Genomic DNA, 57,671 nt, shown 5'->3' with positions numbered 1-57,671 from the left:
TCCAGATCCGTTCCTGCAATTGCTTTGTTTAAGTTATCTATGTATGCCTGGTGATGTTTGGTGTGATGGATCTCCATGGTTCTTGCATCAATTGTTGGTTCTAATGCGTCGTATGCATAGCCCAATTTTGGTAATTCGAATGCCATAATTTTTTAATTTAAAATGTTAATACCCAAATTTACTCATAATGTAGGGCAATACCAAACCGGAAACATTACTTTAATAAATCTTTAACATCGATGAAAACAAAAAACCGTGCTTTTCAGAACGGTTTTCATCAATATATCCAGATATAAAGATTTATCTGTTCATGCTCATCAGAAACTCTTCGTTATTCAGGGTTCCTTTCATGCTTTTGTTTACAAATTCCATGGCTTCCACTGGATTCATGTCTGCCAGATACTTTCGGAGAATCCACATTCTCTGCTGTGTAGTTTCATCCAGAAGAAGATCGTCCCTTCTCGTGCTTGACGATACCAGGTCGATGGCCGGGTAAATACGCTTATTGGCGATTTTTCGGTCAAGCTGAAGTTCCATATTTCCGGTTCCCTTAAATTCTTCGAAAATAACTTCATCCATTTTAGAACCTGTATCGATTAATGCTGTTGCAATGATGGTTAATGATCCGCCGCCTTCGATATTTCTTGCTGCACCGAAGAATCTTTTCGGTTTGTGAAGCGCATTGGCATCTACACCTCCGGAAAGTATTTTTCCTGAAGCTGGAGTTACCGTATTGTAAGCTCTTGCCAAACGCGTAATTGAATCCAGTAAAATCACTACATCATGACCGCATTCTACCATTCTTTGCGCTTTCGAAAGAACCAGATTGGCTACTTTTACGTGTTTATCAGCAGGTTCATCAAAAGTTGAGGCAATTACTTCTGCATTTACGCTTCTTTCCATGTCCGTCACCTCTTCGGGTCTTTCATCGATGAGCAATATCATCATATAGGCTTCAGGGTGGTTCTCGGAAATGGAGTTTGCGATATCTTTAAGTAACATCGTTTTACCCGTTTTAGGCTGCGCAACAATCATCGCACGCTGTCCTTTTCCTATCGGAGTAAACAGATCAACAATTCTTGTAGAAAGTGTAGAGTTTTTCCCTGTTAAATTGAATTTTTCCTCAGGGAACAACGGCGTAAGGAATTCAAAAGCTACACGGTCTTTGATAAATTCCAAATCGCGGCCGTTAACTTCTGTTGGTTTCAGTAAAGAAAAATATTTTTCACCTTCTTTTGGCAAACGTACAATTCCTCTTACCGTGTCTCCGGTTTTCAGTGCGTAATTTCTGATCTGATTGGTAGAAACATAAACATCATCCGGGGAAGAAATATAAGAAAAATCGGAAGAACGGAGGAAACCGTAATTATCTGGGAGGATTTCTAAAACCCCTTCAATCGTTACTAAACCGTCAAAATTAAATTCTTTTTTTGAATTTTCTTCCTGATTTTCAGCGTTCTGCTGATTTCGGTTTTGATTGGGGTTTTGGTTTGGATTTTTATTTTGGTTTTTTTGATTGGGATGCTGCGGTCTGTTTTGGTTAGGGTTTTTATTTCCGTTTCCGTTACCGTTTCCATTCTGATTTGGATTCTGATTGGGGTTTTGGTTCGGATTTTTCGGCTGTTCCGGTTTAGTTTCGGTTTCAGCTGTAGATTCTGTCACCGGAGTTTCAGCAGTAACTTCTTCTTTTGGTGCAGTGACACGCTGTCTTTTCTTTTTCTGCTGAGTCCTGTTGTTTTCGGAATCATTGTTTGCTTCAGTTAGAGCAGGCTTTGAATTTTCAGAAGGTGTTTCCTGTGGGTTTTCTACCGTGGGCTCAGCAGCATTTTCTCCTGGAATCTGTGCAGAAACCTCAACCGGTTTCTCAATTTTCTTTTTGGCTGCCGGCTTTTTGGCTGCCGGCTTTTTGGGAGCTGGAGCAGGATTTTCTTCTGTATTCATAATGGGTTCGGTGGCGTTGAAATAATCTTTTGCAACTTTCGTGTTTGAAGCCTGAAAATCCAGGATCGCAAAGATTTTATCATTATCGGTGCTGTTTTTAGCAAGTTTAACGCCTAAATCTTTCGTGATTTTAGTCAACTCCGATTCGGATTTTGACCGTAACGTTTCAATGTTGAACATAAATTTTTATGTGAAAAAGTAATTTATAAGTAAGTGTAAGTAAGAAAGTTAAGTCGGACGACTTTCCTTATTAGGTCATTTGTAGTGCAAATCTACGCTATTTTTTTATTTATGCAAAAAATTATTATTATTTTTGCAGCTCATATTCATCATCATGTTGCAGAGAATACAGACCGTTTGGATTTTTTTGGCAGTTTTAGGCGCAGTTTTTCTGTTCATCACCGCTCAGGATTTTTCGCTTTTCGAAGGGACTTCTTTTATTTCCATTATTTGTGCTGTGCTCGTGCTGTGTGGATTGTTAAGTATTTTCAGCTATAAAAACCGCAAAAGACAGATTCTGCTGAATACCATCAGCATTTTTATAAACGCTTTGTTGCTCGGTTTATTGGCGTATTGGCTACTCAGTTTATCTGGAGGAATTCATTTTCCTGAGAAAGGTATTGAGCCGATTTTCCCGTTGATTTCGATAATATCTTTGTTTATCGCAAACGTATTTATCAGAAAAGACGACAGGCTCGTAAAATCTGTAGACAGACTCCGCTAAACTCACAACGATTTTTTTGAGTGAAACAGTTCCTTCGGGAGCTGTTTTTTATTTCTGTCCTTTTAAATTTTTATCTTTAGCAAAAAATTATAAATGAAGAAATATTCTTTTTTATTTGCCATGCTGTTTTCAACGGTGTTTTATGCTCAGGAAGTGTCCAGAGAGCGTGTAGTAAATGTGCTTTCTGCATTAGCTTCTGATGAAATGAAAGGCCGCGCAATCGGAACTCCTCAAAATGATTCCGCAGCAGTTTATATTGCGAACCGTTTTAAAGAAAACAACCTTTCTTACTGCACCGGAGATTCATATTTAGTTCCTTTTGAATATAAAGGAAAAGTTGCTTATAATGTGTGCGGAATAAAAAAAGGTAAAAGTGAAAAAACTTTAGCATATTCTGCCCATTCGACCATATCGGTTCCAACAATAAGAGTGGGGATAATGTATTTAACGGCGCTGATGATAACGCAAGCGGTGTTACACTGGTTGTCGGCCTGTCTGATTATTTCAAAAATGCTGATTCCGATTTTTCGATGATGTATATCGCCTTCAACGGGGAAGAGAAAGGGATGAAAGGTTCTAAAGCGATTGCCGAGATTCAGGATTTGCAGCCGATGTACAAAAATATTAACGCACTTTTTAATTTCGAAATGGTTGCTACGGTTTCACAGTTTGGCAAAAATGCGCTTTATATGACCGGTGACGAGTTTTCTGATTTAGATGAACTGTTTAATGCAAAAGCAGAAAACCAGCTTAAAATTTATCCTGATCCGTATATTGGACAGCAGCTGTTTTACCGTTCAGATAATGTGAGTTTTGTAAAAAAGAAGGTCATCGCGCATTCTTTTTCCACCGTAGATATGAATACCGCAAAACATTACCATCAGTTAAATGATGATTTAAGTGTGGTTAATTTTGACAATCTCACCCAGATTATCAACAGTTTTGGGAAAACAATTCAGAAACTTACGCCGGCAAACTTTTCCCCAAAGTACAACGATAAAGTTAATTTGAATTAAAAGAAATTCCCAATTCAAAATTCCGTAATTTTGCGCCCGAAATTTCATTCCATGAAACTCCGATTAACAAAGATTTAAAGGAAAAAATCATAATTAGTGGATGTTCCGTTTAAAAATGAAAAATTTACCAATCAGCCGATGAAACCATTACAACGAATTCTTTCTTTCGCAAAACCCCATCAGAAGTACCTTTTTGGAAGCATGTTTTTTAATATCATGTATTCTGTCCTTAATATATTTTCGGTTGCTACGATGCTGCCGATTCTCGGATTGATGTTCGGAACGGTAGAAAAAGTGGACACCACAAAACCACCTGTAAACTCCGGCCGTCTTGTCGATTTTTTCGCGTATGCCAAAGACTGGGCTTATTATACGATACAGAAAAACATTGATGACCACGGAACGGTAAAAGTGCTTGCAGTTTTATGCGGTGTAACTGCTGTAGCTTTTCTACTTCGTAATATTTTCAGATATCTCGGTGCTTATCTTCTGGTAAATTACCGTGTCGGCATTACCAAGGATTTAAGGACGGCGATGTATGATAAATTCCTTAAACTGCCGGTTTCTTTTTTCACTGAAAAACGGAAAGGAGATATGATGAGCCGGATCTCCAACGATATTGGCGGCGTAGAAGGCGGCATTATGGGAAGTTTGGTGGATGTAATCAATTCGCCGTTTATGATTATTTCTTCGTTGATTACTTTATTTATTCTTTCACCGAATCTCACTTTGTTTTCCCTGCTTGTTTTTCCGTTGATGGGCGGTTTGATTGCGTGGGTTGGAAAAAGCCTGAAAAAACAGGCGACTGCCGCACAGGAAGAATTGGGGAATCTTTTTTCTCTTGTAGACGAAACCTTAAAATCATCTAAAGTCATTAAAATTTTCAATGCCGATAAAATTTTAAAAAACAGATTCAGTTCCACGACTGACAATTGGCAGAAATATGCCATCGGAATGAGCCGCCGCCGCGAACTGGCTTCACCAATGAGTGAATTTCTCGGTTCTGTAACTATTTTAATAATTACCTGGTTTGCGGGTGTTCAGATTTTAAATGAACAGACCATGGAGCCGGAAACATTCCTTGTTTTTATCGGGATGTTCTTCCAAATCCTCGATCCGGCCAAAAAATTATCAAGTGCGATTTCAAATATTCAGGGCGGAATGGCAAGTTTAGACCGCGTTTCTGAAGTGCTGGACTATGATCTGAAAGTAGAGGAAATTGAAAATCCTATTCCTGTTTCCACATTAAAAGATAAAATTGAATTTAAAAATATCGGTTTTTATTACGATAAGGACAACGTGATTTTGAAGAATTTTAACCTTGTAATTCCGAAAGGAAAAACCGTGGCCTTAGTTGGACAGTCCGGTTCCGGTAAAACAACGATTGCAAATCTTTTAGCCAGATTTTATGATGTTCCGGAAGGAGAAATTCTTGTAGACGGAGAAAATATCAAAAATTTAAAACTTACAGATTACCGTCATCTTTTGGGAATGGTTACTCAGGAATCAGTGTTGTTTAACGATTCGGTTTTCAATAATATTCTGATGGGAAAACCGGAAGCTACGGAAGCAGAAGTAATGGCTGCTGCGAAAATTGCCAACGCCCACGAATTCATTGAAAATCTTCCCGAAAAATATTACACCAATATCGGCGACGACGGAAATAAACTTTCAGGCGGCCAAAAACAGCGTGTTTCAATTGCCAGAGCAGTTCTGAAAAATCCGCCTATTATGATTCTGGATGAAGCAACTTCCGCTCTGGATACTGAATCTGAAAGATTCGTGCAGGACGCCTTGGAAAAAATGATGCAGAACAGAACGTCACTCGTTATCGCTCACAGGCTCTCTACCATCCAAAAGGCCGACTGGATTGTCGTAATGGAGCGCGGAATCATCGTAGAACAGGGAACCCACGACGATCTGATGAACAATAATAACGTTTACAGAAGACTGGTGGAACTGCAGAATTTTGGGTAAAAGAGTGAGCTATGAAAAAAACATTTTTGCTTTTCTTTCTTGTAACTTCAACATTGATATTCGCACAGAATGTTTCAGAAGATCAATATTTCACTAGTGAACAAATGGCGGTATTTCCAGATGGTGGCATCCCGCATTTCCGACAGTTAATAGCTGAGAATTTCAGGCCAAGAAAAGTTAAAGGAAAAGGCATAGAAGCATGTCAATTAAGATTTGTGATCGATCGCGACGGTACTATAACTGATATAAAAGCAGAAGGAACTAACGAATCTTTTAATAAGGAAGCTGTGCTTGCTATTTCTAAAATCAAGACTAAATGGATTCCTGCAAAAATAGAAGGAATAACCGTGAGATATATGATGCGGGTGCCTTTGACTATGGATTTCAATTAAATCACTTCCCAATCATCTTCTTAATCGAATTCAGCTTCATTAAAGCTTCAATCGGCGTCAAGGTATTGATGTCGATTTTTGTGAGTTCTTCACGGATATTTTCCAGAACCGGATCGTCTAACTGAAAGAAAGACAGCTGCATATTCTCGTCGGTAATCGCTTTGGCAGAATCTTTAGATCCGCTTTGTGAACGGCTTTTTTCCAGTGTTTTCAAAACTTCATTCGCGCGGTTTACGACCTTAGAAGGCATCCCGGCAAGTTTCGCGACATGAATTCCGAAACTGTGTTCGCTACCGCCAGGAAGAAGCTTCCTCATGAAAATAATATTTCCTTTATTCTCCTGAATGGAAACGTGGAAATTTTTAATTCTCTCGAAATTTACCGTCATTTCGTTCAGTTCGTGATAATGTGTGGCAAATAATGTTTTGGCCTGAGTTGGGTGTTGATGAAGATATTCAGCAATCGCCCACGCAATCGAAACTCCGTCGTAAGTAGAAGTTCCGCGCCCAATTTCATCCAGAAGAATTAAACTTCTGTCGGAAATATTATTGAGAATATTCGCCGCTTCATTCATTTCCACCATAAAAGTAGATTCGCCGGCAGAAATATTATCTGTCGCGCCGACTCTCGTGAAAATCTTATCCAAAACTCCGATTTCCGCGTGTTTTGCAGGAACAAAACTTCCGATTTGTGCCATTAGGCAGATAATCGCAGTTTGTCTTAAAATCGCCGATTTACCCGCCATATTTGGTCCGGTCACCATAATGATCTGCTGTGAATCTTTATCCAGAAACAAATCATTTGGAATGTACTTTTCGCCGAGCGGAAGCGCGTTTTCAATAATTGGGTGGCGTGCTTCTTTTAAATTGATTTCAAAAGAATCGTTCAGAATCGGTCTTGTATAACTTTCCGAAACAGCAAGTTCTGATAAACCAACGCCGCAGTCGAGCTCAGCAATTATTTTTGAATTTCCCTGAATCGCATCAATATAAACCATGACATTATCGCAGACTTTGCGGTAAAGTTCGTGCTCTATTTTTGAGATTTTTTCTTCTGCACCAAGGATCTGTTCCTCGTATTCCTTCAGTTCCTCGGTGATGTATCTTTCGGCATTTACCAAAGTCTGTTTTCTGATCCAGTCGCCCGGAACTTTGTCTTTATGCGTGTTACGGACTTCAATAAAGTATCCGAAAACACCGTTGAAACTTATTTTTAAACTTGAAATTCCGGTTCTTTCGATCTCTCGTTCGCACATTTCGTCCAGGAAGTTTTTCCCTTTGTTTTGCAGTCCCCGCAGATGATCCAGATCTTCAGAAATTCCGCTTTTAATAACATTTCCTTTCGCAATGTTTACCGGAAGTTCCTCGTTCAGGTAATTCTGTAAATACTGAATGAGTTCTTCAAGATTATTCAACGGTTCTATCCAGGCCAAAACTTCCGCAAAAGGATGCAGCAAGTTTTTAATCTGATGAATATTAATTAAACTTTGGCGAAGGTAACCTACTTCTTTAGGTGAAATTTTTTCCGAAGCCAGTTTCCCTATCAAACGATCCAAATCTGAAATGGATTTCAGCAACTGCTGGATTTCGTATTTTAACTGATCTTCTTTGTTGAAGAACTCAATTAAATTTAATCTTCGGTTGATTTCCTCAACTGTTTTTAAAGGCAGAATCAATCTTCTTCTGAGCAGTCTTCCGCCCATTGGTGTTGACGTTTTATCAATGATATCGAGCAGCGATTTCCCCTGCGGATTGCTTGGATAAACGATTTCGAGATTCCTAAGCGTAAAATTATCCATCATCAGATAATCTTCCTGCGGAATTAACTGAATTTTAGTAATGTGCTGCAGCAATGCGTGATGCGTATCCTCGACCAAATAAGCGAAAATTGCTCCGGCAGAAATAATTCCCAGCTGATGTTCTTCAATTCCGAAACCCTTTAAAGAAGCCGTTTTGAAGTGGTTTGTGAGTTTTTCGTAAGCATAATTGTACTGAAATGCCCAGTCTTCCAGCTTGAAAGAGTTTTTATTTTTAATCTGTGCAGGAAGTTCTGTTGAACGCTGATAAATAATTTCCGACGGATCGAAAGTGTGAACGATATGCAGAAGTTTATCAAGATTCCCCTCTGAAACCAGAAATTCCCCGGTAGAAACATCGACCAAAGCCATTCCGAATTTTTCTTTTTGCTTGTGAACAGAAAGCAGGAAATTATTTTTCTTGGATGTTAAAACCTGCTCATTAAAGGTAACGCCGGGAGTTACAAGCTCGGTTACACCTCGTTTTACAATTCCTTTCGCAACGGTTTTAGGATCTTCCAGCTGGTCGCAGATTGCAACCCGAAGTCCGGCCCGTACCAGTTTTGGCAAATAGGAATCTACTGAATGGTGCGGAAAACCTGCCAGCTCAATATGACCTTCACCATTGGCTCTTTTAGTCAGTACGATGCCCAAAATCTGGGAAGTCCTGATGGCGTCCTGGCCAAAAGTTTCATAGAAATCTCCAACCCGAAAGAGCAGCAGTGCGTCAGGATATTTCGCCTTGATGGTATTGTACTGCGTCATTAAAGGAGTTTCTTTCTTTGCCATGGTAGGTTTTATGCTGCTTTAGCTATATTTTGGTTAATTTTGCCAAAAATACGAAAATGTCATCCACCAAGAAACTGAAACTCGAAGAATTAGGGCGAATCGATGTAGAAACCTTCAAACAAACTGAAAAAATTCCTTTGGTGGTGGTTTTGGATAATGTAAGAAGCATGCATAATGTGGGCGCGGTTTTCAGAACGGCGGACGCTTTTATTGTGGAGAAAATCGTTTTGTGCGGAATCACGCCGCAGCCGCCTCACCGCGAAATTCATAAAGCCGCTTTGGGCGCTACGGAAAGTGTAGACTGGATTTATGAGAAAAGCATTTCGGAATCACTGGAAAATCTAAAAAAGGAAAACTACCAAATCATCGGTATTGAGCAGACTTCCAATTCAGAAATCATAACTGACTATGAAATTAACAAAGACCAGAAATACGCTTTAGTTCTCGGTAACGAGGTTGACGGTTTAAGCGACGAAGCACTTTCTGTTTACGACACTTTCCTTGAAATTCCCCAACTTGGAACAAAACACTCGCTGAATGTTTCGGTTTGCGGAGGAATTGTGATGTGGGAATTCTTTAAAAATCTGAAATAGCTATTCCAGATTTTTAATTTTTAGCAGATTCCATTTTCCGTTATAATGTTTGAAAAGACAGATTTTATCTACCAAGAATGAATCTTCAAAGGTTTTCGTTTTGTATTCTTCCCACGCTAAACTAAAATTTTCAGGACTTAGATCACGGTAAGCGATGGTTAAATGAGGATTAAGTTTTGCGTAAAAATGAAAATTCATTTTGGGCTGAATTTCATCATATAATTTCTGAAGTTCTTCCTTATTTTCAGGTGTGATAAAAATAACAGGATTGTTTTTGTTGGGAAAACACCCGAAATCTTTAAGATTAACATTGAAAGGAGTTGTTTTTAAGTCCATTTGTGAAAACTTATCTACCAATTCATCTTCCTTATTTTCATCAAAAGAGAAAGGTTTAATCAAAGTAATGTGCGGGAAATTTTTGTATGATTTCACCGAATTAAATCTTTCAGCAAAATCTCTACTGAAATTTCTGGCTTTCTCACGAAGTTCTTGATGCGGAACAACAGCAATAAAATATAAACTCATAAAACTCATCTATAATACTTCCTTCTAAAATCGAAATTACTGAAATTTAGTCTTCAATAAACTCAAAAAAAACACCCGGAAATGGGTGTTTTAAATTTTTATAATGTAAAAAATTTATCTCCAACCGCCGCCAAGCGCCTGATAAAGTTCTACACCGGCTTTCATTTTGGCATATTCTGCATTGGAAATATTAAGTTCTGCGTTCAGGGAATTTACTGAAGCATTTAATACTTCGAGATAATTCGCCATCCCGTAATTCACCAGTTCCTGAGAAAATTCTACTGATTTTTGGTAAGCGGTAAGTTCTTTTCTTTTCAAATCGATAAAACTGTCCTGGGATTCATAAACTTTCAAAGCATCAGAAACTTCTCTTCCTGCTGTAAGAAGAGTTTTACGGAAATTCAGATACGCTCTTTCTTTGTTGGCTAAACTCACTTCGTAATTGGTTCGGATCTGTCTTTTATTTAGAACCGGCTGCACCAAACCTGCCACAACATTGGCAAAGAGCGAATTCACGCTAAAAAGGTGATCAATATCCAGACTCTGTATTCCGCCGCCGCCGTTAATCCTTAAACTTGGATAGAACTGGGCTTTCGCCGCGTTGGTGAGTTCAAAAGCGGACATCAGGCCATATTCAGCAGCCATCACGTCAGCTCTGTTAGAAAGCAGATTTGCAGAAAATCCGAGTTTATATTCGGCGGGCATTTTTTGCTGGGTTAAAGTTGATCTTTCAATTTTCTGAGACGGAACCCCCATTAAAAGGCTTATTGCATTTTCTAAAAGCGCAATCTGCGTGTCCGTATTAATCAGCAATGACTGTGCATTGAAAACAAGCGCTTCACTCTGCTGAACGGCAACTTCCGTTAAAGTTCCTGCTTCCTTGAGCGCCCTGGTGGTTTCAAGATTTTTATTTCTTAAGAGAATAGTTTCATTAATAATTCTCTTTTGTTCATCCAAAGTTAAAAGCTGATAATATCCTGAAGCAATAGCCGCAACCAGATCACTTTTCACCGCTTTATGCGCCGCTACAGTTCCCAAATATTCTGCGAACTGCGCCTTTTCCTGTGCTTTCATTTTGCCCCAGATATCGGCTTCCCAGGAAATATCTCCGCTTAGGTCAAACAGATTGTTGTATTTTCTGCTCCCCGAGATTTGCCCCAGCTGCGTATTTAAAGACTGCGTTTGGAACGTATAAGACGGTCCGACAGAAAGCGTTGGCTGATAAGCAGCCTTGCTTTGTTTCAGATATGATTCTGCAGCAACAATATTCTGCAGCGCAATTCTGATATCTAGATTGTTTTCAAGACCTTGCGCAATATGTTTCTGAAGAACAGGATCAGTGAAAATTTCCCGCCATGAGACTGTCGCAATAGTGGAGGAGTCTTTCGGAAGAAGATCTGTCCTGAAAAGATTTTCATTAGCTTCTTTGGGTCTTTCGTATTTCTCACGGGTCATACAGGATGACACTGCGAAAAATGAAAGCAGAATAAGAAGGGTTTTTATATTTGGATGTTTTTTCATTTTAAATAATTTATTCCGAAAGATTAATTTCTTCTTCTTTTACCGGCGTTACTTTTTCCTGCAGCCATTGGAAAATAACATACAGTACCGGAATCGCCACTAATCCGAAAAATGTTCCGATAAGAAGTCCGGCTGCGGCGCCCGTTCCGATGGAGCGGTTCCCGACAGAGCCAATTCCGGAGGCAAATACCAACGGCAACATCCCGAAAATAAAGGCGAAGGAGGTCATCAGGATCGGTCTCAATCTGGCCTTTGCTGCATTAATAGCCGACATTGCCAGACTTTCACCGTGTTGCCTCCGCTGAACAGCAAATTCAACAATTAGAATCGCGTTTTTCGCTAAAAGCCCTACAAGCATGATGAGTGCAATCTGGAAATAGATGTTGTTTTCCAGACCAGCCACTTTCTGTCCGAAATAAGCTCCGACCACTCCCAAAGGAAGCGAAATTATTACTGCCAGAGGAAGGAGGAAACTCTCGTACTGTGCGGCAAGAATAAAGTACACAAATACCAGACTCAGCATAAAAATAACTGCGGTCTGAGAACCGGAATTCACTTCTTCTTTAGACAAACCGGTAAATTCGACAACATAATCGGCAGGGAGTTTTTCAGCAGCCACTTCCTGAACAGCCCTGATGGCATCACCAGTAGAGTAGCCCTTATTGTTGGAGCCTGAGATGGAAATAGAGGTAAACAGATTATACCTTTCTACCGATTTCGGTCCGAAGGTTTTCTCAAGTGTGACGAACTGTGATACGGGCGTCATCTGTCCTGATGCGGTTTTCACGAAAATACTGCTGAGATCAGCTGCTTCATTTCTGGAATCCGGAAAAGCCTGAACCATTACCCGGAACTGTTTTCCATACTTGGTGAAATCTGCTGCGTATACACCGCCAATATATCCCTGCATTGTGCTTAAAATATCAGAGACGGAAACTCCGGTTTCTTTGGCTCTCGGAACATCAATTACCATTTCAAACTGCGGATAATTGGTATTAAACGAAGTCTGGGCAAACTGTATTTCGGGTCTCTGCATCAAAGCGCTGAGATAATCCTTGGCTACAGCATCCAGCTGTTTAAGGTCACCGCCGGATTTATCAAGCATCACTGCGGAAAACCCGTCACTGGTACCGAAACCGGGAATACTTGGCGGGGAGAAGAATACAATTTTAGCATCGGCATATTTACTTCCCAGCCCGAAAAGTTTTTTAGTAATCGATTCTACTGACTGGTCTGAATCTTTCGCTCTTTCTGCGAACGGCTTCAGTCTTACAAACGCCTGTCCTGCGTTAGAACCGCTTCCGGACATAAATCCGCGGCTCGCGGTGAAAGTAACATTTGCTACTCCCGGGATTTTTCTCGCCTCGGCCTGTAAATCCTTTAAAACATTGTAGGTCCGCTCCATGGAAGCTCCCGGAGGAAGTGCAACGTCGGTAAAGATGATCCCACGGTCTTCTTTAGGAACAAATCCTGATGGCATTGTCGAATTTGACCACCAGAAAAACAGACCGCCTACCGCGAAAATAATCAGTGTTACCCATTTATGTCTTAAAAGGAAAACGAAAAATCTTCCGTAACGGTCGGTTGTGGTTTTAAATGCAGTATTGAATTTATAGAAGAATTTCTGTTTGATATTCATTGTACTGTATTCCTGATGATGAGCCGGATTCGGTTTTAAAAACAGGGAACACAACACGGGACTTAAGGTTAACGCATTGACTGCTGAAATTAAAATCGCCACAATCAGCGTAATTCCAAACTGCTGGTAAAATACACCGGTCGGTCCTGTGATAAAAGTAACGGGAATGAATACCGCAGACATTACCAAAGTAATGGAGATAATAGCGCCGGTAATCTCATCCATCGCGCTTACCGTGGCTTTTTTGGCGTCGCTGAAACCGTGCTCCATCTTGGCGTGAACAGCTTCCACGACGACAATCGCATCATCGACTACGATTCCGATCGCGAGTACAAGTGCAAAAAGTGTCAGTAAATTTAATGAATACCCAAATAAATTCAGGAAAAAGAAAGTACCTACAATAGAAACCGGAACAGCAATCGCGGGAATTAACGTGGACCTGAAATCCTGAAGGAAGATATATACAACAAGGAAAACCAGGACAAATGCTTCCAAAAGCGTACTTACTACTTTTTCGATGGATGCGTCGAGGAACTCGTTCGTGTCGAAATTAATGGTGTAACCTACATCTTTAGGTAAGGTTTTTTCGTTTTTCTCCAGGAATTTTTTAATGTCAACAATAATATCCTGTGCATTGGATCCCGGTGTCTGGAAAATACCCATACTGATGGAACTTCTGCCATTGTTTTCTCCTTTTGAAGTGTAAGACTGCGCATCAAGTTTTATTTCTGCGACATCTTTTAATTTTAAAAACTGTCCGTTTCCGAGTGATTTCAGGATGATATCCCCGTAATCTTTTTCCTGATTAAATTTTCCTTTATAAGTGATTACATACTCGAAAGAACTTCCGCTGTTCTGTCCCAGCTGTCCTGCTGCAGCTTCGCGGGACTGTTCGTTAATCGATGCGGTAACGTCGGTGGGTTCCAATCCGTAGGCAGCCATTTTTGCCGGATCGAGCCAGATTCTCATGGAGAAATTCTTTCCTCCAAAAGCCTGTGCATCACCAACTCCGTTAATTCTTTTTATTTCAGGAATCACATTAATGTTCAGGTAATTCTGAAGCCAGACTTCGTTTAAATCCTTGTTGGCTGTATAAAAAGTAAGAAACATCAGCGCACTGGTCTGCTGTTTCTGAACAATAACACCGGATCTTGTAACATCAGCCGGCAAAAGGGGAGCTGCACGCTGCACTTTGTTCTGAACATTCACCGCTGCAATATCAGGATTGACACCCTGTTTGAAGAACACCTGAATTCTCGCTGAACCGTCGTTTCCTGCTGAAGAGGAAATATAATCCATTCCTTCAACACCGTTTACCTGTTCCTCAATCGGAATCACTACACTGTTCATCACCGTCTGTGCACTTGCTCCGGTATAATTCGCGGAAATACTTACTGTGGGCGGCGCAATATCCGGATATTGGGTAACCGGAAGCTGTTTAAGACCCAGAACACCCAGAATTACAATTAATATTGAAACAACGCTGGAGAGAACCGGTCTGTTAATAAACTTTTTTACCATTAGAAAATCGGTTTTATGGCGTTTACAATTTCGTCAAAATTCACTGGTTTAGATTTTACGGCTGTTCCGGATTTTAAAGTCCCAACGCCCTGCGCAACAATTTTATCGCCTTTACTGATGCCGTCTTTTACAATCACCATGTTGTTCACCCGGTCGATAACTCCGATCATAACATTTTGCGCGGTATCTTTTTCCACTCTGTACACATATACCAAACCTTGCTGCTCGAAAGTCGAACTTTCGGGAACCACTAAAGCCTGATCATATTGTTTGGGGAATTTAATGGTGCCGCTGTTTCCGTTACTTAATAATTTTGAACCATTTGGGAAAGAAACTCTAAACTGAATGGTTCCGGTTTGCGGATCGATCTGCCCGGTTACCGCTTCTATTTTCCCTTTTTCGGGATATTTGCTGCCGTTCACCAGTTCCAGTTCCACCATCGGCATATTTCTTAATTTTTCCGGAACAGTTGCTCCCACGGAATCTTCTAAAAAGTTCAGATATTCTTTTTCATTCATTGAAAAATAGGCAAAAACAGCGCTGGTGTCGGAAACGGTAGTAAGCGGTAATGGATCATTAGGCCCAACCAAACTTCCCACTTTTAAAGGAAGTTTTCCGATAACGCCTGATATCGGCGCCCGGATCACTGAGTAATTGATGTTTGCCTGAACTCCTTTGTAAGTCGCGGCAGCCTGAGAAACACTCGCACTCGCCTGCTGCTGTGCGGCTCTGGCTTGGGAAAGCTGGGCCTGTGCACGCGCCAGATTTGCTTTTGCAGTTTCTAACTGAACACTGCTTATGATATTTTTCTGTACCAAAGGAACCAGTTTGTTCACTTCTACCTGAGCTGCATTTACGTTTGCCTGAGCCGCGCTCACATTTGCTTTTGCCGCCGTCACTCCCGACTGCGCAGCACCGATTCCCGCTTTGGCAGCGTCAGCTGTTTCGTTAAGCGTATTCGTTTCCAGACGGAAAAGTGGCTGTCCTTTCACTACATACTGTCCTTCGTCCACCAAAACCTGAGTAATATATCCCTGTATTTTCGCACGTACATCATTGTTTACGCGCCCCTGAATGGATGCGGGGAAAGATGAGTAACCGGTAACATTTTTTACCTGAACGGCCACCACAGGAACTTCTTTAGGGCCGTCCTGCTTCACTTCCTCTTTCTTTTTACAGGATAAAACTGTTAACACAGAAAGGGAAAGTAGGATTAGTTTGTTTTTCATAATTAAATTTTATGTAGTGTTTCTTCGATATTCTTTATATTTTTATTTAAGAGAGATTTATAGATTTCAAATCTCTCGAGGATCTTTTCATCATTGCTTTTCCGGAACTCATTCAGCTGATCCAGAATAGAGATTTCCCGTTTCATCTTGTCGATAATTGCCGTAAAACGGATTTGCATGTAATTCTCATTGATCATGAAAAACCTTTTCCGCTCATTAATTTTATTAAAATCTACAATTAAATTGGCATTCAGTAGTAAATTAAGATTAGAAGAAACCGAGCTTTTACTGGCCGAGAACACCTCTACGAATTCTTCGAAACAGATGCCGTTTCTCTCGAAATCGAAAATAAGGTAAGCGTAGATTTTAGCAGAAAGCGGCGGAAGATTCAGAGTTTCCCCATAAAACTTCACCATTTCACGGAAGATTTCCCTGTTAATTTCGATGGTTGAATTCATTATTCCGCAAATATAAAACTTAGTTCGGAACAAAACGAACCAATGAATTGTTTTAACAGTTTTTTAGCATTCAAGGCTGGCTGTATAATGATTATTTAATATCTGAAAAGAAATTAAAGATGGAAAAAAGATTTATTTCATTAATTTTGTTCCATGGATTTACGAGATCAACTGAAAAATCTTTTCCCTGAACATGAAGAACAGGATTTTAAGATGCCCGAAGAAAAATTTGTGCAGAAAGAACCTCTGGTATGCAAATTTGAAAAAAAGGGAAGAAACGGTAAACCCGTAACTTTAATCGAGGGCTTTGAAGGAAGCGATGATGATCTTAAAACCATTTCGAAAAAAATAAAAACAACACTCGGTATCGGAGGTTCCGAAAAGGACGGAGTGATTGTAATTCAGGGAGATAACCGCGACAAAATCATGAAGATTCTTCAGGAAATGGGTTATAAAACCAAACGCGTGGGAGGATAAGGTTATTTAAATTTTATCAGAACAAAAAATCTTCTTACCTTTAATACCCTTTTTTAAAGGTTTTTTTAATTCAAAAACAAAAAATAATATGCTGAATAAATTAGCGGCTTCCGAGTTGGTGCTAAATCCCGACGGAAGTGTTTATCACCTCAATCTTCTACCTGAAGATCTTGCAGAAAAAATAATTTTAGTTGGTGACCCAGACAGAGTACCAAAAGTTTCAAAGTATTTCGACACCATCGAGATCAGGAAAAACAAAAGAGAATTTTACACTCACACCGGAACTTTGCGCGGCGAAAGAATTACCGTAATGTCTACAGGAATCGGTACCGAAAATATTGATATCGTGATGAACGAGCTGGATGCTTTGGTGAATATCGATTTGAAGGAAAAAGAGTTCAAGACGGATCATAAATCTCTTCAGATGTTCAGAATGGGAACTTGCGGAAGTGTAAATCCGGACGTAGAAGTGGATAATATGCTGGTTACCCAGAATGTAGTAGGTCTGGACGGGTTGCTTCATTTTTATCAGGATTATCAGTTTGAAAATGAATTTTCGAAAAACTTTTTAGATAAATTCCCTTACGAGAAAATAAAACCGATGCTTTATTTTTCGGATTGGGCAGAAGATATTTCCGAACTGTATAAAGACGCAAAATACCACGGAAATACCGCAACTTTCCCGGGATTCTACGCTCCCCAAGGGAGACAGCTGCGTTTGAAAGCATTGGACGATCAGTTTCTGGAAACTTTAAATGATCTTGGAGTAACCAATTTCGAAATGGAAACTTCGGCAATTTATGGTCTTGCAAAACTTTTAGGACATAAAGCACTCACAGTAAACTGCGTTATTGCCAACAGAAGACGCGGAGAATTTTCAGCCGACCACCACAGTTCAGAGAAAAATATGATCGAGTGGGTTTTGGAAAGAATTATAAAATAATCCGTTCATAGAATGAATATGAAAATGTATCAATAGTTTTACGGTTGATACATTTTTTTTATTTGCTCTTTTAGATTTGCCGCGTATGGCAGTTGATTACATGATCATTCACCATCCCAGTTGCCTGCATGTGTGCATAAACTACGGTAGAACCCAGAAACTTGAAGCCGCGTTTCTTAAAATCTTTAGCAAGCTGATCAGAAATTTCGGTGGTTGCGGGAACTTCCTTTAATTCTTTAAACTGATTATCGATGGGTTTTCCGCCCACAAAGTTCCAGATGTAAGCTGAAAAACTCCCGAATTCCTTCTGAACTTCCATGAATTTTTTCGCGTTATTTACGGTCGCTAAAATCTTCAGCCGGTTTCGGATAATTCCTATATTCTGCATGAGTTCTTCTACCTTTTCCTCTGAATATCCGGCAATTTTCTGATAATCAAAATTATCAAATGCAAGCTGGAAATTCTCCCGCTTTTTGAGAATAGTATACCATGAAAGGCCGGCCTGAAAACTTTCAAGCACCAAAAACTCAAAAATAGTTTTGTCATCGTACACAGGTTTCCCCCATTCCTCATCGTGGTATTTTCTGTAAAGATCATTTTTTTCGCACCAGCCGCAACGTATTTTTACCATATTCAAATATACTTTCAAAAAAGTTAAGTGAGATTAGCTTTATTTAAATTTTTTAAATGCGCCCTATTACTCATAAAATTATTAGCAAAACTTTATAACTTATTTAACATAAAGTTAAATGTTTTGGGAATAGTTGTTGCAACTTACTGAATATCAAATTAAATTTTTCACCAAATCATTAATTAATAAAAACAGTATTATGGACAGACAAGATTATAACAAAGCAGAAAATGCCGTAGACAAGGCAAAATGGACTGTAAACGATTATGCTGACCGAGCTAAAGATTACATCCGTGAGCAGCGCGACAGAAACGAAACGCCAACAGCAGAAGGATGGACAGAGAGAGCCAAAGATAATGTATCCGATGCCTGGGAAGATACTAAAGACGCAGTTTCTGATGCATGGGAAAAAACCAAAGACTGGACCGAAGATGCATGGGAAAATACGAAAGATGCTGCTGACAACGTTGCCGATGCGGCAAAAGATACCGCTGAAGACGCCAAAGCGGAATGGAACAAGAGCACCAACTAATCATAATTTCATATAGTTAAGTGGGAGAACCAAGAAATTGGTTCTCTTTTTTTATGCAGTAAGCAATAAAAATTTTAAATTTGTGGAAAATAAAAACATTATTATGTCATACGGATTACTAAAAGGCAAAAAAGGAATAATTTTCGGTGCATTGAACGACCAGTCGATTGCATGGAAAGTTGCAGAAAGATGCCACGAAGAAGGTGCTGAATTTATTTTATCCAATGCCCCTATCGCAATGAGAATGGGAGAAATTGATGAACTTGCAAAAAAAACAGGATCAGATATCATTCCGGCAGATGCAACTTCAGTAGAAGATTTGGAAAAACTTTTTGCACATGCTGAACAGAAATTCGGTAAAATCGATTTTATTCTTCACTCCATCGGTATGTCAGTAAACATCAGAAAAGGAAAAGCTTATACGGATCTTAATTATGATTTCCTTGAAAAAGGATGGGATGTTTCCTCCGTTTCCTTCCATAAAGTAATGAAAGCTGCATGGGACAAACATATCATGAACGAATGGGGATCTATCCTCGCTTTAACCTATATCGCTGCACAAAGAACTTTCCCGAATTACGGTGACATGGCCGATAATAAATCTTATCTTGAAAGTATTGCAAGAAGTTTCGGATATTACTGGGGCGACAGAAAAGTGCGCGTAAACACGATTTCACAATCTCCTGTAATGACCAAAGCCGGGGCAGGCGTAAAAGGGATCAGCGGATTCTTTAACTTTGCGGACAGCATGTCTCCACTTGGAAATGCCGATGCGATGGATTGTGCAAACTATTGCGTAAGTCTTTTCTCAGATCTAACCAGAAAAGTAACGATGCAGAATTTATTCCACGACGGCGGTTTCAGCAACACGGGAGTTTCACAGAAAATCGTTGATAAATTTGAAGATTTATAAAATAAGCTTTAATCTTATTTAAATATCACCAAAAATTAAACAGCCCCCAAAAATATACTTTTTGGGGGCTGCTTATTAATGAGTCCTATTTAAAATCGGTATCTTAATAGGGAATCTTTTAGAAATTGACCTCATTAACTTCTTTTCCTCTTTGAAAATTCATTGTTTTCTGATTTCCTTTGTAAGCGATGTTTACTAAATTAAACTGTTTCGGGAAAGTGCTGAGCAAAATAGTATTTTTAATTCTTATTGAATTAATTTCGGTCACACCGCCGGTTTCAAAATAAACCCAGACAGATTCTCCGTTAACCTGGCTTCCTGTGAAAGTAAGGGTTTTGGGACTTCCGTTGACGTACAGATCAAAATTATTGTTCACATACTTCTTTACTTCCGCTTCAAACCCTGCTGTGTTCGGGTTGATTTTGATGGCGTCAGAAATATGCTGAGTATTCATTTTAGTCGTAAATTTCAGGGTCTTGCTTCCTTCCACATAATCTACTTTTGTCATCGATGAATAGAAGTCTGCTACAGCAAAACTCATCATTATCATCAGTACAAAAATTCCTCCTATATGTAAAAACTTTTTCATTTCTTTTATGTTTTGTTGTAATCTCAAATATGATGCCAATTAAAAGTTCACATTCACAGTGTATTTATCGTAAAATGCCTGAATATGAGCTACTGCGTCGTCAGCAGTATCCACAATGCGGTAAAGGCTCAAATCCTGCTCAGAAATCATTCCGTTTTCCAGTAAAGTTCCTTTAAACCAATCTAAAAGTCCGCTCCAGAATTTCGACCCTACCAGAACGATAGGAAATTTTCCGATTTTATTGGTTTGAATTAAAGTCATTGCTTCCATCAGTTCATCCATCGTCCCAAAGCCGCCCGGCATCACAATGAATCCCTGGGAATATTTTACAAACATTACTTTTCTGACGAAGAAGTAGTCAAAATCCATGCTGTAACCTTTGTCGATAAAAGGGTTGAAATGCTGTTCAAAAGGAAGTTCAATATTCAGTCCGATGGATTTGCCGCCGCCCTTATTTGCGCCTTTATTGCCGGCCTCCATGATTCCTGGACCGCCGCCGGTTATTACACCGAAACCGATTTCTGTAATTTTTTCGGCGATATCCACCGCCATCTGATAATACTCGCTTTCAGGAGCAAGTCTTGCCGAGCCGAAAATGGATACACACGGACCGATTTTCGCAAGCCTTTCATAGCCGTCAACAAATTCGGCCATGATTTTAAAAACCATCCAGCTGTCCTTAGAGATCGTCTCATCCCAGGTTTTTTCAGTGAAAGAACGCTGTACTTTCTGGTCGATTTCCAGTTCGTTTCCTGCCGCTGCTTTCGTGGTTCCTTTGCCTCTCGGTATTTTCTTCATTTAATCTTATTTAAATATTTTCTCGGCTTCCAGCACCGATTCCGGTCTTCCTACGTCGATAAGGATTCCCTGGTGCTCATAGCCATGAATCTGTTCGGTATGCATCAGATCCAGATATTCTTCCATAATCGAAAACTTTCCTGTCCTTTTTATTTTACTAAATATCTCAGGATTAATACAGTGTATTCCACTGAATGCTAATGGTTTGAATCCTTTGTTGAATTCCGCAAGCCGCTGTTCTCCGGTTTCTACATTCAGCCAGCCGCGAAGGATCATTTCGGAATTGAAAAGTAATTTTCTGGAACTTTTTCTATCCGATACAGCTAAAGTAGCAAAATCTTTCTTTTCCTTATGATATTTTACAAATGCGTTCAGATCAAGATCTGTAAGGATATCAGCATTCATAATGAGAAAGTCTTCTCCATGGTCCAGAAATCTTCTTGCAAAAACCAAGCCTCCGCCTGTTTCAAGAAGTTCATCGCGCTCGTCGGAGAACTCAATTTTAGCGCCGAAACAATCATTTCTTTTTAAAAAGTCAACAATCTGACCGCCAAAATGGTAAATATTTACTACAAAGTCATTGATTCCGAAGCTTTGAAGAAATTTTATATTTCTTTCCAGCAGCGGAACGCCATTCACCACCGCAAGTGCTTTTGGGTGATGATCCGTAAACGGTTTCAGTCTGGTGCCTTTTCCGGCTGCGAATATAAGTGCCTTCATTTTTATATAGGGTAACAGGTGATAAAGCGGAAATGATCAATTAAATATTACTCATTGCCAGTTATCCGCCGTTCAGTTGTGGTTGTTCGTCGTGATGGATGCTTACGTTGGTTTGAGGATATTTGTGACGGATAAATTCCGCCGTTTTTTCTGCTGAATATACTGAGCGGTGCTGGCCGCCGGTGCATCCGAAATTAATCTGAAGGTGTTCAAAACCTCTGCTCAAATAGTTGTCGATATTAATAGAAACGATGCTTTTCACCAGCTCTAAAAAATTCGGCATTTCAGTTTTGGTTTCCAGATAATCCTGGACACCAATGTCGCATCCGGTTTGCTGCTTGTATTCCTCAATTCTTCCCGGATTCAGGATTCCGCGGCAGTCGAAAGCAAAACCGCCTCCGTTACCGCTGCTGTCTTTTGGGATTCCGCCTTTCTTGTAGGAAAAGCTGTGTATTTCTATGGTAAGACTCATTTAATATTTTATTATTTTTATTTTTAACCATTAAGGAATTAAGGAAAATTAAGATTATTCTGATAGGGCTGTAAAATATTCGTTTACAAAAGGCTTCATCGATTTTATAATATTATCTGTAAAGAAATTAATTAATAAACCCTGTGGTTTTTCGAGTATTTTCATATATGTTAACAGTTGTGCCTGATGAACTGGCTTAATCTCCTCAACGGTTTTTAACTCTACGACGACTAAGTCATTTACCAATAAATCAAGTTTTAATGGTGTTTCAATTAATAACCCATCGTACACAATGTTTGCAATTACCTGCTGTTTAACCGTATAACCATTTCTTTCCAATTCATATTTGAGACATGTTTCGTATATGCTTTCCAATAAACCGGGACCAAGATTTTTGTGAACTTTGATTGCTAAGCCTGCAATGTCATAAGACAATTGAGTTACTTGTTTTTTGGTGATTAACATTTTTTTAGTTCTTAATTATCTTAATTTCTTAATGGTTCAAAATCATTTTAATTTTATTCTGAATTGAATCCGATGTCAGGTCACCGATCACTTTTCTGAGTTCAGGAAAACTTTTCATCTCTTCCCAGGTATTTGAAAATTGGTATAGATTCTCGATTCCTAAGCTAAGGCTTGCTACAAAATGCGTCTTCTTCTGAATAAGTCCACGGAAACCGTATGCGCCCAAAACCTGCATGAAACGGATCAGCTGAAGTGGTTTTACCGAAAGCTTTAGTTTTTCAACGCTCTCTTCATCTTTCCAGAGGGAAAAGTAATAGTTCAGCATTTCCTCTTTGAAATCGGCGCTGAAATTTGCTTTTGCCTGAAAAAGAAAAGAGATAACATCATACATCAACGGTCCTTTCATTGCCGACTGATAATCGATAAAAAAGACTTCATCTTTTCCGTTAATCATTATATTTCTTGACTGAAAATCGCGGATCATCAGGCCTTTCGGTTCTGAATTTTCAAGTTTCTCGGTCAGTTTTTTAAATTCTTTCAATAAAGAAGATTTGTGATAAGGGATTTCCAAAATGTCAGCAATAAAATTCTTGAAGTAAAACAAATCATTACTGATTGGCAGTTCGTCATAACTTTCGTATTCGAAAGTTTTCGAATAATCAATTTTGTGATCTGTTTTGGATTGGAGTTCAAAAAGTTTTTGGAGAGTTTGCTTTACCAAAGACTGTACTCTTTCGGAAAGTCCTTCTTTTTGAATGATTTCTGATAAAGTATTCTCTCCTAAAAATTCCTGAATATATAATTTACGGTCTTCAGAGATTTTGAAAATTTTCGGAATATTGAGATCTAATTCGGAAAAAACCTGTGAGAAATAGAAAAAACTTTCATTTTCCGGAATATTCTTGTTGAAAGTGATGATGTATTTTTCTCTGGAACTGTTGCCGACAAAATTCTGTCTCGCGGAACCGCTTTGCGCTAAAGAATAAAAATCCTTTGGTTTTTCGCCAATAAATTCGCTGAAAAAAAGTTTTGCGTTTTCCATACTCATACTTTTACAAATATAAGAAAATAGAACTTTTTAAAACATTATATTTGCAATATGTTCAATGATTTCAAGCCTGTTCTGAAAATTCTTTTACGTTTTATCATCATTTATGTGGTGTTGGTTTTTGCCTATCAGTTTTATTTAAATCAGTACCAGAATTCAGGTTTGGATCCCGTTTCAAGATGGGTATCTGATCAGGCGGCTTTTTTACAGAATCTCTTTGGTTATCCGTCCCAGATGGTTCCGGGAAAACCTGAACAGGAAACTTCCTGGTTTTACGTGAGCGGAAGATTTGTTTCGCGCATGGTGGAAGGCTGCAACGCAATATCGGTGATGATCCTTTTTCTTGCATTTATTTTCGCTTTTTATCAGGGAATCAAAACTTTTGTTTTTGTAGGCTTAGGATTATTATTCCTTCACGTTATCAATGTGTTAAGGATCGCGGGATTGAACGTAGTTTTGGTAGAACTGCCGAAATATTCAAAAATAGGACACGATTATTTTTTTCCGGCAATTATCTACGGAAGTGTTGTGCTGCTTTGGATCGTCTGGATTAAATTTTTCGCAACAAAAGAAACCGCGCATGAAAATTCTTAACTGGATTATTGTAATTTTAGGAGTTCTTGGATTAATTGGCGTCCGGATATCGGAAGACAAAATTTTTTACGATCCTTTTCTTGAATATTTTCATTTCGCGAACAAAGATGCTCAGTTCCCGGATTTTGAATGGTTTAAACTGATATTAAATCATCTGTTCAGATTCTCTCTCAACTTAATTTTGTCGGCGCTTATTGTTCATTTTATATTTAAAAACACAAAATGGACAGTTCAGGCAGTTGTTTTAATGCTGATCGTTTTTGCAGTAACCTTCCCGCTTTATCTTTATGCGGTGAGCACAAAATTCGAAATTGGCTATCTTTTTTCCTTTTACATGCGGAGATTTGTGATTCAGCCGTTGATTTTACTTCTGATTATACCTTTGTTTTATTACAGAAAGCAGGCGGTCAAAGTTTAAGGCTGTGTGTTTACATCATGTTTCTGTTCCTGAGAAATATTGTCGGCATCCCATTCAATTTTTTTTACGAAAGCGTGCTGTCTCACCGGACATTCCCAAAGTTCGCAAATTTCGCATGAAAACGGCTTGCAGTCGTCCAGATGAAAATTAAATTCAATCATTCTGTCGGAGTTTGCGGCGATTAATTTATATGCTTCCTCCATTTCCTCATGTGCTTTCCGTAGTTCGTAATACCATGGAAGTGTTAAATGGGCATCGATATGAAGTCCGCTTCCGTGCTGCTGGATTCTCGTGTTGTGAAGATCGATCCAGTCGGGTTTTCTGTTTTCATTCATTATTTTTGCAAGTCTGGTCAGCATTTCTAAATCTGCTTCATCCATGATGCCGCTCAGTGCTTTCCGTATTATTTTGTAACCGACAATCATTATGTAACCGCCGAAAATCAGAGCAACGGCAGCATCAATCCAGTATAAATGCGTAAAATATACAAGGACTAAACTCAACACAACACCTAAAGTGGTAAAGGTATCACTCTGCAGATGTTTCCCGGAACTTTGCAGCACCAGTGAATTCTGCTGAATCCCTTTTTTCACCGAGATGTAACCCATCAGATAATTGATTCCGGCTGTTACGGCAACAATAAGGATTCCCCAATCCAATTTTTTAGGGACGTTACCGTGCAAAAGGGAATCAACCGCCTGAACGATGATAATAATCCCTGCAAAAATAATAAGAGCGCCTTCAACCCCTGAAGTCACAAATTCAACTTTTCCGTGCCCGTAAGGATGCTCTACATCTTTCGGTTTTGCTGCGAGGTAAAGCGAATAAAGCCCCATAAAAGCAGCAATGATGTTCACAATACTTTCCATCGCATCAGAAAATACCGCATCGGAATTGGTAAGATGCCACGCTACAAGTTTTCCGAGGAAAAGCACAATTCCGATAATTGCAACGGTTTTCTGAAAAGCAAAATTGCTTTTGGGTGAATTCAGATGTTCTGACATGTTGTTTGATTCAGTTAATTCAAAATGTTTGAGGCTTCTAATAAATAAAAAATGCTCAGTTTTCTGAGCATTTTATTTAGACTAATTTGTTTTCTACGAGATATTCTGCGATCTGTACCGCATTGGTTGCGGCACCTTTCCGGAGGTTATCGGCGACGATCCACATATTCAGTGTATTCGGTTGGGACTTGTCTCTGCGGATTCTTCCGACAAAAACTTCATCTTTACCTTCAGAATAAAGCGGCATTGGGTAAATTTTGTTTGTAACATCATCCAACACTGTTACGCCTGATGTTTCCGATAATATTTTGCGCACTTCATCCAGATCGAATTCATTTTCGAATTCGATGTTTACGCTTTCTGAATGTCCTCCCTGAACGGGAACGCGGACTGCAGTAGCAGTAAGATTGAAACTGTCATCGCCCATAATTTTTTTAGGCTCAGTCATCAGTTTCAGTTCCTCCTTGGTGTAATCGTCATCGGCAAAAACGTCGCAGTGGGGAAGTGCATTTTTGAAGATTTCGTAAGGATATGCCATTTCCACCCCGTCATTACCGTTGATTTCAGCATTAAGCTGATCTACCGCCTTTTTTCCTGTTCCGGTAACCGACTGGTAAGTAGAAACTACAACTCTCTTCAGATCATATTTAAGATTTAAAGGATGTAAAACCATTACCAGCTGAATGGTAGAACAGTTCGGGTTGGCAATAATTTTATCTTCTTTGGTAAGAATATTGGCGTTGATTTCGGGAACGACTAATCTTTTATCCGCTGCCATTCTCCATGTTGAAGAGTTGTCGATCACTGTAGTTCCGGCTTCTGCAAACTTTGGTGCAAATTCCAGTGAAGTTGCGCCGCCAGCGGAAAATAAAGCGATTTCGGGCTTCATATCAATCGCGGTCTGCATGGATACGATCGTATATTCGTTTCCTTTAAAACTGATTTTTTTTCCGACCGATTTTTCCGAAGCAACAGGTATTAATTCTGTTACGGGGAAGTTTCTTTCTTCCAAAACTTTTAACATCACCTGGCCTACCATTCCGGTGGCGCCAACAAGTGCTACTTTCATTTTTTAATAAGAATTAATATGATAAATTATGCGAAAAGTCTGTGCCACTGAAATGCCCAAAGCATTAATGCCAGCGCAACAACAGCGATAATTACCCAGCTCATCTGCAGTTTATCATTTGTTTTGAATTTTTTATTGAGGATGGTCAACAATACTGCTGCAACAATCATCGCGAAAGGATGTTCTACGTAAGTGTTTCTGGAAACAGAATCTTTCATTAAAGTTCCAGCTTCTTTCGCTGCTTTAAAACCGGGAGAGAAAAAGAACAGCATGATCAATCCGATCAAAGCCTGTGTGTGAAAGAAAATCATGGTGAAAAGGGTAGATTTTCTCAGGAGTTTCGAAATTTTACCTGAATATCCAAACATGGTAATTAATAGTGCCACGACAAAAACTGCAGTTGCCAGTAAGATTAAATAAGCAAAACCACGGTGTGCCTGAAGCATAATGTTGAAATCCATAATGATAATTTTAAGTTAGGTGCAAAGATAAAAAAAATCCCGACTAGAAGCCGGGATTTGAAGTATATAAATCAGTTGATTTTAGAATCTGTAAGAAAGACTTGCAGACCATGTTCTACCGAAACCGAAGTAAACCTGGTTGGCGATATCAATGCCCTTATAAGTAATTCCTTTTGCGTTGGAATCTCCTTCGAAAATAGAAGATTTACCGTCAGAGATGTAATACGTATCAAGTAAGTTATATACGTTTCCTGTTAATACCAGTTTTTGGTTGTTATTAAGGCTGAATGTATAAGATAAACCTGCATCAAACAAATTATAACTTGGTAATTCTAAAGCTCCTTTGCTGTTTGCAGAAGATGCTTTCGTAATATCAAATACTGCAAAGTATTTGTCATAGTAGTTCCAGTTACCGAATACTTTGAATGCTTTTACCGGAGTAACTGTGAATCCTAATGATGCAGTAGTTTGCGCAGCATCAGAAACTTTGATTTTGTCTACATATAATGTTCTGGAAGATGCACCATCCTGAGGAGTAAACGCATTGTTGTTTTCATCAAATAAACTTCCCTGCGCATTTCCTTTATAATGCCAGTCTCCCATTGAGAACATTCCAGTGAATTCTAAGATATCCAATGGTTTGTAGTTTAATTCAAGTTCTGCTCCCATGTGAATCTCAGTTACACCTTCGATATTCGCATAGATGTTTCTTGTATCCACACCAGCCTGATCTTTCATTTGAAGTCCTGTGATTCTGGTGAATCTGTCTTTCCATGAAGTATAGTACAAGTTCAGATTTCCTCTAAATTTGGAGTTTCTAAATCCGTAACCCAATTCTGCTGAACCAATTTTCTCGTTCTTTAAGTTTGGATTAAGAACCTGCTGTGAATTGGGATATACTGCATAGTTTAAAGGCTGTTTAGAATAGTAACCAGCATTAACAAAAACGTTGTGGTTTTCATCGATGTTATAGTTTACCCCTCCTTTTGCATTGTATCCGGAAAGATATTTAAATCCTGTTTTTGTATTAACAACCTGTCCCTGCTGTTTTGTAACGCCATCAACGATCCAGTTGTCAATTCTCTGGAATCCTTGCTCAGAGAATGAACCCTGTAGGAAAGCAGATAAGTTATCATTCGAATATTCTACCTGACCGAAAGCACCTAGCCACATTACTTCGCCATCATAATTTCTACTTGCAATCTGAGTTTTGTCTTTAATTGCTGCAGCAAATGGGTTAGCAGAAGGAACTGCGTTGTAAGCTTGTGTTACAGTATAGTAAGGTTTTTGGTTGTTGTCGTTTGTTTCTCGGTATTGAGAATTTCCCCAGAAATCGGTAATAATACCCGGGTGATATCCGTAATAATATCTACCGTCCAAACCTGCTGAGAAATTCCAGTTTTGGTTAATTTTATGCTGGAAGTTGGTTAAGAAACCATACCAGTCATGAGAATTTACGTGTGCTCTTTTTACAAGACCGTTGGTTCTGGTAGCAATACCTGGAGTAGCATTTACTTTATTAATGCCTGTTCCTGGAGCTACTGACGGATTCCAAACTACTGCATTCCCCTGGTTCCAGCTTACGATATCATCAAATCTGATTAGCCCATCTGCAGTTTTCGGCAAACTGTTAATGCTTGTTCCGTTAATGCTTCCTAAAACACCGGTACCTCCACCACGGCCCCAAGAACCGTAAAGTACTGATGATAATTTAGATTTTTCAGACATTGTCCAGTCCCAGTTTAATGACATTACTGGCTTGCTGTAATAATTTACAGATTGTGACATTTCCTCACCGTTCAGATATCCCCAGTTAGAGTTATATCTTCTGTTAGGTTTGTCAGCAGATCCATATTTTTGTAGAGTTTCAATAGTACTTTGAAAGTTCTGCATGTGCCATTGTGGCGCTCCTGTGAAGGTGAACTGGAAATCATGTTTTTCGTTCGGTTTATATCCTAAAGCGAAATAGTAGTTGTAAGCTTCGAACTGTGACCCGTCAACATAAGTGTTTCCTGCAGTTCTGGACATTAGGAAAGATGTGGCCCATCCTTTGTCGCTTTTACCAGTATTGTATGAGAATAAAGTTTTTAAATAACCGTCATTACCTAATCCTAAGGTAACATTTCCTTCTTTTTTTTTGTCAGCAGCTCTGGTTAAAACGTTAATAGTACCTCCGACAGAAGCAATCGCTAATTTTGAAGAACCTAATCCTCTCTGTACCTGCATTGCAGAAGTTACATCAGAAAGCCCTGCCCAGTTTGACCAATACACAGTACCGCCTTCCATATCATTCACGGGTACACCGTTGATCATTACTGCAGTGTTGCTGGTATCAAAACCTCTGATATTTACACGTCCGTCACCAAAACCACCGCCACCTTTGGTTGCGTAAATTGATGGTGTAGATTTCAAAATTTCCGGAAACTCTTGGTTCCCCAGTCTTTCAACAATCTGTGCTTCTTTAATTGTAGAAACCGCTACCGGTGTTTTTCTGTCTTTCGCGATGTCAGCAACACCGGTTAAAACAACCTGTTCAATGTCTTTTTCTCTGCTTACTGTGTCTTTTGCAGTTTGTGCGTAATAAACACTAGCTGTAGATAGTGTGATAACTACCGTAAGCATCGATTTTTTCAAAGGTTTGAAATTCATTTCTTTTTATTAAAAATTAAATTAGATTTTTATGGCGCAAAAATATGATAAAATATATTAACAATGATTAACAAATTGTTAATTTTTAAAAAATGCCGTATTCAAGGCGCAAAGTGCTGATAAATAACCGCTTGAATGCCATTATTTAAGGGAGATTAGCCAGAAAAATTAATATAAATGATCGCGTGATTAACGCCAAAAAGTATAAATTATGCAGAAAATATGATCGCTTAATTTGCAGCTTTTAAACTCAAATCGATGTTGTCAGCAGAATGGGTTAATGCTCCGGCCGAGATAAAATCTACGCCGGTCTGAGCGATTTTTTGGAGCATATCTCTCGTAACACCACCGGAGGCTTCAGTTTCACATTTTCCGTTGATGAGTTTTACCGCTTTTTGCATTGTTTGAAGATCCATATTGTCGAGCATGATACGGTCTGCCCCGGATTTTATGGCTTCTTCCACTTCGGCAAGATCCCTGGTCTCCACTTCAATTTTTAATGGTTTCTTAAGCGTTTTTATGTAATCTTTTGCCATTTTTACGGCGTTGGTGATGCTTCCATTGTAATCAATATGATTGTCTTTCAGCATGATCATGTCATACAAACCGTAACGGTGATTGGTTCCGCCACCAATTGCTACAGCCCATTTTTCACAGATGCGGAAATTGGGTGTTGTTTTTCTGGTATCGAGAAGTTTGGTTTTTGTTCCCAATAACCTTGAATCCCAGTCATGGGTTAAGGTGGCAATTCCACTCATCCGCTGCATACAGTTCAGAACCAGTCTTTCTGTGGAAAGGATGGATCTTGCACTTCCAGTGACGTAAAAAGCAATATCGCCTGCCTTTGCAGATTCACCGTCTTTGATGAAAACTTCCATTTTCAGGTTCTTGTCGAACTGTTTGAAAATCATTTCTGCCATTTCCACTCCTGCGAGAATGCAGTTTTCCTTTACCAAAAGTTTAGCTTTTTGCTGCAGATCTTTTGGGATAGTCGCCAGGGTAGAGTGGTCGCCCTCACGGATGTCCTCCTCCAGTGCGTTTTTGATAAATGTTTTCAGAGCGTCTTTTGTGATATAGGAAGGTTTTTTCATTTTAAATATGTTTTCAGTGACGGTTAATCATTGATGGTTAAAGGTTTTGTAGCAAGGTCTTTATTATAGAAAGAGCCTTTGTTTTCTTTCATCTGAATGGAATGCTTAATAATAAGATACGAAACATTTACAAGGTTTCTGAGTTCCGAAAGCTGGGGAGAAAGGATGGAGTAGTTGTAAAGTTCAACGACTGCTTCGTAGATTTCGCGCTGTTTTCTTTTTGCAATCTGAAGTCGTTCATTGCTTCTTACGATGCTTACCAAATCGCTCATCATTTCCTGAAGCTGTCTTCTCAGGTAGCTTACGATAACCATTTCATCCATCATTCTCATGCCTTCTTCATTCCAATCGGGAACTGCCTGTAAATCTTCAAAATTGAAATCATTTTTCTGCAGAAGTTCCATGGTTTTAAGGGCCGCTTTATGACCGAAAACCAAACCTTCAAGCAAAGAATTGGAAGCCAGGCGGTTTGCGCCATGAAGCCCAGAGTTGGTGCATTCGCCCACGGCAAAAAGATTTTTGATGGAACTCTGTCCGTCCATGTCGATCACAATTCCGCCCATGAGATAGTGACATGCAGGAACCACAGGGATTAACTGCTTAAAAGGATCAATTCCTTCGTCGATGCATTTCTGATAAATATTGGGGAAATGTTCGGTAAATTTTTCTCGGTTCATTTCCCGGCAGTCAAGTCCAACATAATCGTCGCCGGAAATTTTCAGTTCGTTATCAATAGCGCGTGCAACAATATCCCGGGAAGCCAGTTCTTCACGCTCGTCATATTTGTGCATGAATTTGCTGCCGTTTTTAAGCCGAAGTTTTGCGCCGTCGCCACGTACTGCTTCAGAAATCAGGAACAGCATACCGTCTCTTTTCGAGTACAAAGCGGTCGGGTGAAACTGATAATACTGCATGTTCGAAACTTTGCCGCGCGCACGGTGTACGAAAGCAATACCGTCACCGGTTGCAATCACCGGATTGGTGGTGTTTTTGTAAACATGGCCGGCGCCGCCTGTAGCAACAAGCGTAATTTTAGCCGTAATTTTCTTTATTTTTTTATTCTTTTCGTCCAGGACATAAGCACCGTAACATGAGATGTCGTCGGTATTTAGTTCCTTGCCCGGAACATGATGCTGCGTAATCAAATCGATAACATAATGATGCGCGAGCATCTCAATATTTGAAGATTTGTTGATGGTTTCAAGCAGTGCGCGTTCAATTTCGGCACCCGTAATGTCTTTGTGATGAACAATCCTGTTTTCGGTATGTCCGCCTTCACGCCCGAGTTTGAAATCGCCGTCATTTTCCGTGTCGAAATGTGTCCCCCAGTTTACGAGTTCCTGAAATCTCGCCGGACCTTCCCTGATCACCATTTCCACGACATCCCTTTTGTTTTCGCCATCTCCGGCTCTCATTGTGTCATCAATGTGTTTCTGGAAATTGTCGTTATCAAAATCAGTCACTACGGCGAGGCCGCCCTGTGCATATTTGGTGTTGCTTTCGTCCTCATCGGCTTTGGTAACGATGATGATTTTTGCATCAGGCATTTTTTCTGATATTTTTATCGCGTAAGAAAGGCCGGAAATCCCGGAACCGATTACGAGAACGTCTGCTCTGCTCATAAGGTTTATAAAAATTTAAAGAGTTTATCATCTGGTTTGCGCACTTTCTTCAGATGCTGAAAATGGTCGTCCTCTGCTCTGTAACCCAAGGCTAAAGTGACTGCAGCGGTTTCCGTGTCTTTATCAAGCCCTAAAACGTCTTCTATTATTTTGTGATCAAAACCTTCCATCGGACTTGCATCCACTTTTTCCAAAGCAGCAGCGAAAATAAGCTGTCCCAGAACAATATATGCCTGTTTCTGATTCCAGTGAAGCAACTCGTCTTCAGACACAGAATTTAAAAACTGATCGATGTTTTTACGGAAAAGATCAAGGCTTTCGAGGGGAATTTCACGCACTTCTGCAATATGTTTAAAATAGCCGTCCACATATTTTTCTTCCATTGTTTTTTTTGAAACAATGACGATAAGATGTGAGCAGGTAGTAATCTGTGACGGGTTTCTGAAAGCGGGAATGAGTTTTTCTTTCATTTCTTCAGACTCCACCACATAAATTTTATAGGGCTGAAGGCCGAGAGAACTTGCTGAAAGCTTGCCGGCTTCCAATATATTTTTTAAAATTTCGGGGGAAACTTTCTTCTCTTTATTAAATTTTTTCACAGAATATCGCTTCTGCAGAGATTCAATGTAATTCATTAAACAAAGATAAAGAATTTTGCTTCGTGAGGGAGTGCTGAAGTGAATTTCCTTTCGAGTGAATTTCAAATTATTCATCCTCAAAATTCCGCTCCCGAACTCCATGCTATAGCTTCCGAAATGCTTTTTTAGAGTGTAATACACCGTCGAACGGGTTGTATAGTTATAATTTTCTGTCCCGAGCTCAAAGTTTCGGGTTGTCAACCCCAAAATTCCCTTTCTCAACCCCGAGTGTGGGGTTCAGGAAAGAAACAAAGGATTAATTTAATGCTTCAATGGGGTTAAAGACGTTAACGGTCTCTAAAAAAGACCGCCTTCTCTCAGTTTTTCGAAATATTCGTCGGTTTCCAGCGGGGAAGACTGGGCAGCTTTCACGGCGAGCTGGTCACAGATTTCGTTTTCGGGATGCCCGGCGTGGCCTTTGATCCAATGGAAAGTTGTTTTATTGGCATTCAGTAACGGAACCATACGTCGCCACAAATCGGGATTTTTTACATTTTTAAATCCTTTTTTAATCCACCCGAAAATCCATTTCTGGTTGATAGCATCAGAAACGTATTTGCTGTCGGTATAAATATGGATGTCGTTTTCCGTGGATTTCAGTTTTTCCAACGCGGTGATAACGGCCAGCAATTCCATGCGGTTATTTGTCGTCAGGCGGAATCCTTTTGAATACTGTTTTTCGTAATTCTTTTCAGGAACTTTCATAACGATTCCATAACCTCCTTTTCCGGGATTCCCGCTGCAGGCACCGTCGGTAAAAATTTCTATTCTAAGACTCATTTTCTAGAACTCGAATTCGTCATCATCATCCAGGTCATTCATGGAAGAGCCTGAAAGATTCTGGGTGCTGGGTAAATCAAAAGCTGCACCCGGATCGATGGTGGCTTTTATTTTTTCAAAACCGCTCGGTACCTCCTGCTGTCCGAAATTGGAAGGTTGGTAACCATAGCTGTTTCCGAATAAATCGAGGTCGGCAAATTTTGCAATATTTTTATGGAAAGACATTCTAACGTCCGCAGTTGCCCCGTTACGGTGCTTGGCGATGATGAGCTCTGCCTGGTTTTCTGTGGACGACTCAGCACCGTCTTCATCATTGTCCCAGGTGGTAATTTTATAATATTCGGGACGGAAAATAAAGGAAACGATATCGGCATCCTGCTCAATCGCTCCGGATTCCCGAAGGTCGGAAAGCATCGGTCTTTTTCCCGGACGTGTTTCCACACTTCTTGAAAGCTGGGAAAGTGCAATCACCGGGACGTTAAGTTCTTTTGCGATCGCTTTTAAGGAACGGGAAATCGTTGCAATTTCCTGCTCCCTGTTTCCTGCTCCGCCTTTCCCGGAATTGGCAGTCATCAGCTGAAGGTAATCAACCATGATGATTTTCACGCCGTGCTGCATCACGAGTCTTCGGCATTTTGCGCGGAAATCGAATACGGAAAGAGAGGGAGTTTCATCGATATATAAAGGAGCATTTTCCAATGCTGATACGTTGGAGAAGAGTCTTTGCCACTCTTCATCGCTCATCTGGCCTTTTCTGAGTTTCTCTGAAGAAATGCCTGTTTCGGAGGCAATCATTCTGGTAATCAGCTGTACAGATGCCATCTCCAGAGAGAATAATGCCATTGGAACGTTGTGTTCCACCGCAATATTTCGTGCCATTGAAAGAAGGAAGGCGGTTTTACCCATTGCCGGACGTGCTGCAATAATAATTAAATCTGAATTTTGCCAGCCTCCGGTTTCTTTGTCAATATCTCTGAAGCCTGACGGAATTCCTGAAATTCCTTCTTTGTCTTTTAAGGATTTGATGGTTTCGATCGCTTGTTTTACCAAAGTATTTGCGGTATCAAAACCTTTTTTGATGGTTCCGTTGGTGATTTCAAAAAATGACTGTTCTGCTTTGTCAAGCAGTTCGAAAACGTCGGTAGATTCTTTGTAAGAACTGTCGATAACGTTTGCGGAAACATTAATTAAACTTCTTAGAATAAATTTTTCTAAAATGACACGTACGTGATATTCGATATGGGCACTTGATGAAACGCCCATGGTTAAATCAATGATATAATGATCACCTCCTGCAAAACCTAGTCTGTCGGTTTTTTTAAGTTCCTGAATTACGGTCATCAAATCTACAGGATGGTTTCCTTCAAAAAGTTTGAGGATGGCTTTAAAGATTTCCTGGTGTCTGGGATCGTAGAATACATCAGCGGTAAGGAGATCGATAGAGTAATCGAGTCCTTTTTTATCGATAAGGAATGTTCCTATTACCAGTTTTTCAAAATCTACTGCATTTGGCGGCATTTTACCGTCTGAAATGGAGAGTTCTTTGGCGAAATTTCCGTGAATAAGTGATGATAAAGATTCCTTCTGTGTCATTTTACAAAGATAGTTTTTTTAAAAAGCTTAAAAAATATATTAATCAACATTCATTATTTATTACTTAATAACGTATTGAGGATTAGGTTATTATTCTGTTGGTAAGTTGGCCTGAGAAGAACCGCCCGTTATCCCAGCCCGGATTGAAATGTAAATCCTTTTTTTAGCAGTGGTTTTGCAGCGGCCAAAAAAGATTGCAATGGAAAGCCGGTAACCGCTTCGAAAGAGAAAATTACTTTCCTGCTCCTAAAAAAATCAATACTGCATTTTTCTAAGTTTCGGAACGGTACTTCCTACCAATAAAGCGATTAAAACCGTCATGGTTCCTCCGAAAATCACAGACCGTACCACGCCAAGCAATTTAGCGGCAACGCCACTTTCGAACTGTCCCATTTCGTTGCTCGACATAATGAAGATGGAGTTTACGCTAAGCACTCTTCCGCGGATATAATCCGGAGTTTTCAGCTGTACGATGGTGCCGCGGATAACGACGGAAATTCCGTCCAGCATTCCGCTGCAGACCAAAAGGAAGAATGAAAGCCAGTATAATTTTGAGAGTCCGAAGCCAATAATGCACAGCCCGAAACCTGCCACGGCGACAAGTAATATTTTGCCCTGATTTTTTCTCAGCGGAACGAATGCCAGAAATGCGATGATGCACATGGAACCGATGTCTGAAGCAGCATTGAGCAAACCGAAGCCCTCTGATCCGACTTTCAGAATGTCGGTCGCAAAAACCGGGATCATGGCAACTGCGCCACCAAACAGCACCGCAAACATATCGAGACACAGCGCCCCTAGAATTTCTTTGGTTTTGTAAATATAGGCGATTCCTTCGCGCATGCTTTGTACAACGCCAATTTCTCTTTCGGTGTTTTCGGAAGGATGTTCTTTGAGCAGCCAGAAGAAAAGAGAGGAGAAAATCATTAATGCGACAACGACCAAAATGGTTCCGGAAATATCAATCCAGTGAATGAGAAATCCGCCTAAAGCATGACCAACAACTGAGGCGGTAAGAAAAGTCCCCTGGTTGAGCGTGATCGCATTCGGAAGTATTTCTTTGGAAACGATTTTCGGAATCATCGACGGAATAATAGGGCCTAAGAACGCGCGGCAAAATCCCGTAAAGAAAATCACCATGTAAATAAAATAGGAGATTTCTTTATTGCTGAAATGCAGTAACCGGTCACCAAAAAATGCAGGAATAATCAATAAACTTATTAAAACAACATAAGCGTAATTGCAGATTAAGAGCAGTTTTTTCTTTTCCGAATTATCAATGACGTGTCCCGCGTACAGCGCTGTGGAAACCGCAGGAATTACTTCCGACAAACCTATTAAGCCTATTGCGAACGGATCTTTCGTCAGTTGATAAATCCACCAGCCCATTAATGTTGCCAACATTCTGAAAGACAGCACCAGAAAAAAACGGCCGGTCATTAAGTTTCGGAATTCAGGAATTTTCAGGGTTTGAATGGGGGTGAGTGAAATCATTCTGCAAATGTAATTTTTAAGCGCTAATCTGCATGAAGGAATTAAAAATTAATTTAAAAATTTATCTTTGACGTATGAACTGGATTATTCTCATCATTGCCGGGCTTTTCGAAACCGGTTTTGCCACTTGTCTCGGAAAGGCTCAGGAAACCACAGGACGCGAAAGTTATTTCTGGTGGAGCGGATTCGTGATCGCGCTTTTCGTCAGCATGTTTTTAATGTATAAAGCAATTTCTTTAGGAAACAATCCCATTCCTATCGGTACTGCTTATGCAGTCTGGACAGGGATTGGAGCTGTTGGAGGTGTCCTGGCAGGGATTTTTATTTTTAATGAACCTGCCACATTCTGGCGGATGTTTTTTGTTTTTACTTTGATTGCTTCTGTAATTGGTTTGAAAGTGGTTTCTAGCTGAACATTTTGACATAAAAAAAGCCTGCCGAAGCAGACTTTAAAATAATTCAGTTTAAACTATTTTTTAATAATTTTTGAAGTTTCAATAACCTCGTTTCCTGAATAAATCTTAACGATATACACCGCTTTAGGTAGTTTTTCTACATTAATAGAGGTTTCCGCAGAACTAAGTAGCAGTTTTCCGTTAAGGTCGAAAATTTCGGTTTTAGTAATTGTGTTTTTCTTGTTTGCTTTTAAGTTGATCACATTTACCGCAGGATTCGGATAGATAGAAACGTTTCTAAGATTAGAGTAAATTTCTGTAGTCCCCAATGTGCTTTCTCCTGTAATGGTAAAGGCCAAACCCTCGAAAGTTTCGCCGAGTAAACTGGAAATCGTGGACCAATTGGTTGCTCCGGCCTCAAATAAGTCAGCTTCATCAATCAATACAGGTTCGGAAAGATTGCCGTTTCCAAGAGACCAGTAAAATGTCTCGTCCGGATCCATTCCATATTCATCAAAGAGATCCACTTTAGGCGCAAAAGCCACCCAATATTTCTTATTGGCCGCAAGTGTTAAGTCATTTCCTAATGCTTTAGTAACGTCCACTTCAAAAACAAATTCGAACGGGTTTCCGTTACCTGCGACGTTCGCAGCAGTGTTGTTTTCGTCTATATTGATTACTGCTACTGCGGTACTGATATCACTCGGTTTACCGGCCGGTTTGCCATTGTTGTCATCGAAGATATACATTTTTGTCCCCAGATAGTAGTCAGGTAAATCATCGTAAGACTGCGTGCCGTAAAACACAAATTTATCCACCTTAGTTGCTTCCGAAACCTGGAAATCGTCCGCTGCAATAATCTGGTTATTGTCCTGATCTACCATGGAAATAATTCCGTTATCGAAATCCGGAGTCTGATTGAATTTGATTTCACTTGCCTTTAAATTTGACACAAAAGGTTTGTGATTTTGATTTTTGCTTTGTCTGTTGAAGCTTTTTTTGGCCTGCGCATTTGAGAAGGTTATTGCTAACACTGCTCCTAAAACATAAAGTTTGTTCATATTGTATAATAATTTCCTGCTAATATACCGTTTTTTCAGGGTTTTTCCTAATTGCGGGCTTTAGCAGCTTCAAGGAAACCCCCTATTTTTCTGTCATTTGCAAGCCTCGGGATTTTGTTTTGTCCGCCAAGTTTTCCTTCAGATCTTGCGTAATCCTGAAAGGCATTTTTTCTTAGTTTGCTAATAATGAGAGGCTGCAGAATATTTCCTGAGATTAAATCATCATAGTAGGTATTGCGTTTCCGCATCTCATCATCCAGATTCTTTCTGAAACTTTCCAGATCTGCAGGTTCTTTTTCAAACTCAATAAACCATTCATGATAAGGGAGCCCTTCGGCAGGATTTACTTGTGGAGCAAGGTGAAATTCGGTAATCTGTGCAGGAAATTTCTCAACGGTGGCTTTCATGGCTTCTTCCACTTCAAAGGCAATAACGTGTTCTCCAAAAGCAGAGGTGAAATGTTTTGTTCTTCCGGAAACCACGATCCTGTAAGGGCTTTTTGAAATAAATCTTAAAACATCTCCAATCGAATATGCCCAAAGTCCGGAATTTGTGGTTAAAATCAGCGCATAATCTTTATGCAGTTCAATGTCTTTTAAAGTGAGTCTTTTTGCTTCCGGTTTCCCGTATTCCTCCAGCGGAACGAATTCGTAAAAAATTCCGTGGTTGGTTAAAAGCAATAAGCCTTCGTTCTGATAATCATCCTGAAACGCAAAAAAACCTTCACTCGCAGGAAAAGTCTGGATGGTGTCCACCGGTTTTCCCAGAAGTTCGTTCATTTTTTCGCGGTAAGGTTCATAGTTGACGCCGCCTGTGATGATGAGCTGAAGATTAGGAAAAAGCTCGGTAATTTTCTTTCCGTTTCTTTCGATCAGTTTTTCAAAATACATGATCAGCCAGGGCGGAATTCCCGAAATTAAGGTCATGTTTTGCTTTTCGGTTTCCTTTACAATTTCATCCACTTTAGTTTCCCAGTCTTCGATGAGGTTGGTTTTTTCACTTGGTAAACGGTTTTTCTGCAGATAATTCGGGATGTGATGGGCGACAATTCCGGAAAGTCTGCCGGTTTTTATCCCGTTGATTTCTTCCAGTTCGGGACTTCCCTGAAGGAAAATCATTTTCCCTGAAACGAAATCTGAATTATTTTTCTGACTGATATAATGGAAGATCGCGCTTTGTGCTGCAGCAAGCTGATAAGGCATTCCTTCTTTTGAAATCGGGATGTATTTTGAGCCGGAAGTGGTGCCGGAAGTTTTTGCAAAATATTCCGGAGTTTCGGTCCAGAGAATACTTCGCTGGCCTTTTTTTACTCTTTCAATATAAGGTTTTAAATCCTCATAGTCGGCAATTTTTACTTGATTCTGAAAATCCTGAACATTTTTTATAGTTTCGAACTGATGCTCTCGTCCAAACAACGTTTTTTCTGCAGTTTTTACCAGAGAAAGCAAGAGTTTTTCCTGATCTTCAACGGCGTTCTGCTTAAAGTTTTCGGTTTCTTTAACGTGCTTTTTTGCCCAGACTAACGCAATTTTTTTCTTAATGAAATTTAACATGAAGCAAATTTAGAAGTTTTTAGAAACAAAGTCTCAAACCTAAAGAGAAATTTAACAGCGTTGCTTTGGAATAATATTTTTGAATTTCGGGATCGTTCATTTCCGTAAAGGTGCTCATGAAATAAAATCTGGGTCCAGCAACAAGAACAAGGCTTTTGTTTTTGGTGACGCTGTAAAGTGCTTTTCCGCCGAGGAAAAAGGTGTTGCCGCCTTCGGTAAATTTCTCAATCCTGTAATTGGAATAGCTTTTCAGCTGTGAAAATCCGCCGCCGATATTACCTTCAAAACTCAGTTTTTGATTCACATCATACCGGTAAAGTGCATAAATATCAAATAGGGTAAGCTGCGGACTGTGCAGATCGCCAAACACAGAAACGTCTGAAACATCTGAATAGCCTTTGTTAAATTCGATTCCCAAACCAAAGTTTTTATAAAAAGTCCCGGTAAAGCCTGCCCCAAATCCGGTAAAGGTTTTGGTTCCGTCCGCGACGAAATTATTGCCGATTCCTGTGAAAGAATTCCCTTTAAGCTCAAAAGCAAATCTGTCTGAATCCTGCGAAAAGCAAAGGCTGGGTATCAGGATAAATAAAAGTAAAATATTTATCATGGTTTGAGCTGTATTTGCGGAAATCTAAAAGCGGTATTTTTTGCGGGAATGATTATGGATAAGGAATCGTACGCAAGTTTGCACTCCGGATCACTGGAGGTGAAAGAAATAATTTTGCGGTTTAGAACCAATGTTTTTTCCTGTGTAGTTCCCGGACCGCCAAGTTTGAAATTCCCCTGCGCATCAGTTTTGGTTTCAGATATTAAAATGTCTTCTGCGTAAAGCTTCACCGGAATGTTTGCGCCTGTGGATGAACTGATTTTTCCTTCAGCGAAAATTCTGGAATTACTCACATATTCCGGTTGACAGCCATTGGGCGCCAACAGAAAAGTAATCGGCAAAATGGCGGATAAAATAAAGCGGTTTGTCATATTATGTTTTTAGAAAGACTATTTAGAAATTATAGCGGTAGCCTAAACTAAGACTCAAAAACGTCGAATTGCTGTAGTATTTCTTAATTTCAGGGTTTTCGTTATAAGTATTTCCGTAATAAAAATTGATTTTCCCGGCAACGAAAACCTGCTGTGGACCGTCTAAAGTATAAATCGCTTTGCCGCCAAGATTAAATCCCATTGCCTGATCTTTCAGTGAACGGTTTTTCTCATCAATATATAAACTCGAATAACGGTAAAAGCTGAAACCCGCCATTTCTTCTACCATAAAGTCTTCAGAAATATTTTCGCGGTGCGTTAAAAAAGCATCAATTTGGGTGATCCTCGGCGATCCTAAATTTCCGTAAAGATTTTTCTGATCGTAATGAACATTGGAAAACAGCTGGCTGTAGTCCAGACCGATTCCGAAATTAATGGGCGTCATCAGATTTCCGCCAAAACCGAAGCCGTAAAAGGGCATTAGATTTTTCGCCAGTGAATTGTTGCCAATCGGCTTCATTGCGATTACTTTTGCTTCGATATTTGAAACTACATCAAGCTGGTTTCTGTTTTTCTGAGAAAAAACCGTAATGGAAAAAACTAAAAATAAAAAAGTAAATATTCTCATTTTTCCAGCACTATTTCGTTAAACTTAAGGTAGGTTATCCCTTTTGGAATATTGATCTGAAGAGCATCTTTGGAAAGTGTTAAACCTGTTTTGTCAGCGCTGAAAGATTTTATTTTCTCTGTTGATGCGATCGTAAAACCGTCATTAGAAACAGGTCCCGAGAGTTTGAAGCTGCCGCCGGTTTCTAAGGTTGTTTCCGCTACGATAGTGCTTCCGCTGAGGATTTTCAATCTGTATAAATTGGTGTCTATGCTGGAATAAATTATTTTTCCTTCCACATAAGCGCGTGGATTTTCCTGAGATTCGGTTCTGCAGCTGATGATCCAGAAAAACGCCGACAGAAAGGCAATAAACTGTAAATTTAATTTCATCAAATATTTTTTTTAAAAATACAAAAAAAACTGCTTCAGGAAAGTGAAGCAGTTTTTTCTTTATTGAATGTCAATATTATCTGTTGCAGTTGGCGGTCCAGGTTTTTCCGTCCACGCTGTAAAGAATTTTCAGATTTGCGTTGTCGATTCTGATGTAAGAAGTAGCGGTAGATCCTACCATCACGAGAGTATTGTCGCCCTGTTTTTCAAACTGAACTCCATTTAAATCCGGGACGCCGTCAGAGAATCTGAAATTATATTTAGTTCCGCTCGCAATTTTAGTTACGAAAACGCTTCCGTTATCCTTAGTAATGCTCGTAGATCCGTCATTATAGGAAATACTTCCGTTGTAGGTTCCCGCAAAGAAATCGTTGTCTGCAGGATCGTCGTCTCGGCTGCAAGAACTTAAGGCGATGAATGAAAATAACATCAGAAAAAGTCCTAAAAATTTAAACGTTGAATTACGTTTTTTCGTCTTGATTTGTTGATTGGTAGATCGCATAATATTATTTTTAAAGTTAATGGCATGGTTTTTCCAAACATTATGCCATCGTTCCATAATCGTTTTAATTTAACAACAATTAATACATCTTAAGTTATTGCTGTAATAATGATAATTTTAAAGATGTAAAATTGATTTTTATGCAAATGGTTTTCAGGAGATTAAATGGAAAATTATACTTAAATTTACGCTTTCAAAAAAACGGTTTCGGAATTTTCCCGAAATCGCTTTTGCCGTTTATAATCACAGCGGTTTCACATTTTACATAAAGAAAAATGCAGTTAAAACCCATCAATGAAACTTTTTTGCCCGATATGTTGAGAAACGAATTTGGGAAAGAGATATTTAAAAATTTAGATCAGCATCAACATATTTCCGTCAAAGGTTTTGCCGGATCTGCGCCGTCGGTTTTTACCGCCGAGCTTTTTCTCACGCATAAAAAGACTATTCTTTTTCTTTTTGAAGACAAAGAAGAAGCGCTGTATGTCACCGCAGAAATGGAGGATCTGGTGGGGAAAGAAAACGTGCTTTATTTTCCCGCGACCCATTTGGAACCTTACCAGATTGAGAAAACCCAGAATGCAAATCTTGTCCTGAGAACCGAAGTGCTGAATAAACTAAATTCAGCTAAAAAACCGAAAGTAATCGTTGCCGGATTTGGCGCTTTATCGGAGAAAGTGCTGAGAAAAGAAGATTTCAGTGCGATTTCGCATCAGATAAAGGTGGGAGAAAGTTTGGATTTCGATTTTACTGAAGAGCTTCTGCATCAGTTCAATTTTAATTTGACAGATTTTGTTTCAGAGCCGGGCGAATTTTCAGTCCGTGGCGGAATTGTCGATATTTTCTCCTATTCCAACGAAGAACCGTACCGCATCACTTTTTTCGGGAATGAAATCGAAAGCATCAAAACCTTCAATATCGAAACCCAGCTTACCAACGGAAAAGTAAACGAATTTCAGCTGGTTTCCAACATGAACTTCGCGGTTTCTGGAAGTAAGGTTTCTCTTTTCGAGCTTTTACCGAAAGGCAGTTTTGTCGTGTCGAAAAATGCTTTTTTAGGCGTAAAAAGAATTAAAGATTTTTATGAAAAAGCAGAAGAGAAATTTGCTGGTCTAAGCAAAGAAATCAGCCATAGAAAACCGGAAGAACTGTTCTTCTCGGAAGGCGGAATGATGGCGGATTATCAGAAGTTTAAAAGTGTTGATTTTACGCTGGAAGAACTGAAAATCTCCGACCGTACAACCCTTCAGTTTAACCAAACTCCGCAGCCTTCTTTTCACAAAAATTTCGAGTTGTTAATTGAAGATTTTGAGGAAAAACGGAACGATAAGTTTGATATTTGGATCTCCTTTTCTACCGAAAAACAGAAGGAAAGACTGGTGGCGATATTCGAAGAACTTGGACGTTTCGATGCTGCTCAGCATGACATTCCGTTTAAATCTTTCAAATCTGAACTTCATGAGGGTTTTGTAGATTTTGACCACAAAATTTCGGTATATACCGATCATCAGATTTTCGACCGTTATCAAAGATTTAAATCGAAAAATACTTTTGCGAAATCGGAACAGCTGACCCTGAAAGATTTAATGCAGATGAAAGTGGGCGACTATATCACTCACATTGATCACGGAATCGGGAAATTTATGGGCTTGGTGAAAGTAAACAACAACGGGAAGGTTCAGGAATGTTTCAAGCTGACTTATAAAAATGGAGATTTACTTTATGTAAGCATTCATTCGCTTCATAAAATTTCAAAATACAACGGACCTGAAGGACGCGAAATCGTTTTGAGTAAACTCGGTTCCCCGGCCTGGAAATCTTTAAAGCAGAAAACCAAAGCGAAAGTAAAACAGATCGCCTTTGATCTGATCAGGCTTTATGCGCAGCGGAAAACTGCGAAGGGTTTTGCTTTTTCGCCGGATTCTTACCTTCAGAATGAGCTGGAAGCGAGCTTTATTTATGAAGATACTCCAGATCAGGAAAAAGCGACCGTGGACGTAAAAAAAGACATGGAAAACGATACCGTGATGGACCGTCTGATATGTGGCGACGTAGGTTTCGGGAAAACGGAAATTGCGGTAAGAGCAGCTTTCAAAGCGGCGACAGACGGGAAACAGGTTGCGATTTTGGTTCCAACTACGATTTTAGCATTTCAGCATTACCGGAGTTTTAAGGAAAGACTGAAAGATTTCCCGGTGAATATTTCTTACCTGAACCGTTTCCGAAGCTCAAAACAGAAAGCAGAAACCTTGGAAGGTCTCGAAAACGGCAAAGTGGATATCGTGATCGGAACGCATCAGCTAGTTGGAAAAAGTGTGAAATTTAAAGATTTGGGGCTTTTAATAATCGATGAAGAACACAAATTCGGCGTTTCTGTAAAAGACAAACTTAAAACTTTAAAGAACAATATTGATACGCTGACTTTAACGGCAACGCCAATACCGAGAACTTTACAGTTTTCTTTAATGGCCGCAAGGGATTTGTCCGTCATCAAAACGCCGCCGCCAAACCGTCAGCCGGTTGATACGAGTATTATTGGATTCAGTGAAGAAGTGATCCGTGATGCAGTTTCTTATGAAATTCAGCGTGACGGTCAGGTTTATTTCATCAATAACAGAATTGAAAATCTGAAAGACATTGCAGGTCTTATCCAGAGACTTGTTCCCGATGCGAAAGTGATTACCGGCCACGGACAGATGGAAGGAAAGCAACTGGAACGGAATGTACTTGATTTTATGGAAGGGAAATATGATGTTCTGGTTTCCACAACAATTGTGGAAAGTGGAGTGGATGTACCGAATGCAAACACGATTTTTATTAATGATGCTCAGCGTTTCGGAATGGCGGATCTGCACCAGATGCGAGGAAGAGTCGGACGCAGCAACAGGAAAGCGTTCTGTTATCTGATCACGCCACCGTTTGATATGATGACTTCGGATGCGAGAAAAAGGCTCGAAGCGATAGAACAGTTTTCAGATTTGGGAAGTGGTTTTCAGATTGCGATGAAAGATCTGGAAATCCGCGGTGCCGGTGATTTGCTGGGCGGTGAACAGAGCGGTTTTATTAATGAAATGGGTTTTGATACCTATCAGAAAATCATGCAGGAAGCGCTGGAAGAATTGCAGAATGATGAAGAATTTGCGGAACTGTTTGAAAATGAAGAAGACCGTAAAAAACTATTTAAGTCAACAAAAGAAGTTAATATTGATACTGATCTGGAACTGATGCTGCCCGATTTTTATGTTCAGAGCATTGAAGAAAGGCTTTCGCTTTATCAAAAGCTTGCGGAAATTCAAAATAAGGAAGATCTCCAGAAATTTGAAAATGAACTCACTGACCGTTTCGGGAAACTGCCTCCGGAAGCTAGAAATCTTCTGAAAAGTGTAGAACTAAAATGGATCGCCGCTGAAATCGGTTTTGACAAGATCGTCGTTAAAAACGGAATTTTCCTTGGATATTTTCCGCCAAATCCTCAGGATAAATTTTATCAGAGCGAAAAATTCAGGCATATTATTTCCTATTTAAGTCAGAATCCGAAAGAAGCAACGCTGAAAGAAAAACATTCTGCCGATGGAAACCAGTTGATGATGCGCAAAGAAAAAGTGCAGCATGTGGATGAGGTGAATGCGGTTTTGGAAAGGATATTGGGATAAAAAACTTTCTAAAGCACATTTCAAAAAAAAGTTTACTTTTGTTAAAATTAAATATATAGATGAAAAAAGCCTTACACATTTTCTCTTTCCTTTTCAGTTTGGTTGTTTTATTTTCATGCGAACCGAGCCGGGCTGAAAACGGAGATTTCCTTAACGGTGTTGACGGAACAGGGACGGGATCAGGTTCTGGATCGGGAACTGGCGGCGGCGGAACCGGAGTGGTAAAGCAGCTGAAATCGGTTACTGCAAAAGATGATACGGGAGAAACCATTACTTATAATTATACTTACACGTCGGGTAAACTGATCAGTGTGAAAGCAAGCGATAACTCGGTGAAGTATGATTTATCTTACGATGGCAGCAGCATTAACAAAATAACGGTAGTACAAAATGAGGGCACTACTGTTACCACAACCAATTTTACGTTGACTTACAGTAACGGTAAATTTGTGGAAGCAAAAGGTACCGGAACCGAGAGTACCGGAAGCTCTTTTAAGAATACCATTACAGCGACTTATACCGACAATAAAATTTCAAAAATCTTATCCAAGATGGTGGGAATTGATTCCGCGGATCCTAATGTAAGCTATGATATGTTTACCCTGCAGAGTGATATTACTTACACCGGAAACAATATTGCAAGCTGGAAATTCAGCACTGCATTTCCTCCGATGCCACCCATTACAATTCCTCCAATTGTAATAACATCAGCGTTCAGCGATTATGACTCAAAGATCAATCCGTTCAACACTTTGCCGGAAGCTTATAATATTGTCAGCTCGCTCTACGGACTGGAAAGTACTGCAGTAACAGGTTTTTCTGCCAATAACTATAAAAAAATCACGGTTTCCTCCGGCACAGATACACAGTCTGCGACTTATACCTATACTTATGATGCAGACGGTTATCCTTTAAAAGCATCGGCAGGTAGTATGGGAACTTTAACGTTTGAATACCAATAAAAATCAATGAAATACCTTATCGTCGGTCTCGGCAACAAAGGAGATGAATATACTGAAACCCGGCATAACGTCGGGTTTAAAGTTGCTGAAAAAATCGCAGAAACCATTGAAGCACCTTTTAAATCTTCCAACTTTGGTTTGGTCGCCGAAGGGAAATACAAAGGCAGAAAAGTATTTATTCTTAAGCCTGATACCTATATGAATCTTTCCGGAAATGCGGTAAAATTCTGGCTTCAGAAGGAAAATATCCCTTTGGAGAATTTGATGATTGTCACCGATGATCTTGCTTTGCCTTTCGGGACTTTAAGAATGAAAATGAAAGGTTCCGACGCCGGTCATAATGGATTGAAAAGTATTCAGGAACAGCTTCAGACTCAGAATTATCCGCGTTTAAGGTTTGGAATTTCTGCAGAGTTTGCCGAAGGTAAACAGGTAGATTACGTTCTGGGAAAATGGGAAGGAGAGGAAAAAGAAAAACTTCCCGAAAGAATCGAGAAGTTTTCCAAAGCATGTCTGTCATTTGTTTTTGCCGGAATCCAGAACACAATGACGGCGTTTAACGGGAAATAATCCTTATAACCAAGTTACCACGCCGCTTTCAACGCAGTAGTTAGCGCCTACAATTTTAATGTTTCCGTCTTTTTCCAGTTGGCTGAGTGTGGTGCTCTGCTCACGGATATCTTCTATGGTTTTCTTAATGTTGCAGACATTTAGTCTTTCCAAAAGATCACTGTTTGCAGAAGAACGTTCTTCGACTTCTGTAATTAAACCGTCGATACAGCCCTGAAAATGATCCACCAGATGATTTAGGTTTTCCATTCCCATTCCTTCAATTTTTTTTGCGTCAAGACCGCCTTTCAGCGCACCGCATTTCGTGTGGCCCAAAACGACAATCAGTTTGGAACCTGCCACATTACAGCCAAATTCCATGGAACCGAGAATGTCTTTATTGACAAAATTTCCCGCAATACGGATGCTGAAAACATCGCCTAAGCCCTGATCAAAAATCAGTTCTGCAGAAGTACGGCTGTCGATACAACTTAGTATAACGGCAAAAGGCCATTGCCCAGCCCGGGTGTCATTAACTTGCTCAAGGAGATTACGGTTCATTTTTAGGTTCTGTACAAATCGTTGGTTTCCTTCTTTTAGAAAGTTAAGGGCTTTTTCCGGTGTTGTTGTAGATTGTGTTTCTAAGGTATGTGCTTTCATTTTATTTATTTTAAAGTTGATGTTTTTAAAACTACATGGCTCTTCTGTGGGCAATGATGATGTGCGAAGTTTCGTCTTCAGCGTATTCCTGATAAGAGGTTTTAAAACCAATCAGTCTTACTTCGATATCTTCTTCCTTCGCGCGGATATTGGCGAACTCCTGAATCATCTCCAGGATATCTGTCGCAATGTAGGATGTTGATCTCGCATCAATACAAACCTGGGAATTAGGCTTGATGTTTTTCAGCGTTTTCTTAATAGCTGCTTTGTTCAGAAATGAAACTTCTTCCGCCAGTTTTATATTGATTTCGTCTGCATCATCCAGTTCTTCACGGCTCAGATAATAAGCTCTTTTCATATTTCCCTGAAGGATATAAAAAACAGAAATCAATAATCCGATTCCAACACCTTTCAACAGATCAAGAAAAACTACCGCAATAATGGTTGCGATAAATGGGATGAACTGATATTTCCCTTTATGCCAGAAATGCTTCACTGTAGATGGTTTCGCTAATTTATATCCAACCAGAATTAAAACTGCGGCCAAAGTCGCGAGCGGAATTAAATTCAGAATAAACGGAATAGAAAGTACACAGATCAGCAGAAGCGCTCCGTGAATCATTGATGAAAGTTTTGAAGTTGCTCCTGCACTTGCATTCGCGGAACTTCTCACCACGACTGAAGTCATCGGCAATCCGCCTATTGCGGAGCTCAACAGGTTTCCAATTCCCTGCGCGCGGAGTTCCAGATTGGTATCCGTGATTCTGCGGTGAGAATCCAAACGGTCCGAAGCTTCAATGCAGAGCAAGGTTTCGATGGATGCAACAATTGCGATGGTGGCACCAACGATCCAGACTTTAGGATTTAAAAATCCCTGAAGATCCGGAAAAACGATAAGATTTTTGAAATCGTTCAGATTCTGAGGGACAGGGAGAGAAACCAAATGTTCCGACCCGATCGCAAGTGAACTTTCCGACTTTACAAAGATATAATTGAGCAGAATGCCTGCAGTAACTGCTACCAAAGCGCCCGGAATCATTTTAAGTTTTTTGAGCGCCGGAAATTTATCCCAAGCCAAAAGTATAGTGATCGAAACTAAAGTGACAATAATTGCTCCGGGATGAATTCCGGCAGCTAATTCAGAAAAATAATTAATGTTAAACCCATTTCTGAACAGGCTTTCATTTCCTTCAAAATCTTTATCGAATCCCAGTGCGTGAGGGATCTGTGTAAGGATAATGATGATTCCGATACCCGCAAGCATACCTTCGATAACGTTGGTGGGGAAGTAATTTGAAATACTTCCTGCTCTAACGAATCCCAATATTAATTGGATAATTCCGGCAATGATTCCCGCGCAGAGAAATAGCTCGAACGCGCCTAGGTCAGTTATTGCGGTCAGTACAATGGCTGTTAAACCCGCGGCCGGACCAGTAACTGAAATGTTTGAGTTACTCAGATATCCTACGACCAAACCACCGATAATACCCGCAATAATGCCGGAAAGCGGCGGTGCGCCGGATGCGAGCGCAATTCCTAAACAGAGAGGAAGAGCGACTAAAAATACGACGAGTCCTGAAGGGAAATTTTCTTTAATCCCTCCAAAGATGAATGTTGCTTTTTTCATTTTTTTGAAAAAGTATTTGCATTGTAGCGCGCTGAATACCAGGTATTCAGGTCTCTACAATTGATTGGAATTTAATTTTAAATCATGAGAACAGTGCCCGCTTTCCTGTGAAAAGGGGTGCTGAATATTTCAGATGAAAAATTAAGCTTCCGGAGGAGGGGAAAATATAGTTAGGAAAGGGGAAAGATGCACAGAGTCATCAATCAGTAAGAAAGATCTACCGAGTAAATCATTCTCAAAAAATTTCAGAAAATCGTGAACATTTAATGTAGCAGGAATAGTTTTCTCATTAATCACCAACGGGGAATGTTGGGTTTCTTCTTCTGAGATTACCACATTGGAGGTCGGGAAATCCCAATTGAAAACCGTGGCTAAACTGGGTAAAGCCATGAAGTTCAAAAAAACCGTTAATGTAATAATACTCCAGAATTTCATATGTTTAGATGAGGTTTTTGTTCTTTTTTCGGCTCATCACCCAATTGGAATCGGTCAGATTATAGATCTTCTGAATGTCTTTCAAGATATTCTCGAAATCAATTTCCTGATCAATAATTTTTCCCGTTTTCAAATCGAAAACCCAGCCGTGAACGATAGGATACTCGTCAACCAGGTATTGTTCCTGCACTACTGCCATTTTAATAACGTTAATACACTGCTCCTGAACATTCAGTTCCACAAGCCTGTCATAACGTTTCTGTTCATCGTCGATGGAGTCTAATTCTGCCTGATGCAGCCTGTAAACGTCTCGAATCGTTCTTAACCACGGATTCAGAAGTCCCATGTCTTCAGGAGTCATCGCTGCTTTTACTCCGCCGCAACCATAATGGCCGCAAACAATAATGTGTTTTACTTTAAGATGTTCTACAGCGTACTGAATGACCGCTGTGGAGCTCATATCCAAAGTATTCACAACATTGGCAACATTTCTGGTGACAAAAACTTCGCCGGGTTTCATCCCCATCATTTCCTCTGCCGAGACGCGGCTGTCTGAACATCCGATGTAAAGGTATTCGGGAGTTTGGGAAGCGGATAACGTTTTAAAGAAATCCTGGTTTTCGGCAAGTTTAGATTCAACCCATTTTTTGTTGTTCTCGAAAATAACTTCATACGATTGTTTCATAATGATAAATGTTCAGAGGTTTATATTATACTGTTTCGTGTCAATTATTTTCAAATTTATTAGATGAAATCAATGAAGCTGCAAAACTAAAGTTTTTAGAATAAAATAAAACAAGGTTTAACATATTTTAATACATTAAATTTTATTATTGATATAGCCCTGTGTCGCGTTTTCATTGGGAGTAATCTGTGCAGGATTCCCAATAACCACTGAATGGGACGGAACGTCGAAATTCACATACGCATTCGGAGCGATGAGAACGTTGCTGCCAATTCTGATGTTTCCTACGATAACTGCGTTCGGTCCGATCCACACTTCATCACCAATTTCAGGGACACCTTCGTTTTTCCCCCGGTTGGCCTGCGCAATGGTAACGCCCTGAGCGATATTACAGTTTTTACCGATTTTCACTTTGGGATTGATGACCAAAGATCCCCAGTGACCGAGGTAAAAACCTTCCCCAATCTGAGTTTCTGGATAAATCTGGAAACCGTATCTGATCTGATAATGTCTTAAAATCAACCGCCAGAATTTACCGAACACGGACTTTCTGTACTGTTGAGTCTTTCTCAGAAGATATATAAAATGCAGATTCGGATTGATGCATTTCGCCCAGATTTGCGCTGAGGAAAGCATTTTGCCGCTCTCTCTGTAAAAATCTTTCTGGATGGTTGAAGGGTTTGACATGATAACTAGATAAGATTATAAACTGTCGATAATTTTTGTAATAGAATGCACGGAATTTTCTAGATTGAAAGGCATTTTGTAGGTCTTTAATGCTTCGTCATATCTGTTAAAACTTGCAGGATTCGTGAGCGCTTTTTTCATTCCTGAATAAATTCCCTCCTCAGAGTTTTCTGTGATTAAACCCAGTTTTCCGTTTTCGAGAATTTCACGAACACCGGAAACTTCCGTGGCGATAATTTTCTTTTTCAGTGCAATTGCTTCTGACAGAACGGTTGGAAAACCTTCATATCTGGAACTTAAAACATAGAAATCCGCTTGTCTGAAATAAGGATAAGGATTATCGGTAAATCCAGGCATTACCGCAGTTGCGGAAACGCGGAGACTGTCTCTCAGTTTTTTTATATTTTCGAAATCATAGCCGTTACCTAGAATTAAGAGATTATGCTTAAGACCTTCATCCAGCAGCTTTTTATGAACGCGTAAAAGCCGGTCGAAACCTTTCTGCGGAAAAACGGTTCCTACTGAAACAACGGTTTTCACCACTTTGCTGAATTCGTAATTGATAACGGGTAAATTTGATTTTTCAATAATTTCTTCAGTGTCTAAAGGATTGTAAATTCTTACTATTTTTTCTTTTTCCTCTGCGTTTTCTGCTGCCGACTCAAAATCCTGCTGAATTTTTTCAGAAATCACCATTATTCTGTCAAACCCAAAAAACTTCCTTATTTCTTCCTTTGTATAATTTTTGAATTCAGTTTTTTTAAGATCATTATGAATCCAGATGATTTTTTTTGAAGACTTTAACGGCGAATTCAATATTTCATCGCGCATTCCGTGGATCGCAGCAAATTCCACATCGTAGTTTTTTCCTTTTAAAATTGTTGAATAAAGCAGTTTCGGAAATTTTTTCAGAATTCCCTGATAGATTTTTCTGTAGATTTTTTCCGGCAGATCTTTCGGGCGGTTGGTCGTAATCATTTCGCCTCTGTTCAGGTAAAAAACCTTAATACAGGCCGGAATTTCAGCTAAATATTTCCCCGAATAAAGATTCAGCAACAGATCAATTTCATATTTGTCCGCGGGAAGGTTTTTCAGGAAAGTGACCAGCACTTTTTCCGCTCCGCCGTGACGCAGCGAACCGATCCGGATGAGGATTTTCTTTTTGCCTGTTTTACTTTCCTTTGACATTCTTTACAGACTTATTTTACAGGTTTGTAAGTGTGGGGAAGATTGTTTTTGATGTATTCTTCTAGCTTATGACGGTCACGCTCGAGTTCCCGCGGATACATTACATTATGAGCGAGAAGCTTTTCGCCATATTCTTCCAGCGTGCAGATAAACTTGGCCGGAACACCTGCAAACACAGTTCCCGCAGGCATTGAGGTGGTTAAAATTGATCCCGCGCCCAGAAGGCAGTTATCCTGCATTTCAACTCCGGGCATTATAATCGTATCAGCACCGATTAAGCAGCGTTTGCCGATTTTTATCCTGCCGAAAGTTCTGATGTCTTTATATTTTTCAAAGAAATGCAGTGCATTCTGTCCGCCGTCATGGTTTACAAATCTTACATTATTGGAGAAAGTGGTTTCGTCCCCAATTTCGATAAGAAAAGGTTCTGTACCAAATTGAGGGACCTCAACAAACCGAACGTTTTTCCCCACCTTCAGCCCTTTGGCCAGACAGATTTTAAGATAAATCTGCTGAATAAAATATTGGTAAGCCGTATGGATTTTTAAAATCAGTCTATAGAGGAGAAGCATGCTTATTTTTTTACTAAATTAAGAAGGATTTCTTCAACAGCCATGAAAATCTTGTGGTTATCGAAGTTTTTGTCGATGGTTTTCAGATTAAACTGAATTTTCTGTACAAGGTCTTTATTCGTGAGAAATTCCTTCATTGCGGCATACATTTCTTCCGTACTGTACTGAATGAGATAACCGGTTTCGCGATGCTGCATCATCGTGGCTACATCGCCCGTATCTGTTGCGATGGTGGGCTTCTGTAAGATTAATGCTTCGGCTAAAACCAAAGGCCACGCTTCAGATTCCGAAGGCATGATAAAAAAATCTGCGTTTTTTATATAAGGATACGGATTCATTTTATTGCCTGCGAAAATGAAAGTCTTTTCCAAGCCGAGCTTTTTCTGTTGTGCGAGCAGATTTGGAAGTTCTTCGCCGTCACCGATAATCATTACGGAATGGTCAAATCCGTCTTTCAGAAGCTGTTGATGTGCCTCCATGAGTTTATGATAACCTTTTCTGGTGTGAAGCCTGCCAACCGAAACGAAAACTGGATTTTGGGTAAATTCAGGGATTTTCGCTTCACTTTTCTTTCGGATTTCTTCTATAGGAATTGCGTTAATAATGACATTTTCATCCGGATAATTGAGTTTATGATAAGTGTCGTGCATGATTTTCCTTATTTTTTCGGAACAGTAAATCATGTGGTCAAACTGTGGAAAATGCTCCAGAATTTTCGGTACTAAAGGCTGAAGTTTTGGCAGATCAATTTCCGAATGAAACCAGCCAACTTTTTTTGAGTTTTTATTGGATGAATTTAATACGGACTCAAAATCATTGTAAGTCATTCCGATTTCGATGTCGAAATCCTGTTTCAGATATTCTCTGTCAATAATTTGAGGGTTTTTCCTAAGTTTTTCGAGCTTGGTTTTTCGTTGAAAAAGCTGAATTTTCTTTAGGAATGTGTTTTTGGAAAAATCTTCTTTCCCCTGAGTTAGATATACTTTTCTAACATGTGAAGGAAACTGATCGCGAAGTTCTCCCTGATTCAGGTTCAGACAAACCGTCATCTCGAATTTTTCTGTATCGAGATTGTTTAATAAACTCAACATCACTTTTTCAACGCCGCCCATTTCCATGGAACGGTGGCGAAAAAGGACTTTTATTTTTTTGTTTTCTGACATTTATTTAGAAAATGCTTTGGAGAATAACTTTCAGTTTTTTTACGATACGGTGCGGAATGGAATTCTGATAATCAAGCAAATCAAAAATTTCCTGTGGATCCCTATACTTGTCCGGAATCTTCTGACCGTTAATTTCAGTGAGTTTTCTTCTTTTCATCGCCAAAAAAATGGCCTCTGCGAAATATGCGTAAGAATTTTTTTTGTTTTCGTTCTGTGAAATTCCACCAGCATGGGCCCGATAAAGATAATCGGTTTGATTAATAAAAACGACATTTCCTTGTTCGTACATTTTAAAATACAAATCCTGGTCTTCTGCAATTTTTAAATCCGGATTTATTTTCTCGCATTTCAGGTAAACTTCTTTTTTGAAACCTACAAAAGGCGCAATCTGAACAGGACAGTTGAAAAAATTCAAATCACCATTCGGAACCTGCATCGCAGAGTGAAATTCCTTTAAAGGCTGAAGGTTTTGATCACACTTCATCAGCCTCGAGTAAGTGAGAACGGTATCTTTTTTCTTCTGAAACATTTCTATAGAAGCGCGTAAAGCATTTGGAAGTAACGCGTCATCCGGATCCAGAAAACCACAGATTTCTCCATCCGCAAGATGGATTAATTTTCCTTTTGTAAAGCCAACGCCCTTATTTTCACTGTTTTCATAAAAACGGAACCGGGAATCTTCTTTTATTATATCAGTGATGATCTGCACCGACTGATCAGTTGAAGCATCATCGAGAATCACCGCTTCCCAGTTCTGATAGGTTTGTGCAAGGATGCTTTCATAGCAGTCATGAAAAAATTTTCCGTTATTATAATTGGCAATGAGGATAGAAAATTTCATCAGCTAAAAATGTGTTGTAATAATTTTATTTTAAAAACAAAAAGTGACTGCTACACAAATATAATAGTTTCTTTATTAATCTAAATTACTTATTTTTGATGTAAATAAACACAAAGTGAGCGAATTACAAAGAGTAACGAAGACTTTTACGGGTTATCTTAAGCGCCCCGATTTATACCCTGAACTGGGCAGAAAAGTCATCAAGAATATTTTCAATAGAAAAAGTGCTTTCCGCGGGAAAGAAAAAACGCTTGCCTGGGCTAAAAGTAATGCTGTATCGCAGGAAACAGCCATTGCTGAACTTTTCGGGATAGAAATGAAACCGTTCGACTTGCTTTTTCCTGAGGAACTTCGCACCGCTAAAAAGAGAGAAGCCGAATGCCCGGTAAAGATGGGCGGCGCAGGAGCTTTGGAGCTTATTTATGCAGCCTGTGAATTTACCCATGCGCAAAGTGTGGTGGAAACCGGCGTTGCTTATGGTTGGTCTTCTTTGGCCGCACTGCTTTCGCTTCAGAAGAGAACGGGCGTTTTATACAGTTCGGATATGCCGTATTTAAGTCAGGACGGAGACCGGTATGTCGGATCTGTTGTTCCTGAGGATCTTAAATCCCATTGGAAACTTTTCCGTCATGCGGATAAGGAATCTTTACCGAAAATTTTCGTTGAAGCGATATCAGTCGATGTGGTGCATTATGATTCCGATAAAAGTTATGAGGGAAGAGCGTGGGCTTATGTGGAATTACACAGACATTTAAAAAAGGGCGGTGTTTTCATCAGCGATGATATCGGCGATAATTCGGCCTTTCAGGATTTTTGTGAAAAAGAAAATATCAAACCGACCATCGTGGATTTTGAAGGAAAGTTTGTAGGAGCTTTTGTGAAATCTTAAAAAAGATTTTTTCGGAAGTTGATATTATAAAGTCCTGAGCGGATGCTTTGGAAATCCAACATTAAATATTTCCCGATCATTCTCCATTTCTTCACTGTGGAAGCATTCGCAATTTCAAAACTTCTGTGCATCCTCCGGATATGAATTTTAATATCTTGCGGAAGATCTGGATTGTTATCAGCCCATTTTTCCATTTCCTTCCAAAGCAGCACTTTTGTTGAAGCCGGGTTTATTTTCCCTGAATCTATTTTGGTAATACGGTTTTCCTCATGAATGCCTCGTACAGCAATTGGCTCATCTGAAATTCCGGGATACAGATTACAGTAATAGGAAAGGCGAAACAGAAATTCGGTGTCCTGATGAAGACGGAGATGGGTTTTCATCAGCGGATTTAATTTATCCAAAGCGGATTTTCTCACCGTTAATGCATCGAGGTGAATCAATCCGAAACTGCCGTTCATTCCTAGCAGTCCGCGAAATACCTCTTGTTGTGAATGATTTTTATACACTGTAACAAGCCGATCTCCGTAAATGGGGAAGTTCTGTTCCTGCGCTTGTTGGGTGTAGTAATGGGTTCCCAGTGCGCCGTAAATTCCGTCCACTTCAGGATTACCGAACAGCTGCTTTTCTGCGTCAAAGCGGTTGGGCAGGTAGAAATCATCCGCATCCAAAAAAGCAATAAAATCTCCTGTTGATTTCTGTATTCCAAGATTCCGGGAAGCGCCCGCACCGTGGTTTTCGACGTCCGGATGACGGAAGAGCTTTATCCGCCCATGCTTTTTTGCCAACTGTTTACAGATTTCAAGAGCGTTATCAGGTGATTTATCTTCCACAAGAATAATTTCGTGCACCTCAGGAAACTGAAGCGCAGATTCCACCGCATTGGAAACATAACGTTCGGCATTGTAGACGGGAATGATGACGGAAATTTTCATTTTATGCTTTAAGTTTAATTTTTAAATATTTTGAAAGTTTTTTTTCTACATAAAAGTATATTATTGCGGCAAATCCTATAGAAAGCAGGATTTTAAAAATAAAAAAGGGAATATTTAGCCAACCTTCAGGTTTTATTTTCCGGAGAATTATTTCAACAAAAGGATGTGAAAGATAAAGAGAATACGAAATGTCGCCTAAAAAAATCAGTGCTCTGT

General features: G+C 39.6%; 59 protein-coding genes (2 of these 59 cut by a window edge). 16 read left to right on the top strand and 43 right to left on the bottom strand.

Features of this window, described 5'->3' with window-relative positions:
* Positions 1-146, bottom strand: partial view of a superoxide dismutase gene (locus KSK37_RS10930; protein WP_217201517.1) — the 5' portion only. It extends 451 nt beyond the left edge of the window; only the first 146 of its 597 coding nucleotides appear in the window; it begins with the start codon at positions 144-146; its stop codon lies beyond the left edge, outside the window.
* A 154-nt stretch (positions 147-300) separates the two neighbouring features.
* Positions 301-2,121 (bottom strand): transcription termination factor Rho, encoded by a 1,821-nt coding sequence (rho, locus tag KSK37_RS10925; protein ID WP_217201515.1) that lies wholly within the window; start codon positions 2,119-2,121, stop codon positions 301-303.
* Between the two features lie 154 nt (positions 2,122-2,275).
* Between rho and KSK37_RS10920 the strand changes: the two genes are divergently transcribed.
* The 4 genes from KSK37_RS10920 to KSK37_RS10905 all read left to right on the top strand — a co-directional run bounded on the left by KSK37_RS10920 (position 2,276) and on the right by KSK37_RS10905 (position 6,050).
* Positions 2,276-2,665, top strand: a complete 390-nt coding sequence (locus KSK37_RS10920; RefSeq protein ID WP_088359267.1) for a DUF4293 family protein — start codon at positions 2,276-2,278, stop codon at positions 2,663-2,665.
* Positions 2,666-3,054: 389 nt separating this feature from the next.
* A complete protein-coding gene (locus KSK37_RS14075; RefSeq protein ID WP_343216993.1) occupies positions 3,055-3,681 on the top strand; it encodes a M28 family metallopeptidase in 627 nt (208 codons plus the stop codon).
* 138 nt (positions 3,682-3,819) lie between these two features.
* Positions 3,820-5,658, top strand: coding sequence for an ABC transporter ATP-binding protein (locus tag KSK37_RS10910; protein ID WP_217201514.1), 1,839 nt, complete (start codon positions 3,820-3,822; stop codon positions 5,656-5,658).
* An 11-nt stretch (positions 5,659-5,669) separates the two neighbouring features.
* Entirely contained in the window at positions 5,670-6,050 is a 381-nt protein-coding gene (locus KSK37_RS10905) for an energy transducer TonB (protein WP_217201512.1), read from the top strand.
* A gap of 1 nt (position 6,051) precedes the next feature.
* On the opposite strand, the gene mutS is transcribed toward KSK37_RS10905, so the two are convergent.
* Positions 6,052-8,634 (bottom strand): DNA mismatch repair protein MutS, encoded by a 2,583-nt coding sequence (mutS, locus tag KSK37_RS10900; RefSeq protein ID WP_217201510.1) that lies wholly within the window; start codon positions 8,632-8,634, stop codon positions 6,052-6,054.
* A 56-nt stretch (positions 8,635-8,690) separates the two neighbouring features.
* On the opposite strand from mutS, the gene KSK37_RS10895 reads away from it, so the two are divergent.
* Complete coding sequence (locus KSK37_RS10895) at positions 8,691-9,227, top strand: RNA methyltransferase (protein WP_217201508.1); 537 nt, start codon at positions 8,691-8,693, stop codon at positions 9,225-9,227.
* Here KSK37_RS10895 and KSK37_RS10890 read toward each other — a convergent pair whose 3' ends face one another.
* The 5 genes from KSK37_RS10890 to KSK37_RS10870 all read right to left on the bottom strand — a co-directional run bounded on the left by KSK37_RS10890 (position 9,228) and on the right by KSK37_RS10870 (position 16,120).
* Positions 9,228-9,752 (bottom strand): 2'-5' RNA ligase family protein, encoded by a 525-nt coding sequence (locus tag KSK37_RS10890; protein WP_217201507.1) that lies wholly within the window; start codon positions 9,750-9,752, stop codon positions 9,228-9,230.
* A gap of 114 nt (positions 9,753-9,866) precedes the next feature.
* A complete protein-coding gene (locus KSK37_RS10885; RefSeq protein WP_217201505.1) occupies positions 9,867-11,273 on the bottom strand; it encodes an efflux transporter outer membrane subunit in 1,407 nt (468 codons plus the stop codon).
* A gap of 10 nt (positions 11,274-11,283) precedes the next feature.
* Positions 11,284-14,433 (bottom strand): efflux RND transporter permease subunit, encoded by a 3,150-nt coding sequence (locus tag KSK37_RS10880; protein ID WP_217201503.1) that lies wholly within the window; start codon positions 14,431-14,433, stop codon positions 11,284-11,286.
* Entirely contained in the window at positions 14,433-15,662 is a 1,230-nt protein-coding gene (locus tag KSK37_RS10875) for an efflux RND transporter periplasmic adaptor subunit (protein ID WP_217201501.1), read from the bottom strand. Before KSK37_RS10875 ends, KSK37_RS10880 begins: the two co-directional genes overlap by 1 nt.
* A gap of 2 nt (positions 15,663-15,664) precedes the next feature.
* Positions 15,665-16,120, bottom strand: coding sequence for a transcriptional regulator (locus KSK37_RS10870; protein ID WP_088359276.1), 456 nt, complete (start codon positions 16,118-16,120; stop codon positions 15,665-15,667).
* Positions 16,121-16,273: 153 nt separating this feature from the next.
* Here KSK37_RS10870 and KSK37_RS10865 point away from each other — a divergent pair, with 153 nt between their 5' ends.
* Both KSK37_RS10865 and KSK37_RS10860 read left to right on the top strand, forming a co-directional pair.
* Positions 16,274-16,597, top strand: coding sequence for a translation initiation factor (locus tag KSK37_RS10865; RefSeq protein WP_088359277.1), 324 nt, complete (start codon positions 16,274-16,276; stop codon positions 16,595-16,597).
* Between the two features lie 88 nt (positions 16,598-16,685).
* Entirely contained in the window at positions 16,686-17,540 is an 855-nt protein-coding gene (locus KSK37_RS10860) for a nucleoside phosphorylase (RefSeq protein WP_217201500.1), read from the top strand.
* Between the two features lie 70 nt (positions 17,541-17,610).
* Here the strand turns inward: KSK37_RS10860 and KSK37_RS10855 are convergent, their stop codons facing one another.
* Positions 17,611-18,171, bottom strand: a complete 561-nt coding sequence (locus tag KSK37_RS10855) for a DNA-3-methyladenine glycosylase I (protein WP_217201498.1) — start codon at positions 18,169-18,171, stop codon at positions 17,611-17,613.
* 199 nt (positions 18,172-18,370) lie between these two features.
* Between KSK37_RS10855 and KSK37_RS10850 the strand changes: the two genes are divergently transcribed.
* A complete protein-coding gene (locus KSK37_RS10850; protein WP_088359280.1) occupies positions 18,371-18,703 on the top strand; it encodes a hypothetical protein in 333 nt (110 codons plus the stop codon).
* 103 nt (positions 18,704-18,806) lie between these two features.
* Positions 18,807-19,616: an enoyl-ACP reductase FabI gene (locus KSK37_RS10845; RefSeq protein ID WP_217201496.1), complete on the top strand. Its 810-nt coding sequence runs from the start codon at positions 18,807-18,809 to the stop codon at positions 19,614-19,616.
* 118 nt (positions 19,617-19,734) lie between these two features.
* Here KSK37_RS10845 and KSK37_RS10840 read toward each other — a convergent pair whose 3' ends face one another.
* The 6 genes from KSK37_RS10840 to KSK37_RS10815 all read right to left on the bottom strand — a co-directional run bounded on the left by KSK37_RS10840 (position 19,735) and on the right by KSK37_RS10815 (position 23,708).
* On the bottom strand, positions 19,735-20,205 hold the full coding sequence (locus KSK37_RS10840) for a DUF6702 family protein (RefSeq protein WP_088359281.1): 471 nt from the start codon (positions 20,203-20,205) through the stop codon (positions 19,735-19,737).
* Positions 20,206-20,244: 39 nt separating this feature from the next.
* The gene (locus KSK37_RS10835; RefSeq protein ID WP_088359282.1) at positions 20,245-21,003 is read right to left on the bottom strand and encodes an LOG family protein; all 759 of its coding nucleotides are present in this window, start codon (positions 21,001-21,003) and stop codon (positions 20,245-20,247) included.
* 6 nt (positions 21,004-21,009) lie between these two features.
* Positions 21,010-21,723, bottom strand: coding sequence for a nucleotidyltransferase family protein (locus tag KSK37_RS10830; protein WP_217201494.1), 714 nt, complete (start codon positions 21,721-21,723; stop codon positions 21,010-21,012).
* Between the two features lie 61 nt (positions 21,724-21,784).
* Positions 21,785-22,195 (bottom strand): RapZ C-terminal domain-containing protein, encoded by a 411-nt coding sequence (locus KSK37_RS10825; protein ID WP_088359284.1) that lies wholly within the window; start codon positions 22,193-22,195, stop codon positions 21,785-21,787.
* A gap of 54 nt (positions 22,196-22,249) precedes the next feature.
* Positions 22,250-22,660, bottom strand: coding sequence for a GxxExxY protein (locus tag KSK37_RS10820; protein WP_217201492.1), 411 nt, complete (start codon positions 22,658-22,660; stop codon positions 22,250-22,252).
* Between the two features lie 28 nt (positions 22,661-22,688).
* On the bottom strand, positions 22,689-23,708 hold the full coding sequence (locus KSK37_RS10815; RefSeq protein WP_217201490.1) for an aminoglycoside phosphotransferase family protein: 1,020 nt from the start codon (positions 23,706-23,708) through the stop codon (positions 22,689-22,691).
* 51 nt (positions 23,709-23,759) lie between these two features.
* Between KSK37_RS10815 and xrtF the strand changes: the two genes are divergently transcribed.
* Entirely contained in the window at positions 23,760-24,302 is a 543-nt protein-coding gene (gene xrtF, locus KSK37_RS10810) for an exosortase family protein XrtF (RefSeq protein ID WP_217201488.1), read from the top strand.
* Complete coding sequence (locus tag KSK37_RS10805; protein WP_217201486.1) at positions 24,289-24,720, top strand: exosortase F system-associated membrane protein; 432 nt, start codon at positions 24,289-24,291, stop codon at positions 24,718-24,720. The genes xrtF and KSK37_RS10805 overlap by 14 nt, the downstream gene beginning before the upstream one ends.
* Here KSK37_RS10805 and KSK37_RS10800 read toward each other — a convergent pair.
* The 10 genes from KSK37_RS10800 to KSK37_RS10755 all read right to left on the bottom strand — a co-directional run bounded on the left by KSK37_RS10800 (position 24,717) and on the right by KSK37_RS10755 (position 37,121).
* On the bottom strand, positions 24,717-25,724 hold the full coding sequence (locus tag KSK37_RS10800) for a cation diffusion facilitator family transporter (RefSeq protein ID WP_217201484.1): 1,008 nt from the start codon (positions 25,722-25,724) through the stop codon (positions 24,717-24,719). The two genes, KSK37_RS10805 and KSK37_RS10800, sit on opposite strands and share 4 nt — an antisense overlap.
* A 76-nt stretch (positions 25,725-25,800) precedes the next feature.
* A complete protein-coding gene (locus KSK37_RS10795; protein WP_217201482.1) occupies positions 25,801-26,793 on the bottom strand; it encodes an aspartate-semialdehyde dehydrogenase in 993 nt (330 codons plus the stop codon).
* A 26-nt stretch (positions 26,794-26,819) separates the two neighbouring features.
* The gene (locus KSK37_RS10790) at positions 26,820-27,254 is read right to left on the bottom strand and encodes a hypothetical protein (protein WP_217201480.1); all 435 of its coding nucleotides are present in this window, start codon (positions 27,252-27,254) and stop codon (positions 26,820-26,822) included.
* Positions 27,255-27,335: 81 nt separating this feature from the next.
* Positions 27,336-29,903, bottom strand: coding sequence for a TonB-dependent receptor (locus KSK37_RS10785; protein WP_217201478.1), 2,568 nt, complete (start codon positions 29,901-29,903; stop codon positions 27,336-27,338).
* 230 nt (positions 29,904-30,133) lie between these two features.
* Positions 30,134-30,994 (bottom strand): carboxylating nicotinate-nucleotide diphosphorylase, encoded by an 861-nt coding sequence (gene nadC, locus KSK37_RS10780; protein WP_088359291.1) that lies wholly within the window; start codon positions 30,992-30,994, stop codon positions 30,134-30,136.
* A 23-nt stretch (positions 30,995-31,017) separates the two neighbouring features.
* On the bottom strand, positions 31,018-32,616 hold the full coding sequence (nadB, locus tag KSK37_RS10775; protein WP_088359292.1) for an L-aspartate oxidase: 1,599 nt from the start codon (positions 32,614-32,616) through the stop codon (positions 31,018-31,020).
* A gap of 5 nt (positions 32,617-32,621) precedes the next feature.
* Positions 32,622-33,251, bottom strand: a complete 630-nt coding sequence (locus KSK37_RS10770) for an NAD(P)H-dependent oxidoreductase (protein WP_217201475.1) — start codon at positions 33,249-33,251, stop codon at positions 32,622-32,624.
* Between the two features lie 300 nt (positions 33,252-33,551).
* Entirely contained in the window at positions 33,552-34,034 is a 483-nt protein-coding gene (gene rnhA / locus KSK37_RS10765; RefSeq protein WP_217201473.1) for a ribonuclease HI, read from the bottom strand.
* 3 nt (positions 34,035-34,037) lie between these two features.
* The gene (gene dnaB, locus KSK37_RS10760; protein ID WP_217201471.1) at positions 34,038-35,627 is read right to left on the bottom strand and encodes a replicative DNA helicase; all 1,590 of its coding nucleotides are present in this window, start codon (positions 35,625-35,627) and stop codon (positions 34,038-34,040) included.
* Between the two features lie 255 nt (positions 35,628-35,882).
* Positions 35,883-37,121, bottom strand: a complete 1,239-nt coding sequence (locus tag KSK37_RS10755; RefSeq protein ID WP_217201469.1) for an MFS transporter — start codon at positions 37,119-37,121, stop codon at positions 35,883-35,885.
* Positions 37,122-37,195: 74 nt separating this feature from the next.
* On the opposite strand from KSK37_RS10755, the gene KSK37_RS10750 reads away from it, so the two are divergent.
* Complete coding sequence (locus KSK37_RS10750; protein WP_217201467.1) at positions 37,196-37,534, top strand: DMT family transporter; 339 nt, start codon at positions 37,196-37,198, stop codon at positions 37,532-37,534.
* Positions 37,535-37,590: 56 nt separating this feature from the next.
* Here KSK37_RS10750 and KSK37_RS10745 read toward each other — a convergent pair whose 3' ends face one another.
* From KSK37_RS10745 to KSK37_RS10715, 7 genes are all read right to left on the bottom strand, one after another.
* The gene (locus KSK37_RS10745) at positions 37,591-38,577 is read right to left on the bottom strand and encodes a T9SS type A sorting domain-containing protein (protein ID WP_217201465.1); all 987 of its coding nucleotides are present in this window, start codon (positions 38,575-38,577) and stop codon (positions 37,591-37,593) included.
* Between the two features lie 47 nt (positions 38,578-38,624).
* On the bottom strand, positions 38,625-40,130 hold the full coding sequence (locus tag KSK37_RS10740) for a GH3 auxin-responsive promoter family protein (RefSeq protein WP_217201463.1): 1,506 nt from the start codon (positions 40,128-40,130) through the stop codon (positions 38,625-38,627).
* 19 nt (positions 40,131-40,149) lie between these two features.
* Positions 40,150-40,737, bottom strand: a complete 588-nt coding sequence (locus KSK37_RS10735) for a hypothetical protein (RefSeq protein WP_217201460.1) — start codon at positions 40,735-40,737, stop codon at positions 40,150-40,152.
* A complete protein-coding gene (locus tag KSK37_RS10730; protein ID WP_088359300.1) occupies positions 40,734-41,108 on the bottom strand; it encodes a transthyretin-like family protein in 375 nt (124 codons plus the stop codon). Before KSK37_RS10730 ends, KSK37_RS10735 begins: the two co-directional genes overlap by 4 nt.
* Before the next feature lie 22 nt (positions 41,109-41,130).
* Positions 41,131-41,736 carry a hypothetical protein gene (locus tag KSK37_RS10725; RefSeq protein WP_217201458.1) on the bottom strand — a complete coding sequence of 202 codons (606 nt, stop codon included), beginning with the start codon at positions 41,734-41,736 and terminating at the stop codon, positions 41,131-41,133.
* Positions 41,733-42,107, bottom strand: a complete 375-nt coding sequence (locus KSK37_RS10720; RefSeq protein WP_217201456.1) for a hypothetical protein — start codon at positions 42,105-42,107, stop codon at positions 41,733-41,735. Before KSK37_RS10720 ends, KSK37_RS10725 begins: the two co-directional genes overlap by 4 nt.
* 76 nt (positions 42,108-42,183) lie before the next feature.
* Positions 42,184-42,537, bottom strand: coding sequence for a hypothetical protein (locus KSK37_RS10715; RefSeq protein WP_217201812.1), 354 nt, complete (start codon positions 42,535-42,537; stop codon positions 42,184-42,186).
* A gap of 347 nt (positions 42,538-42,884) precedes the next feature.
* Between KSK37_RS10715 and mfd the strand changes: the two genes are divergently transcribed.
* The 3 genes from mfd to pth are packed head-to-tail and all read left to right on the top strand — an operon-like array spanning position 42,885 to position 47,794.
* Complete coding sequence (gene mfd / locus KSK37_RS10710) at positions 42,885-46,262, top strand: transcription-repair coupling factor (protein WP_217201454.1); 3,378 nt, start codon at positions 42,885-42,887, stop codon at positions 46,260-46,262.
* A 59-nt stretch (positions 46,263-46,321) separates the two neighbouring features.
* Positions 46,322-47,224 (top strand): hypothetical protein, encoded by a 903-nt coding sequence (locus KSK37_RS10705; RefSeq protein WP_217201452.1) that lies wholly within the window; start codon positions 46,322-46,324, stop codon positions 47,222-47,224.
* 6 nt (positions 47,225-47,230) lie between these two features.
* Positions 47,231-47,794 carry an aminoacyl-tRNA hydrolase gene (gene pth, locus KSK37_RS10700; protein ID WP_217201450.1) on the top strand — a complete coding sequence of 188 codons (564 nt, stop codon included), beginning with the start codon at positions 47,231-47,233 and terminating at the stop codon, positions 47,792-47,794.
* 3 nt (positions 47,795-47,797) lie between these two features.
* On the opposite strand, the gene KSK37_RS10695 is transcribed toward pth, so the two are convergent.
* The 9 genes from KSK37_RS10695 to KSK37_RS10655 all read right to left on the bottom strand — a co-directional run bounded on the left by KSK37_RS10695 (position 47,798) and on the right by KSK37_RS10655 (position 55,631).
* Complete coding sequence (locus KSK37_RS10695) at positions 47,798-48,433, bottom strand: carbonic anhydrase (RefSeq protein ID WP_217201448.1); 636 nt, start codon at positions 48,431-48,433, stop codon at positions 47,798-47,800.
* 31 nt (positions 48,434-48,464) lie between these two features.
* Positions 48,465-50,060, bottom strand: coding sequence for a SulP family inorganic anion transporter (locus KSK37_RS10690; RefSeq protein WP_217201445.1), 1,596 nt, complete (start codon positions 50,058-50,060; stop codon positions 48,465-48,467).
* Between the two features lie 141 nt (positions 50,061-50,201).
* Positions 50,202-50,495: a hypothetical protein gene (locus tag KSK37_RS10685; RefSeq protein ID WP_088359309.1), complete on the bottom strand. Its 294-nt coding sequence runs from the start codon at positions 50,493-50,495 to the stop codon at positions 50,202-50,204.
* A 4-nt stretch (positions 50,496-50,499) separates the two neighbouring features.
* On the bottom strand, positions 50,500-51,180 hold the full coding sequence (locus KSK37_RS10680; RefSeq protein WP_217201444.1) for a carbonic anhydrase: 681 nt from the start codon (positions 51,178-51,180) through the stop codon (positions 50,500-50,502).
* A gap of 135 nt (positions 51,181-51,315) precedes the next feature.
* Positions 51,316-51,867 carry a serine acetyltransferase gene (locus KSK37_RS10675; protein WP_217201442.1) on the bottom strand — a complete coding sequence of 184 codons (552 nt, stop codon included), beginning with the start codon at positions 51,865-51,867 and terminating at the stop codon, positions 51,316-51,318.
* A 15-nt stretch (positions 51,868-51,882) separates the two neighbouring features.
* Positions 51,883-53,055, bottom strand: coding sequence for a glycosyltransferase (locus tag KSK37_RS10670; protein WP_217201440.1), 1,173 nt, complete (start codon positions 53,053-53,055; stop codon positions 51,883-51,885).
* Between the two features lie 11 nt (positions 53,056-53,066).
* On the bottom strand, positions 53,067-53,627 hold the full coding sequence (locus tag KSK37_RS10665) for an acyltransferase (RefSeq protein ID WP_217201438.1): 561 nt from the start codon (positions 53,625-53,627) through the stop codon (positions 53,067-53,069).
* A 2-nt stretch (positions 53,628-53,629) separates the two neighbouring features.
* Positions 53,630-54,790 (bottom strand): glycosyltransferase, encoded by a 1,161-nt coding sequence (locus KSK37_RS10660; protein ID WP_217201436.1) that lies wholly within the window; start codon positions 54,788-54,790, stop codon positions 53,630-53,632.
* A gap of 4 nt (positions 54,791-54,794) precedes the next feature.
* Complete coding sequence (locus tag KSK37_RS10655; protein WP_217201434.1) at positions 54,795-55,631, bottom strand: glycosyltransferase family 2 protein; 837 nt, start codon at positions 55,629-55,631, stop codon at positions 54,795-54,797.
* 115 nt (positions 55,632-55,746) lie between these two features.
* Here KSK37_RS10655 and KSK37_RS10650 point away from each other — a divergent pair, with 115 nt between their 5' ends.
* Complete coding sequence (locus KSK37_RS10650; RefSeq protein ID WP_217201432.1) at positions 55,747-56,520, top strand: class I SAM-dependent methyltransferase; 774 nt, start codon at positions 55,747-55,749, stop codon at positions 56,518-56,520.
* Here the strand turns inward: KSK37_RS10650 and KSK37_RS10645 are convergent.
* Both KSK37_RS10645 and KSK37_RS10640 read right to left on the bottom strand, forming a co-directional pair.
* On the bottom strand, positions 56,517-57,455 hold the full coding sequence (locus tag KSK37_RS10645) for a glycosyltransferase family 2 protein (protein ID WP_217201430.1): 939 nt from the start codon (positions 57,453-57,455) through the stop codon (positions 56,517-56,519). The genes KSK37_RS10650 and KSK37_RS10645 overlap by 4 nt on opposite strands.
* A 1-nt stretch (position 57,456) precedes the next feature.
* A protein-coding gene (locus tag KSK37_RS10640; RefSeq protein ID WP_217201428.1) for an acyltransferase family protein crosses the window boundary here: on the bottom strand, positions 57,457-57,671 show its end. Its footprint extends 766 nt past the window's final position; the window shows 215 of its 981 coding nt (coding positions 767-981); its start codon lies beyond the right edge, outside the window — the gene reads right to left on this strand; the stop codon is at positions 57,457-57,459.

The organism is Kaistella soli (assembly GCF_019038595.1).
In the GTDB taxonomy this organism is placed as follows: Bacteria; Bacteroidota; Bacteroidia; order Flavobacteriales; family Weeksellaceae; genus Kaistella; species Kaistella soli.
The sequence above is the reverse complement of the archived record's forward strand: the minus strand, read 5'-3'. Positions and strand labels throughout refer to the sequence as shown.

Coding starts and splice junctions, on each gene's coding strand:
- rho (WP_217201515.1), bottom strand. CDS start 2,121: ATGTTCAACATTGAAACGTTACGGTCAAAATCCGAATCGGAGTTGACT.
- KSK37_RS10920 (WP_088359267.1), top strand. CDS start 2,276: ATGTTGCAGAGAATACAGACCGTTTGGATTTTTTTGGCAGTTTTAGGC.
- KSK37_RS10910 (WP_217201514.1), top strand. CDS start 3,820: ATGAAACCATTACAACGAATTCTTTCTTTCGCAAAACCCCATCAGAAG.
- KSK37_RS10905 (WP_217201512.1), top strand. CDS start 5,670: ATGAAAAAAACATTTTTGCTTTTCTTTCTTGTAACTTCAACATTGATA.
- mutS (WP_217201510.1), bottom strand. CDS start 8,634: ATGGCAAAGAAAGAAACTCCTTTAATGACGCAGTACAATACCATCAAG.
- KSK37_RS10895 (WP_217201508.1), top strand. CDS start 8,691: ATGTCATCCACCAAGAAACTGAAACTCGAAGAATTAGGGCGAATCGAT.
- KSK37_RS10890 (WP_217201507.1), bottom strand. CDS start 9,752: ATGAGTTTATATTTTATTGCTGTTGTTCCGCATCAAGAACTTCGTGAG.
- KSK37_RS10885 (WP_217201505.1), bottom strand. CDS start 11,273: ATGAAAAAACATCCAAATATAAAAACCCTTCTTATTCTGCTTTCATTT.
- KSK37_RS10880 (WP_217201503.1), bottom strand. CDS start 14,433: ATGGTAAAAAAGTTTATTAACAGACCGGTTCTCTCCAGCGTTGTTTCA.
- KSK37_RS10875 (WP_217201501.1), bottom strand. CDS start 15,662: ATGAAAAACAAACTAATCCTACTTTCCCTTTCTGTGTTAACAGTTTTA.
- KSK37_RS10870 (WP_088359276.1), bottom strand. CDS start 16,120: ATGAATTCAACCATCGAAATTAACAGGGAAATCTTCCGTGAAATGGTG.
- KSK37_RS10865 (WP_088359277.1), top strand. CDS start 16,274: ATGGATTTACGAGATCAACTGAAAAATCTTTTCCCTGAACATGAAGAA.
- KSK37_RS10860 (WP_217201500.1), top strand. CDS start 16,686: ATGCTGAATAAATTAGCGGCTTCCGAGTTGGTGCTAAATCCCGACGGA.
- KSK37_RS10855 (WP_217201498.1), bottom strand. CDS start 18,171: ATGGTAAAAATACGTTGCGGCTGGTGCGAAAAAAATGATCTTTACAGA.
- KSK37_RS10850 (WP_088359280.1), top strand. CDS start 18,371: ATGGACAGACAAGATTATAACAAAGCAGAAAATGCCGTAGACAAGGCA.
- KSK37_RS10845 (WP_217201496.1), top strand. CDS start 18,807: ATGTCATACGGATTACTAAAAGGCAAAAAAGGAATAATTTTCGGTGCA.
- KSK37_RS10840 (WP_088359281.1), bottom strand. CDS start 20,205: ATGAAAAAGTTTTTACATATAGGAGGAATTTTTGTACTGATGATAATG.
- KSK37_RS10835 (WP_088359282.1), bottom strand. CDS start 21,003: ATGAAGAAAATACCGAGAGGCAAAGGAACCACGAAAGCAGCGGCAGGA.
- KSK37_RS10830 (WP_217201494.1), bottom strand. CDS start 21,723: ATGAAGGCACTTATATTCGCAGCCGGAAAAGGCACCAGACTGAAACCG.
- KSK37_RS10825 (WP_088359284.1), bottom strand. CDS start 22,195: ATGAGTCTTACCATAGAAATACACAGCTTTTCCTACAAGAAAGGCGGA.
- KSK37_RS10820 (WP_217201492.1), bottom strand. CDS start 22,660: ATGTTAATCACCAAAAAACAAGTAACTCAATTGTCTTATGACATTGCA.
- KSK37_RS10815 (WP_217201490.1), bottom strand. CDS start 23,708: ATGAGTATGGAAAACGCAAAACTTTTTTTCAGCGAATTTATTGGCGAA.
- xrtF (WP_217201488.1), top strand. CDS start 23,760: ATGTTCAATGATTTCAAGCCTGTTCTGAAAATTCTTTTACGTTTTATC.
- KSK37_RS10805 (WP_217201486.1), top strand. CDS start 24,289: ATGAAAATTCTTAACTGGATTATTGTAATTTTAGGAGTTCTTGGATTA.
- KSK37_RS10800 (WP_217201484.1), bottom strand. CDS start 25,724: ATGTCAGAACATCTGAATTCACCCAAAAGCAATTTTGCTTTTCAGAAA.
- KSK37_RS10795 (WP_217201482.1), bottom strand. CDS start 26,793: ATGAAAGTAGCACTTGTTGGCGCCACCGGAATGGTAGGCCAGGTGATG.
- KSK37_RS10790 (WP_217201480.1), bottom strand. CDS start 27,254: ATGGATTTCAACATTATGCTTCAGGCACACCGTGGTTTTGCTTATTTA.
- KSK37_RS10785 (WP_217201478.1), bottom strand. CDS start 29,903: ATGAATTTCAAACCTTTGAAAAAATCGATGCTTACGGTAGTTATCACA.
- nadC (WP_088359291.1), bottom strand. CDS start 30,994: ATGAAAAAACCTTCCTATATCACAAAAGACGCTCTGAAAACATTTATC.
- nadB (WP_088359292.1), bottom strand. CDS start 32,616: ATGAGCAGAGCAGACGTTCTCGTAATCGGTTCCGGGATTTCCGGCCTT.
- KSK37_RS10770 (WP_217201475.1), bottom strand. CDS start 33,251: ATGAATTACATTGAATCTCTGCAGAAGCGATATTCTGTGAAAAAATTT.
- rnhA (WP_217201473.1), bottom strand. CDS start 34,034: ATGAGTCTTAGAATAGAAATTTTTACCGACGGTGCCTGCAGCGGGAAT.
- dnaB (WP_217201471.1), bottom strand. CDS start 35,627: ATGACACAGAAGGAATCTTTATCATCACTTATTCACGGAAATTTCGCC.
- KSK37_RS10755 (WP_217201469.1), bottom strand. CDS start 37,121: ATGATTTCACTCACCCCCATTCAAACCCTGAAAATTCCTGAATTCCGA.
- KSK37_RS10750 (WP_217201467.1), top strand. CDS start 37,196: ATGAACTGGATTATTCTCATCATTGCCGGGCTTTTCGAAACCGGTTTT.
- KSK37_RS10745 (WP_217201465.1), bottom strand. CDS start 38,577: ATGAACAAACTTTATGTTTTAGGAGCAGTGTTAGCAATAACCTTCTCA.
- KSK37_RS10740 (WP_217201463.1), bottom strand. CDS start 40,130: ATGTTAAATTTCATTAAGAAAAAAATTGCGTTAGTCTGGGCAAAAAAG.
- KSK37_RS10735 (WP_217201460.1), bottom strand. CDS start 40,737: ATGATAAATATTTTACTTTTATTTATCCTGATACCCAGCCTTTGCTTT.
- KSK37_RS10730 (WP_088359300.1), bottom strand. CDS start 41,108: ATGACAAACCGCTTTATTTTATCCGCCATTTTGCCGATTACTTTTCTG.
- KSK37_RS10725 (WP_217201458.1), bottom strand. CDS start 41,736: ATGAGAATATTTACTTTTTTATTTTTAGTTTTTTCCATTACGGTTTTT.
- KSK37_RS10720 (WP_217201456.1), bottom strand. CDS start 42,107: ATGAAATTAAATTTACAGTTTATTGCCTTTCTGTCGGCGTTTTTCTGG.
- KSK37_RS10715 (WP_217201812.1), bottom strand. CDS start 42,537: ATGTTATTTTCATTCATCGCCTTAAGTTCTTGCAGCCGAGACGACGAT.
- mfd (WP_217201454.1), top strand. CDS start 42,885: ATGCAGTTAAAACCCATCAATGAAACTTTTTTGCCCGATATGTTGAGA.
- KSK37_RS10705 (WP_217201452.1), top strand. CDS start 46,322: ATGAAAAAAGCCTTACACATTTTCTCTTTCCTTTTCAGTTTGGTTGTT.
- pth (WP_217201450.1), top strand. CDS start 47,231: ATGAAATACCTTATCGTCGGTCTCGGCAACAAAGGAGATGAATATACT.
- KSK37_RS10695 (WP_217201448.1), bottom strand. CDS start 48,433: ATGAAAGCACATACCTTAGAAACACAATCTACAACAACACCGGAAAAA.
- KSK37_RS10690 (WP_217201445.1), bottom strand. CDS start 50,060: ATGAAAAAAGCAACATTCATCTTTGGAGGGATTAAAGAAAATTTCCCT.
- KSK37_RS10685 (WP_088359309.1), bottom strand. CDS start 50,495: ATGAAATTCTGGAGTATTATTACATTAACGGTTTTTTTGAACTTCATG.
- KSK37_RS10680 (WP_217201444.1), bottom strand. CDS start 51,180: ATGAAACAATCGTATGAAGTTATTTTCGAGAACAACAAAAAATGGGTT.
- KSK37_RS10675 (WP_217201442.1), bottom strand. CDS start 51,867: ATGTCAAACCCTTCAACCATCCAGAAAGATTTTTACAGAGAGAGCGGC.
- KSK37_RS10670 (WP_217201440.1), bottom strand. CDS start 53,055: ATGTCAAAGGAAAGTAAAACAGGCAAAAAGAAAATCCTCATCCGGATC.
- KSK37_RS10665 (WP_217201438.1), bottom strand. CDS start 53,627: ATGCTTCTCCTCTATAGACTGATTTTAAAAATCCATACGGCTTACCAA.
- KSK37_RS10660 (WP_217201436.1), bottom strand. CDS start 54,790: ATGTCAGAAAACAAAAAAATAAAAGTCCTTTTTCGCCACCGTTCCATG.
- KSK37_RS10655 (WP_217201434.1), bottom strand. CDS start 55,631: ATGAAATTTTCTATCCTCATTGCCAATTATAATAACGGAAAATTTTTT.
- KSK37_RS10645 (WP_217201430.1), bottom strand. CDS start 57,455: ATGAAAATTTCCGTCATCATTCCCGTCTACAATGCCGAACGTTATGTT.